We start from the raw sequence: 51814 nt of genomic DNA on the forward strand, positions 1-51814 counted from the left end.
CGATGTAGATAGTGCCGTCGGCGTCGTTGCTCAGCGTGTACTTGATGCCCAGGCTCGTATCGCCAGATGTGCCGTCTTTGTAGTACTGAGAGACGATCAGGTCTTCAGCCTTAATGCCGGTCAGCGTGATCTTCGCGCTGGTCAGCTCGGTGCTGTCGACGTCGGTGATGCTGAAGTCTTTGACGATCGGCGTCGCCACACCGTTTTCGGTGTAGGTGATGCTGCCGAAGTTGACGACTGGCGCATCGTTGACCGGGGTGACGGTGATGCTGCCGGTTGCCGGGGTAGTGGACGCCAGGCCCTGATTATCGACAGCGGTGTAGGCGAATGGCGTGGTGCCATTCCAATTGGCGTCCGGCTTGAAGTAGATCGTCGCGCCATTGTTGGTGGCGGTGATGTCGTTCAAGTTGGCCAGCGGCTGAGTGCCGGCTGCGTCGGAGTAGAACGTGCCGTGGGCAGGCGTGTTGACCAGGCTGAAGTGGTCAATGGTGCCGTCGACGTCAGAGCCCGTCAGCTTGACGGCAATGACAGTGCCTTCGTCGCCCTGGCCCGATGCGGCCTGGACCAGCGGTGCATCGTTGACCGGGTTCACAATGACCTTCAGGGTCTCGACCGTGGTCGCCTTCAGATCGTTTGACTCTGTCGACGTCACGCTCACCTGCAAATTGATCGGGCCGTTGTAATCGCCCGGTGGGGTGATGGTCAGCTTGGTCAGGTCCCAATCCTTGAGCACAACGGTGCCGTCGCCATCCTTCTCGGAGGTGTAGCTGTGCGAGCCATCAGTCAGCACGGCGCCCACCGGGATGCGGGCGACAGTGACAGGGCTCAGTTTTTCCGAGCCATCGGTGTCGACCAATGCAGTGCTCACGGTCAACTTGATGGCCGTGTCTTCGTTGCCTTGGGCGTTAGTGACGTTGACGATTGGCGCGTCTGCCACTGGCGTGACGTTGATCGTGCCGTTGGCCAGATCGCCGGCCGGCAGGTTCTGGTTGTCGACCGCGGTGTAGGTGAAAGTGTTTTCACCCGCCCAGTTGGCGTCCGGCTTGAAGTAGATCGTCGCGCCATTGTTGGTCGCGGCGATGTTGTTCAAGTCGGTCAACGGCTGGGTGCCGGCAGCGTCGGTGTAGAACGTGCCGTTGACAGGCGTTTTGACCAGGCTGAAGTGGTCAATGGTGCCGTCTACGTCAGAGCCCGTCAGTTTGACGGTGATCAGGGTGTCTTCATTACCCGTGGCCGAGGTGTTGCTGACCTCCGGCGCATCGTTGACCGCGATGACCGTGATCTGGCCGCTGTGGCTGCCGGACACGTTGTTGGTGCCGTGGGCGTCCGCGTCAGTCACCGAGATGGTCACGCCGCGTGGCGCAGTGACCGGGTTCTGGCTGGCGTCTGCATAAGTGATCGACTTGATCACGGCCTCGTAATCGGCAACCGAAGCCTTGCCGGTCAGGTCGATGAAGATACGCCCATCGGCATCGTTGCTCAGGCTGTATTTGATGCCCATGCCCGCGTCGCCACTGGTGCCATCTTTGTAGTACTTGGAAACGATCAGGTCTTCGGCCTGAATGCCGGTCAGCGTGATCTTCGCGCTGGTCAGCTGGTCGCTGTCGACGTCAGTGATGCTGAAGTTCTTGACGATCGCCGTCGGCGTTGCCGCATCGTTTTCGGTGTAAGTGACGCTATCGAACTTGACGACCGGAGCGTTGTTGACGGCCACCACTTCGATCTGGCCGTCGTGGGACCCGGTCTGGTTGTTGGTGCCGTTGGCATCCGCGTCCGTCACAGCGATGGTCACACCGCGTGGCGCAGTGACCGGGTTGTTGCTGTTGTCGGCGTAGGTGATCGACTTGATCAGGGTTTCGTAGCTGGCAACCGAAGCCTTGCCGGTCAGGTCGATGACGATGTTGCCGGCGGCGTCAGTACTCAGGGCATATTTGATGCCCAGCGAAGTGGTGCCGTCGGTGCCGCCCTTGTAGTACTTGGACACGATCAGGTCTTCAGCCTGAATACCGGTCAGCGTGATTTTTGCGCTGGTCAGCTGGCTGCTGTCGACGTCGGTGATGCTGAAGTTCTTGACGATGGCGGTCGGCGTGCCCGCTTTGTTTTCGGTGTAGCTGATGCTGTCGAAGTTGACGACCGGGGCATCGTTGACCGCCACCATGTTGACCTGCCCGCTGTGGGCTCCGGTCAGGTTGTTGGTCCCGCTGGTATCACTGTCGACGTCGGTAACAGTAATGTTGACGCTGCGTGGGGTAAGGCTCGGGTTTTTGCTGTCGTCTGCGAAAGTGATCGACTTGATCAGGGTTTCGTAAGCGGCCACCGAAGCCCTGCCGGTCAGGTCGATAACGACATTGCCTTTGGCGTCGTTGCTCAGGCTGTAGGTGATGCCCAGGCCGGTGGCGCCCGTGTTATCGCCTTTGTAGTACTGGGACTCGACCAGGTCTTGCGCCTGAATGCCGGTCAGCGTGATCTTCGCGCTGCTCAGCTCTTTGCTGTCGACGTCGGTGATGCTGAAGTTGCTGGCGATTGCCATTGGCGCGCCGCTTTCGGTGTAGCTGATGCTGTCGAAGCTGACGACAGGGGCATCGTTCACAGGCGTGACGTTGACCGTCAGTGGCCTGGTCGTCGTTGCGGAGTCCTTGTTGGCGCCTTCGATCGACGTCGAGCTCACTAGCAGCGTGAACGAACCGTTGAAGTCTTTCGGCGGGGTGATGGTCAGCTTGGAAAGATCCCAGCCTGTGATCCAGACCTCGCTGTCGCCTGTGCTGATCGACGTGTAGCTGGTGGTGCCGTCAGTCAAGGTGGCGCCGATCGGAATAGCGGAAACGACCAGTTGACCCAGCGACTCGGAGCCGTCGGTGTCGACCAGCGCGGTGCTCAGGTCCAGCTTGATCGCGGTGTCTTCAGCGCCTTGGGTGTTGGCCACGTTGACGATCGGGGCATCGGCCACTGGAGTGACGCTGATGTTTCCGGTTGCCGGTGTGCTGGCCAGGCCCTGGTTGTCGACAGCGGTGTAGGTGAAATCGCTGGTGACACCCGCCCAGTTTTCGGTCGGCTTGAAGTAAATCGTCGCGCTGTTGTTGGTGGCGGCGATGTTGCTGAGGTTGGTCAGCTCCTGAGTACCGGCTGCGTCAGCGTAAAACTTGCCGTTGCTGGCCATCGACAACAGGTTGAAGTGATTGATGGTGCCGTCTACGTCACTGCCGGTCAGCTTGACGGCAATGGGCGTGTCTTCTTTACCGTTGCCTGCGGTGTTTTCCACCGTCGGAGCGTCGTTGACCGGAGTGATGCCGATCTGACCCGTGGCGCTGCCGGACAGGTTATTGGTGCCATTGGCATCTACGTCGGTGACTTCAATCGTCACGCCACGCGGGGTGGTGATCGGATTGTCGCTGCTGTTGGCGTAGGTGATCGAGTTGATCAGCGTGGTGTAGTCGGCAATCGACGCGTTGCCGGTCAGATCAATCACGATATTGCCGTTGGCGTCGTTGCTCAGGCTGTAGCTGATGCCCAGCGTGGTGGTGCCACTGGTCCCACCGTTGGCATCGGTGTAGTACGGGGAAACGATCAGGTCTTCAGCCTGAATACCCGTCAGGGTGATTTTCGCGCTGCTCAGTTGGTTGCTGTCGACATCGCCGATCTGCAGGTTGCTGACCAGCGGCTGAGCCGCGCCGTTCTCGACGTAATCAGGGTTGGTGAAGCTGATGGTTGGCGCGTCGTTCACTGGCGTCACGGTGACGATCAACGGCAGCGTGGTGGTCGCCGAATCCTTGTTGGCGCCTTCAGTCGATGTCGAACTCACTTGCAGGGTGATCGAGCCGTTGAAGTTCAGTGGCGCCTGAAAGGTCAGGTTGTTCAGGTTCCAGCCGTCGATATAAACAGCACCATCGCCTGTGGCGATCGAGGTGTAGCTGTTGACACCATCGGTCAGCACGCCACCGACCGGGATGCCGGACACCACGAGCGGGAACAGGGATTCAGAGCCGTCGGTGTCGACCAGCGCAGTGCTCAGATTCAGCTTGATCGGCGTGTCTTCAGCGCCCTGGGCGTTGATGACGTTGACAGTCGGGGCATCGGCCACTGGCGTGACGTTGATGACGCCGTTTGCGGGCGTGCCGGCTGCCAGGCCCTGATTGTCGACTGCGGTATAGGTGAAGTTGGTGTCGCCCGCCCAGTTGGCGTTCGGCTTGAAGTAGATCGTTGCGCTGTTGGCGGTGGCGGCGATGTTGCTGAGGTCGGTCAGCGCCTGAGTACCGGCAGCGTCGGCGTAGAAAGTGCCGTTGGCGGCCAGGCTCACCAGGTTGAAGTGATCGATGGTGCCGTCGACGTCAGCGCCGGACAGGTTGACGGCGATGGTGGTGTCTTCATCGCCCTGGCCTGCAGCCGCGTTCACGGTCGGCGCATCGTTGACCGACACGACGTGCACGATGCCGGTGACCGGCACGGAGTCGTTCTGGCCATCGTTGACAGTGATGGTGATCGTACGATCAACGACGCTTGGGTCTTCGCTGCTGTTCTGGAAGGTGATCGACTTGATTACGGCTTCGTATTCGGCAGCAGTGGCTGCGCCGGTCAGGGTCAGAACAATCTGGCCATTGACGGTGGCGGTGCTGACCGTAATGTTCGCATTCGGGCTGCCCACCACCAGCGTGTCAGTGTCCTGAGGGTTGGTCAGGGTGACGCGCGCGCTTTGCAGGTTCGGGCTGTCGGCATCGGTGATGGTCAACTGGTCGGCGATCGATACGCCAGCCTGGCCTTCGGTGAAGGTGGTTTCGCTGTTGACGCCGTTGCCGTTGCCATTGCCGTCGACGACTGGCAGGGAGTCGTTGTCGATGATGGTGGTGGTGACGCTGCCATTGGTGCTGCTGGCGACGACATTCTCGAAGTTGCCGCCAGTGATCGCGCCGATGGCCACGGTGACGTTTTCAACGCCTTCCGGGATGGTGTCATTCAGCGTGTTCAGATCAAACGTGACGCTGCTGCTGTTGGCCGGGATCTTCACGCTGACCACTTGCGTGTAGTCACTGCCGTCGGTCGCGGTGCCGCTGTAAGTCAGGTTGATCGTGACTTCGGTCTGCGCCGGGTTGCTCAGGGTGATGGTGTAGGTGGCGGGCTGGCCTTCAACCACTGACTGGCTGCCGGTGATGCTGGCAATGGTGGTGTCGATGGTGTCGGTGATGGTGGTCACCGCCGGAGTCGGGTCGGTCGTCACTACCAGACCGCCACCGCCGGTGGTGCCGGTGATGGTGGTGCTGATGACGGACGGGTCGATGTACGGCGTGTTGGTGTTCGGCACCTGAACGGTGGTGGTGCCCGAGGTGTCACCCGCCCGGATAATGATGCTTGCGCCGTTGGACAGGTTAACTGTCAGGTCGCTCAGCGGTGCTTGCGTGACGTTCGCGGTGAACACCAGCGCGCCGCCATTTTCGGTCAGCGTCGGGGTGGCGCTCAGCGACAGCGTGCCGGTCGGTGCTGGCGCCACGCCGTTGCCGTTGCCGTTGCCGTTATCGATGGCCAGGCCATTCACCAGCGTTGGTGGAGGCGTGGTGGTCGTTCCCAGGCCGTTGGTCGGGAAGCCGATGGTCGGGTCTACCGAGCCCGCGGTCTCGGTCAACATCACCACGCTGTGGCCGCCGCCGGCGTTGCCGCCATCACCGGGCGCTGCCTGCGGGCCGGCCGCAGTGGCTTCGAGGTCTTTGGTCGGGTCGGCGCCAGCCGCAATGGCTTGCTGCAGTTCCGCAACGGACGGTGCCGCCTGGGCAGTGGCTTCGGCGAGGTTAGTGGTCGACGTCGGTGCGTCGGCGCTCCACTGGCTGTCACGGCCCATGTCCAATTGACGGCCATCAGGAAGCTGCAGCGTGACCGCGCCTCCCGGGCCTGTCAGGACCTGCTCGCCGGTGAACAGCCGGTCACCCTCGATCAGCACACGACGAATCCCTTCCGGGGAAACTGCGACTACCTGGCCAACAATGCTTTTGACGATGGCAACAACACTGCTCATGGGGGTGACTCTCCGAGATTACCGTTCAGTTGGTATCCATCATGCCGACCGGCTTAACTATCGCCGCTTCATACTGGAATACGTATAGATTCGCATTTGTTTCGATACCAGATAACAAGTTAGGGAACTTTCTAAGTTGCTCGTAATCTGGCGTCAATTTATTAACAGCAGGTCGGCACAGGAATTAACTTTCTGCCAAAGTATTGACCTATTCGGCGACATCCTAAACAATCGCATCCGTAATGTCACATTGATATTTGATGAGATCGCGTATTTCTGCAGTGTGATCCCCAGCGCCCTTCAGAACACTCTCGAAACGATCACTTCAATGGCCATTTTTACGATGCGGCAGTGTGTATTGCTGCATTTTGAACAAGTACGTTCTCGGGAAATCACCAAAATGCGTAAGCACCTCTTCACTGCTGTACCCCTTATCCTTTGCGCCGGCTTCGTTCAGGCCCAGACCCTGCAGTCCGCCATGCAAAAAGCCATGGACGAACATCCCGAGGTGCAGGCCGGCATTAATGCCCGCATTGCCCAGGATTACGCGCTGCGCGCTGCAAGAGGCGGCTACCTGCCGCGTGTCGACGTGACGGCGGGCTACGGCCGTGCCGGTTCCGATACGCCAAGCACCCGCGCGTCGACCGGCCGTCACGATTACCAGACGCTGGACCGCGGCGAGGCGCAAATCCGTCTTCAACAGATGCTGTTTGATGGCTTTGCAACAAGTAACGAAGTTGCGCGTCAACAAGCTACCGCCAATTCCCGGGCGTATTCGCTGTTGAATACAACCGAACGTACCGCGTTGACAGTTGCACAGGTCTATCTGGATGTATTGACCCAACGTGAAATGGTTCGGCTGGCCGAAGAAAACCTGAAGAGCCACGAACGTATTTACGACCAAATCAAGTTGCGCACTTCCCGTGGTGTTGGCCGTATGGCGGACATGGACCAGGCCGATGCCCGTCTGGCACAGGCGCGCAACAACCTGATTACCGAACAAACCAACCTGGCCGACGCACAAACCAATTACTTGAGTGCCGTTGGTCTGGAAGCTGACCAACTTGAAGCGCCGTCGCCATTCGCCATGATGCCTGCCGATTTGAACGAAGCTCGCCGCCAGATGCTGGAAAACAGCCCGGTGCTGCGCTCGGCCGAAGCCGACATCGTTGCCGCGGAAAAGCAGTACACCTCGGCCCAGTCAAATTACTACCCACGTTTCGATGCAGAACTGGGCCGCAATGCCGATAACAACATTGGCGGCGACGAAGGCCACAACAATGGCTGGGAAGCCATGGTGCGCATGCGCTTCAACCTGTACGCAGGTGGTAGCAACAAAGCTGACCTGCAATCCAAGTCGTATCTGTCGAGCCAGGCACTGGATATCCGCAACAACGCGCTGCGTCAGTTGAACGAAGAACTGGGCCTGGCCTGGAACGCCTACAACAACGCCAACGCCCAGGTGCCGATCGCTCAGCAGTACGTCGAGCGTGCCGCGAGCGTGCGTACCTCATACCAGCAGCAATTCAGTCTGGGAGAGCGTACCCTGCTCGACCTTCTCGACAGCGAGAACGAGTTGTTCACCGCGCAACAGCGTCTGGTGCAACTGAAGAACCTGCAGACGTACACCCAATACCGCATCAAGGCGGACATGGGCACGCTGCTGAAAAGCCAGGGCGTTGTGGCGCCGATGGCATCGGTTGTGCAGAACGATGTGAAACCGACAGTTCAGCTGCCGGGCATGAACTGATTCTTGACGGAGTCAGCTTCTTTTAACTGTTAAAGAGAGTGTCAGCGTGGACTTGGAATTACCTTCGGCTCAATTAGGTCATGATCCACGCAGCCAGCACGACGACCCCTTACTCGATGGGCTGTTGACACTCTGTGCCTTGCACCACAAGCCGGCGAGCCGGGCGATGCTGACCACCGGTCTGCCATTGCCCGAGCAACGCCTGAGCCCGGATTTGCTGCCTCGCGCCGCTGCCCGGGCCGGCTTGCAGGGACGCTTGCTGCAACGCAAGCTCACCCAGATTCCCGAAATCGCTTTGCCAGCCCTGCTCCTTTTGAAAGAAGGGCGCTCTGCCGTGCTGCTGGGTTGGGAGGGCGAATCGGCCCGCCTGCTGATCAGCGAAAGCAACGGTGGTGAAGTGCTGATCGAAACTCAGGCCCTGATGCAGGACTACAGCGGCCGGGTGTTTTTCGCACAACCGCAACACAAATTTGACGTGACCCAGGGCTCGCTGATCCCACGCGCTCGTTCCTGGTTCAAAGACACCCTCAAGCTGTCGCGCTGGCTTTACGTCGACGCGATCGCCGCCAGCTTCGTGATCAACCTGATTGCGCTGGCCACCCCTCTGTTCGTGATGAACGTCTATGACCGCGTCGTGCCCAACCAGGCCACCGCAACCCTGTGGGTGCTGGCGACCGGTATCTGCGGCGCTTTCATTTTCGATCTGTTGCTCAAGGGCCTGCGCAGTTTGTGCTTGGACCTGGCCGGCAAGAAAACCGACTTGATCATCTCCGCCACGCTGTTCGAGCGCATCGTCGGCATGGCGATGAAGTTTCGCCCGGCGCGAGTCGGCAGTTACGCCCAGAACATCCATGAGTTTCAGGGCATGCGCGACTTTCTCACGTCGCTGACCCTGACCAGCCTCATCGACCTGCCGTTCACGCTGATCATCCTGTTGGTGATCGCGCTGCTGGGCGGGCACCTGGTGTGGATTCCGATCATTGCCTTCCCGCTGGCACTGGGGATTGGTCACTTCCTGCAAAAGCCGCTGACGTCCACCCTTGAGCGCACCATGGCGCTGGGTGCCGAGCGTCAGTCGAGCCTGATCGAAACCCTCGCTGGCCTCGACGCGGTGAAGGTCAACAACGCCGAAAGCGAGCGTCAGTATCAGTGGGAACACACCATCGGTACGCTCAGCCGCCTCGAATTGCGCGTCAAGGTGCTTTCCGGTCTGGCCATGAACATCACGTTGCTGATTCAGCAACTGGCGGGTGTGGCGATGATCTGCTTCGGCGTCTACATGATCATGGACGGCGTCCTCAGCATGGGCGGCCTCGTGGCGTGCTACATGCTCAGCGGCCGTGCGCTGGGCCCGCTGGCGCAATTGTCCGGCCTGCTGACGCGTTATCAGCAAGCCAAAGTGACCATGGTTTCTGTGGACCAGATGATGGAGTTGCCGCAAGAGCGCAACTTCGACGAGCGCCCGCTCAGCCGTCAGGTTCTGCAAGGCGCGATGGAGTTCCGCAACCTCGAATTCACCTACCCGAACCAGCAGAACCTTGCGCTGCGCAACATCAATCTGGTGATCCGCCCTGGCGAGAAGGTCGGCATCATCGGCCGCAGCGGCTCGGGCAAGAGCTCGCTGGCCAAGCTCTTGGTGGGCTTGTATCAGCCGGACGAAGGCTCGTTGCTGGTCGACGGCGTGGACATTCGTCAGATCGACGTCAGCGAGGTGCGTCACAACATCGGTTACGTCGCTCAGGACATTCAGTTGCTGTCCGGTACCTTGCGCGACAACCTGATTTCCGGTGCGCGCTATGTCGACGACGAGATGGTGCTGCAGGCCGCCGAACTGGCCGGCGTGCATGAATTCGCCAGCCTGCATCCACAAGGTTATGAACTGCAGGTCGGTGAGCGCGGGCAAAACCTCTCGGGGGGGCAGCGGCAGAACGTCGCCCTTGCGCGCGCCTTGTTGCTCGATCCGCCGATCCTGTTGCTCGACGAACCGACCAGCGCCATGGACAACACCGGCGAAGAACGCCTGAAGCAGCGTCTGCATGGCGTTGTGGAGAAAAAGACCGTGATTCTTGTGACACACCGAGCCTCGTTGCTCAGCCTGGTTGATCGCCTGATAGTCATTGACCGCGGCCAGATCGTGGCAGACGGCCCGAAAGCCGCCGTTATGGAAGCGTTGAAGAAGGGGCAGATCAGTGTTGCTTAAATCAGGTCCAAATTCCGGTGGCGGCATCTTCGGCTACTTCAAAGGCTCGCCTTCGCTGGAAGGCCAGGCGCTCCCCGAAGTCAAAAAGGCTCTGGTGGACGACGCCCCGCGCATTGTCCGGCTGACCATCTGGGCAGTGATCCTGTTCTTTGTGTTTCTGATCGTTTGGGCCAATTACGCCGTGATCGATGAAGTGACGAAGGGCGAGGGCAAGGCCATCCCTTCGACCAAGATTCAGAAAATCCAGAACCTGGAAGGCGGCATCGTCGCGCAGATCTACGCCCATGACGGCGAAATCGTTGATGCCGGCGCACCGTTGATCCGTCTGGACGATACCCGTTTCGCTTCCAACGTGGGCGAGACCGAGGCCGACCGTCTGGCGATGCAGCTGCGCGTCGAGCGTCTGAGCGCCGAGGTTGACGATCGTCCGCTGAACATCAGCGCCGAGGCGCGCAAGTTGGTGCCCAATCAGGCCTCCAACGAAGAGTCGCTGTACAAGAGCCGTCGCCAGCAACTGGTGGATGAAATCGGTGGTTTGCAGCAGCAGTTGATTCAGCGTCAGCAAGAGCTTCGCGAATTCGGCTCCAAGCAGGAGCAATACCGCAGCAGCCTCGGCTTGTTGCGCCAGGAAATCGGTATGTCCGAGCCGTTGGTGGCGCAGGGCGCGGTCTCGCCGGTGGACATTCTGCGGCTCAAGCGTTCGGAAGTGGAAACCCGCGGCCAGCTGGACGGCACCACACTGGCGATCCCGCGTGCACAAGCGGCCATTGCCGAAGTGCAGCGCAAGATCGACGAAACCCGTGGCAAATTCCGCAGTGATGCCCTGACTCAGTTGAACGAAGCCCGTACCAATCTGGCCAAGGCGCAGTCGACCGCGAAGGGGCTTGAGGACCGGGTCAACCGGACAATGGTGACCTCACCGGTGCGTGGCGTGGTCAAGCAGATGCTGGTCAATACCGTTGGCGGTGTGATTCAGCCGGGCAGCGACATCGCCGAAATCGTCCCGCTGGATGACACCCTGCTGGTTGAAGCGCGTATTCGTCCACAGGACATTGCCTTTCTGCACCCGGGGCAGGAAGCAATGATCAAGTTCACGGCCTACGACTACACCATTTATGGTGGCCTTAAAGGCAAGCTGGAACAGATCGGCGCCGACACGATTCAGGACGAAGAGAAGAAGAACACCTTCTACGTAATCAAGCTGCGCACCGACCGCAGCCACCTGGGCACTGACGAGCACCCGCTGCTGATCATCCCCGGCATGGTCGCTTCGGTGGACATCATCACCGGCAAGAAAAGCATCCTGAGCTACCTGCTCAAGCCAGTCTTGAAAGCCCGCGCCGAGGCACTGCACGAGCGTTGATGGCGGTTCGTTGACTCAAAGGGACATGCTTTGCTACGGGTGGGACCGGCTTCAGCCGGGAAGGCGCGGGGTGTGATACTGCAAATTCAGGGGGTTCATACGGGCCCCTTCCCGGCTGAAGCCGGTCCCACAAAAAGTGACGCGGCGCGCCTGCCGGTGCGGCAGGCTTGAGTTCCCGGGGTCATAAACACAGATCCGACTGCCCACCGCGCACTACCAGTGGGACCGGCTTCAGCCGGGAAGGCGTAATAAGACGCGCCACCATTTCCCGCGTTTGCTATCAATCCTCACCAGTCGACCGCCTTCGGATCTCAAGCTTTAATGGATCCCTGGAGCTTCGCCAGCAGAAAGGCGGTTTTTACGGTGACCATCGAGCCTCGCCCAGCACAAAGCCGTTTTAACGGGGACCATGAAACTTCGCCGGCAGAAAGCCGTTTTTACGGTGACCCCGGGGCCTCGCCGAACACAAATCTGTAGGAGCCGGCTTGCTGGCGAATCGGGTTGCCCAGTCTCCGCAGCATTGAATGCCCCACCCGGTTCGCCAGCAAGCCGGCTCCTACAGAGGTTTCAAGGCCCGGTGCCACTGAGCAGCAGTGACGTGGGCAATCACTTCCCGCGTTTGCTATCAATCCTCACCAAACGCCCGCCTTCGGATCTCAAAAGTTACGGGGACCAAGAAACTTCGCCGAGCACAAAGCCGTTTTAACGGGGACCATGAAACTTCGCCGGCAGAAAGCCGTTTTTACGGTGACCCCGGGGCCTCGCCGAACACAAATCTGTAGGAGCCGGCTTGCTGGCGAATCGGGTTACCCAGTCTCCGCAGCATTGAATGCCCCACCCGGTTCGCCAGCAAGCCGGCTCCTACAGAGGCTTCAAGGCCCGGTGCCCCTGAGCAGCAGTGGGGTGGGCAATCACTTCCCGCGTTTGCTATCAATCCTCACCAGTCGACCGCCTTCGGATCTCAAAAGTTACGGGGACCAAGAAACTTCGCCGAGCACTAAGCTGTTTTAACGGCGACCATGGAACCTCGCCGAACACAAAGCCGTTTTTACGGTGACCCCGGGGCCTCGCCGAACACAAATCTGTAGGAGCCGGCTTGCTGGCGAATCGGGTTGCCCAGTCTCCGCAGCATTGAATGCCCCACCCGGTTCGCCAGCAAGCCGGCTCCTACAGAGGTTTCAAGGCCCGGTGCCCCTGAGCAGCAGTGGCGTGCGCGGTCACTTTCCGCGTTTGCTATCGATCCTCACTAGTCGGCCGCCTTCAAACCTCAGGTACTGGTACATCCCGTTGCTGGGGCCGTAGATCCATTCCTGGACCTGTACCTGGTCCACCTGGCGGTAGTGATTCACGGTTTCCTTGTAGCCGATGATGTCCTGGCTGACGGGCTGGCCGCATTTCTGCTGCACTTCAAACATACGGTCACCCACGCTGATCAGCTGGCTGCCGCACCGCAGCGTGTCCGCCAGGGCCGCGCCGCTTAATGCGGTCAGCACCAGGATCAGCGTCATGCCTGCCTTTGCGTTCTTCAAAAGTCTCACTCGCTGTCGAGGTGAAGGGGTGTGACAACGCGGCCATCTTTTTCTGGCTGGCCGAGGCGGGTGTCGATGAAGTACACCCGCTCATCCGCCAGTTGTCCCTTGTCCACCAGATAATCCTTGATGCTTCCGGCGCGCGACTGCCCAAGCTGACGCAGCAGCAACGCGCTCGAACTCCAGGAGGTGAGCACGGCGTCACGCAGTTTGTTCTGGCGTTCCTCCTTGCCCAGCTCTACCCACTGCGCCGGTGGTTGCTGCTTCAGACGAGTGCGGTAAATGCCCTCAAGCATCGGCGCCTTTTCATCTTCCGGTACCGTCAGGTCACTGGGCTGTGCCGGGACCTTGTCGCCTCGGCGCTGAAGAATCTTGTAGTAGGTGCTCTGGTATTCGCGTTCCAGCCGTTGCCGGGCGATCAGCGGCCCATCGCTCGTCTCGGCGGCAGCGCCTTCAATCTCCAGACGCAACGCCGGACGCGCTTTCAACCCCGCGGCCAGCTTGTCCAGCGATGCCATCGCCTCGGGGCTGAGTTCATCAGCGCCCGGTGCGAAGGCAACCGTGCCGAGGTCTTCGGAGCCGCCACCGTTGATCAACCCGCCAATGAACTTGAACGGCGACGCCGCTGCTTTCACCAACAGGTTGCGCAGGGTTTGCCAGACGATCGGCATCACGCTGAACTGCGGGTTGTTCAGATCGCCGGTCACCGGCAGCTCAATGGAAATTTTGCCATCGGTGTCTTTAAGCAGCGCGATGGCCAGCTTCAGCGGCAAATTCACGGCGTCCGGGCTATCCACCTTCTCGCCGAGTTGCAGTTGCTCGACCACGACTTTGTTCTCGGCCTTGAGCTGGCCCTTGGTGATCAGGTAATGCAGGTCGAGATTCAGGCGCCCCTTGCGGATTCGATAACCGGCGAACTTGCCGGAGTAGGGCGTCAACGTCGTCAGTTCGACACGCTTGAAGCTCGTGGCGATGTCCAGGCTGGCCATCGGGTTGAAGGGGTTCAGCGCGCCTTTGATTGTTACTGGCGCATAGCGATCAACCTTGCCGGTGATGTCGACCGACGCGGGCTTGTCCTGGCGGTTATCCAGCGTGCCGATCTTGCCGTTGAGCTGCTGAACGGCCGTGGCGAAGTTGGGCGTGAGGCTGAAGTCGGCGAAGTTGGCCGAGCCGTTGCTGATATTGACCTCGCCGATGCGGATACCCATCGGTTTTTCAGTACTGGCGGTGGCCTTGGTTTTCGCCGGGGCCGGCGACTTGTCAGCGGGTTGGGGCACCAGCAAGTCATCGATGTTGGTCGAACGATCGTCGGCAATCATGAATCGCGCATATGGCTGGTCCAGGCTCACGGATGCGATGTTCAGGCTATCGCCAAGCACGAAGTTCAGTCCGTCTACGTTCAGCCGTTGCCACTTCACGAAGTCCCGCGACTTCAACGTGTCGAGGGTGTGCAGCTGATCGACCTGCGCTTTACCTGTGATGCCCAGCGCCAAGGGCTCTGTGCTTTTCAAGTCAATCGCCAGATCGGAATTGAGCATGCCGCTGCGCACTTCCAGACGAATGAACGGCGTGACGTAGGACTGCGCGACGCGCAAATCGATATCGCGGGTGGTGACATTGAGGTTGGCCCGAACCGGTGCCAGATTGACTTCGCCCTCGGCCGTCAGCTTGCCCTGCTTGCCCACGGCGGTGTCGAGCTTGAGCTTGAAGGGCGACTGATTGAGGCTGTCGAAGCCGGTGAGATCAACATTCAGTGGGCCCACGTCGATGGCGACCGGCTCCTTCGGCACCTTATCCGCGAGATGAATGCGGTAGTCGCGCAATTGCGTATCGCGCAGCAGCACTTGCCAGGGTTTGCTCGCCGTGGTGGGTTTGCTTTGGGCGGTGGTTTCGCTTCCCGTGGCGGTGGCAGGTTGATTTTTGTCAGCCTCGGCTTTTTTTGCCTGCGCCTTGGAGGGCTGGCTGGCGAACAGTTTCTGCCAGTCCAGCTCGCCGTCCGACTCTCGGGTCGCCCAGGTTTCCAGGCCTTCGCTGCGAATCTTGCCTACGGTGACACGCTGTTTGGCCAGGTCGATGGAGGTTTCGCTTACGCTCAGTTTCTTCAGGCGCGCCAACGGTCTGCCGTCCGGCGCGTCAATGGCGAATGGGGCAACGCTCAGCGAGGTGTTGTCCAGCAGCAGCTCGGTTTCTTTGGCCAGACTGAGTGTGTAGTGGGTATTGAAATTCAGCACGCCGTCCTTGAGCACCAGCGGCAGGGCGTCGCGCACGTAAGGCCACCAGACTTTCATCTTGCCGTCGGTGACTTTGAGTGTGCCCTCCGAGGCAATGGGCACCAGGCTGATGCGCCCGACCCAGTCGATCTGACCGCCCTCGGGGCCTGCTGCGACCAGGGTCATGTCGGCGTTGTCTTCAGGCAGCGTGCTGAGGTTTTTCAGCTCGAAGTTCAACGCGTCGTAGAGGAACTCAATGGGCTCGCTGGGGCGCAGGTCCTGGAAATGCACGTAACCGTCGGCCAGCTTGATTTCGCCGATGCGCAACGGAAAGGGCTTGCTCGGGGGCTCGTCGGCTTTGGCGGGTTCGCTGGCGGGCAGCTTGAACAGGCCGGCAAGGTTGAGCGTGCCGTCTTTGGCAAACAGCAGTTCGGTTTTGGGTTTATCAAGTTCGACGGCCTTGAGGTGCAGCGCCTTGGTCCACAGGCTGTCGATTTGCAGATTGGCGTAGAGCCGTGCAAAACCGAGCTGTTCCTTGCCTGGCGCCCCGACGTTCAGGCCCCAGAGGGTGACTTCGAGGCTGTACGGGTTGAGCTCAAGCCGGTCGAGACGGGCCGGCACCGTGGCATAGTTTGCCAACTGCTGATTGACGATTCGCAGTGCAACGCCTGGAAGGATCAAAAACCCCAGCACGCTGTAAAGGGCGAAAAGGGCCAGCAGTGCGCCGAGGGCGCGTTTCAATCCTTTGGGCATGTAAGTCGCCGACTCGCTCGATGGGAGGTGCTTGGAGTATGGCACGCCAATCTGGTTCCAAGGCCAGTTGCCTCAGTCGCTGTGGGAAACTTCCTTAACTCTCAAAATGCTTCAGAGCTGCAAGATCAACGTCTTAAGTGGCGGCTGTTGGTCGTGCGACGGAAAGTCGGCGCCCGGGGTCAGCACTTGGCAGTCACGCACCGGGCGGCCACTTTTGCTTGCACACCGCAGCACCTGGTCGCGCCAGTCATCCATGCTGACTTTTGCCAGGTTGTTGCAGCAGATCAGCACGCCGTTTTCGGCGGTTGTCAGCAAGGCTGGCTTGAGCAGGCTTTGGTAATCACGCAACAGATCGACCGTGCCGAAGGCGCTTTTGGCCCAGGCCGGAGGGTCAAGCAGGACCAGGTCATATTGGCGCTGCTCGAGGCGCACGTAAGGGGGCAGTTTATGGCCGCGACGGGAGGCGATGGGCAGACCGGCGAGTTGGCGAATGGCCGGGAAGTAGTCCGACTGCACGAACTGCATCGTTGGCAGCTGCGGATTGAGCAGGCCGTTCTCTCGCCCGACCGCCAGGTTGCCTTCGGCGAAATCCAGATTGCACACCTCGCTCGCGCCGCCTGCCGCTGCGCTCAGACCAACGCCGCAGGTGTAGGCGAACAGATTGAGCACGCTCTTGCCGGCGGCATGCTGCTTGACCCAGCCCCGTGCGTTGCGCAGGTCGAGAAACAGCAGCGGATCCTGACCGGCGTGGCGCCCGCGAACGCGGTAATTCAAACCCCACTCATGACCTACCAGATCCGCCAGCGCGGCGTCTTCGGCTTTGTACACGGGATCGGTCCGGTCAACCCGCGAGTTGCCTTGGGAGCGGTCGTTGTAGACCAGCAGCAAATCAAGGCCAAGCCGCGCATTGACGGCAGCGTGCAGCGCGAGCAGGGAGTCGCGGTCCAGTGTGGTGTGGAAGCTCTGGACCAGCAATTGCGGGCCGTAACGATCGACCGTCAGGCCGCTCGCGCCTTCCTGGCTGCCATGAAACAGCCGATAACAGTCGGTGCCCTGGGCGTGCAGCTCTGCGATCAGGGATTGACGATTATCGAGGACGACGCTGAGCGCCTGAATCAACGAAGACATGCACGGCCTTGGAGCAGGAATAGGGCGTGCGAGTTTATCAGCTAGGCCAATACCGGTGTTCGACCCGTTTGGCCAGCGCGCTCGTTGTTAACCGCACCATTGAGGCAGTCCGGACTGCCGCCTTCGCCAGCGAGCCGGCTCCTACAGGTTTTGTTTAACCTGCGCAGTCCTCAATGCCCCGCCGATCATTTGTAGGAGCGCGCTTGCCCGCGAACGCGTCATTTCATTCACCCGATACTCGCGTGGACCACCAAATTCCCCCATCCACCGCACACGCACTGTAGGAGCCGGCTTGCTGGCGAAAGCGCCCGTTCAGGCAGCCTATTTGCCGACTGATACACCGCATTCCCGGGCAAGCGCGTTCCTGCAAAGGGTGTCTGACGTCGGTTCCTGAACCTCTCCTGAAGGCAACGGCTTTATCCCCCGCATGGCGCATGCTGGCGATTTACTCTCATACAACCCGGGCGTATTCTTCGCCCGTTTTCAACCAATGCGGAGACCCACAGTGGGTACTTGTTCGAGTGACAGACGTCAGCCGGTGATAGAGACCGGCCAATCCTCGGCTCGATAACGCGCAGTTTTTCCGCTGCCGCTATCTCGCCGACCACGTGAGAAGCGGCAGTGCCCGCAGCCTCTGTCCAGAGCCTGCGCTGTTGCCCTTTCCCTGACGCCCAAACCTGCGTGATGACCGACGCGTCTGCCGTTCGTCTGCGCATCGGACGCGCGCGGCCTCTGGTCGTGCGTGGCCGCCTGCGGGGCCTGCTTGTAACGAGCATGGCCCGAAGGTCGGCCGTACCTGCTCAAGGTTCCTGTGCTTTAGCTCCAGCAGCCTTCAGTCCAGGGGACACAGCCATGAAATACACCCTCCTGAAAGAATTCCTCGCAGACCTCCTGCGCTCGCGCACCCTCGGCAGGCACTTCCGTCGCCTGGCGACCCTCGACAGCGTGGCCGAAACCACCGTCAGCCGCGAAGTCCCGCCCACACTTGCGCAAACCCTGACCCGGGGCGCCAGCAGCGATGTGCCCGAATTGCTCGCGCGCCTGAACAGTCACCCCGACGGCCTCAGCGAAACCGAAGCGCAGGATTTGCGCGCTCGGCATGGCCTCAACGAGGTCGAGCACGAACAGCCGCAGCCTTGGTGGGTGCACCTGTGGCACTGCTACAAAAACCCGTTCAACCTGCTGCTGACGCTGCTGGCGTTTATCTCGTGGCTGACCGAAGACATGAAAGCCGCCACGGTGATTTTCTCCATGGTGGTGTTGTCCACGCTGCTGCGCTTCTGGCAGGAGGCCCGCTCCAATCAGGCAGCGGACGCGCTCAAGGCAATGGTCAGCAACACGGCGACCGTCATGCGCCGCGCCGACAGCACAGCCTCCGGCGACGCAAGGCAGAAACGCATCGAGCTGCCCATCAAGCAATTGGTGCCGGGCGATCTGATCGTGTTGTCCGCTGGCGACATGATCCCAGCGGACTGCCGCGTGCTCATCGCCAAGGACCTGTTCGTCAGCCAGGCTGCCATGACAGGCGAATCCATGCCGGTTGAAAAATTCGCCCGGCGTCAGGATGTGGATACCGGCAACCCGCTGGACCTGGAGAACATCCTGTTCATGGGCACCAACGTGGTGTCTGGCGCGGCGACCGGGGTCATCCTCGCCACCGGTAATCACACGTATTTTGGCGCCCTGGCGCAGCGGGTCAGTGCCACCGACCGCGCGCCGACCTCGTTCCAGGCCGGGGTCAACAAGGTCAGCTGGCTGCTGATCCGCTTCATGTTCGTGATGGCGCCGCTGGTGCTGTTCATCAACGGCTTTACCAAGGGCGACTGGATGGAAGCCTTGCTGTTCGCGCTGTCCATTGCCGTGGGATTGACCCCTGAAATGCTGCCCATGATCGTCACCTCGACCCTGGCAAAAGGCGCGGTCTTCCTGTCGCGCAAGAAAGTCATCGTCAAGCGTCTCGACGCCATTCAGAACTTCGGTGCCATGGACGTGCTGTGCACCGACAAGACCGGCACCTTGACCCAGGACAAGATTTTCCTGGCCCGCCATGTTGACGTGTGGGGCGATGAATCCGACGACGTTCTGGAAATGGCCTACCTCAACAGCTACTACCAGACCGGGCTGAAAAACCTGCTGGATGTTGCCGTGCTGGAGCACGTCGAAATTCACCGGGCGCTGCAAGTGGGCACTGCATTCAGCAAGGTCGACGAGGTCCCGTTCGACTTCAATCGTCGGCGCATGTCCGTGGTGGTACAGCAGCAGGGCGAGGCGCACGTGTTGATCTGCAAAGGTGCGCTGGAAGAGGTGTTGAGCGTGTGCAACCGCGTGCGCCACGGTGATGCCGAAGAAGCGCTGACCCCTGAATTGCTGGAGCGCATCGTGCAGGTCACTGCCGCGTTCAACGAAGAAGGCCTGCGCGTGGTGGCTGTGGCGGCGCGCGCCATGGAAGCAGGGCGCGATGTTTACGGCCTGGCCGACGAAAGCGACCTGACCCTCATCGGTTACGTGGCGTTTCTCGATCCACCCAAGGAAAGCACCGCGCCGGCCTTGAAGGCGTTGGCCGAGCATGGTGTCGCGGTGAAGGTCTTGACCGGCGACAACGAACGCGTTACTGCCAAGATCTGCCGAGAGGTCGGCCTGGAACGTCAAGGCCTGCTGTTGGGCGGCGACATCGAACGCATGAGCGATGCCGAACTCGCGGTTGCCGTCGAGACCACCAACGTGTTTGCCAAACTGACGCCTTCCCACAAAGAGCGCATCGTGCGGCTGCTCAAAGCTAACGGCCACGTGGTGGGGTTCATGGGCGACGGGATCAACGACGCGCCCGCGCTGCGTACCGCCGACATCGGTATTTCCGTGGACAGCGCGGTGGATATCGCCAAGGAAGCGGCGGACATCATCTTGCTGGAGAAAAGCCTGATGGTGCTGGAGGAGGGCGTGCTGGAAGGCCGGCGGACCTTCGCCAACATGCTCAAGTACATCAAGATGACGGCCAGTTCAAACTTCGGCAACGTGTTCTCGGTGCTGGTGGCCAGTGCGTTCATCCCGTTCCTGCCGATGCTGCCCATGCACCTGCTGGTGCAGAACCTGCTGTACGACATTTCGCAGATTGCCATCCCGTTCGATAACGTCGACGAGGAACTGCTGAAGAAGCCGCAGCGCTGGCAGCCCGCCGACGTAGGACGCTTCATGCTGTTTTTCGGGCCTATCAGCTCGATCTTCGACATCACCACTTTTGCGGTCATGTGGTACGTGTTCGGCGCCAATACACCAGAGCACCAGACCCTGTTCCAGTCCGGCTGGTTTGTGGTGGGTCTGCTGACACAAACGCTGATCGTACACATGATCCGCACGCCGAAGATCCCGTTCCTGCAGAGCCGTGCAGCGATGCCGCTGATGATAATGACCGGGGTGATCATGGCGGTGGGCATCTTCCTGCCGATGGGCCCGCTGGCGCACTACTTCAAACTGCAGGCGTTGCCACCGCTGTACTTCGTCATCTTGCCGGTCATTCTGATTGCGTACGTGGCGCTGACCCAGGCAGTAAAAGGGTTTTATGTGCGCAAGTTTGGCTGGCAGTGACGGGTCTGCGCCTCTGCTTGGGGCATGTCGGACGGATGTGACAAGGCGGCGCGCAATGTGTAGGAGCGCGCTTGCCCGCGAAGGCGTTGTGTCAATTTGCCCACGAACATCTGGAAGGACGCATTCGCGGGCAAGCGCGCTCCTACAGTTCGTGCTTTGACTGCGATTGGGGCGGTGTCAGGGGGCGACGGCGAAATTGATCGCCGTCGCATCGGCCTTCGTTAACGCGCCAGCGCCAACGCCACGCCCTGTCCACCGCCAATGCACAGCGTCGCCAAGCCCTTTTTCGCGTCGCGCTTGATCATCTCGTGCAGCAACGTCACCAGCACGCGGCAGCCCGATGCGCCGATCGGGTGGCCGATGGCAATGGCACCACCGTTGACGTTCACCTTGTCCATGTCCCAACCCAACTCCTTGCCCACCGACAGGGATTGCGCAGCGAACGCCTCGTTGGCTTCGATCAGGTCCAGCTCTTCCAGCGACCAGCCGGCCTTGTCCAGGCAGCGGCGGGTTGCGCTCACCGGGCCAATGCCCATGATCGCCGGGTCTACGCCGGCGTTGGCGTAGGCGGCAATGCGTGCCAGCACCGGCAAACCCAGCGCCTCGGCCTTGTTGGCGCTCATCAGAATGACCGCCGCTGCGCCGTCGTTGAGTGACGACGCATTCCCGGCCGTTACCGAGCCCTCTTTCTTGAAGGCCGGCTTGAGCTTGGCGAGCGATTCAGCGGTTGTGCCAGCGCGTGGCTGCTCGTCGGTCGCGAAGGACAGCGGATCGCCTTTGCGCTGAGGGATCAGAATCGGCGTGATCTCGTCGACAAAACGCCCGGCCTCAATGGCCGCAGCGGCCTTCTGCTGAGAAGCGGCGGCAAACGCGTCCTGCGCCTCGCGGCTGATCTGGTATTTCTCGGCGAGGTTCTCTGCCGTGATGCCCATGTGGTAGTCGTTGAAAGCATCCCACAAGCCGTCGCTGATCATCGTGTCGATCATGGTTGCGTGGCCCATGCGCAGACCCGTGCGCGCGCCCGGCAGAACATAGTTGGCCAGGCTCATGTTCTCCTGCCCGCCGGCGATGATCACCTCTGCATCGCCGCAACGGATCGCCTGGGTCGCCAGGTGCAGTGCTTTGAGGCCCGAGCCACAGACTTTATTCAGCGTCATGGCCGGCACAGCGAACGGCAAGCCCGCCTTGATAGCGGCCTGGCGTGCGGGGTTTTGCCCGGCGCCGGCTGTCAGCACCTGGCCCATGATGACTTCATCAACCTGCGCACCGTCCAGGCCAGTCTGCGCCAGGAGTTGGCGAATGACCGCCGCGCCCAGTTCCACTGCAGGAATATTCGCCAGCGAACCCTGGAAACTGCCCACGGCGGTGCGAGTGGCGGCAACGATTACGACGTCTTGCATGGTGCTAATCCTCAGCAATGGGGAAGCTGCGCCGGCCTGCGTTTGAAGAGGCATAAAAGAGAGGGCGGGCAGCGGAATCAAGGGGTGCATGGTTGCATGAATGACGATGGTAATTTAAGCCCTTTGTCGGCAGGACGACCGAATAGAGGTCGGACCGAGTCTGCGGTCAAACCTGCTCTTGAGCTTCTCCTTCCAGTCGTGCGGCTGTCCTACGGAAACATACGACAAAACGTGTCTCGGCTTCCCACGGGAATCGGGGATGGGGCTGATTTCCGCCTCAGTTCAAGGCATGGACAATCGCCGGCCATCCCATAGCTGACCTTTCAGGAGCCACTCTTTTGCCGAACCCCAACCATGGCGACCAAAGCGGCGACCATAGCCTGAACGTAGGCGTCGGTGATTTTCGTGGCGCCAACGTCAATATCAGCAACAGCGAGCGGCCCACGTTCACACCCGAGCAGCTGTACATCGAGCGTCACCCGGCATTCGGTGGCCGCAGTCTGGACAGCAGCAGCGTTTCCAGTTTCGGCTACATCACCGGAGCCGCCAGCCTGATCGGGTTGTACTTCACGGTATTCCAGCCGCCCCTGGGCGGTCAGAGCTCGTGGTCGACGTTCTTCATGTTTTCATTCGTCGTCGCGGTCATGGCTGTTGCAATGTCGGCGGTGCTGCGTCGGCGAAAGTTTGACCATTTTTTCGGATCGCGACATTACCTTGAGATGAGTCAAAACGGCCGCTTGGCTGTCAATCGCCTGACCGCGCAATGCCCCTGGTGCGGGTCGTTGATGCACTTGCGTCACGTCGGCCCCAAGGAAGGGCCCCGAGAAGACCTGTTTTTGTGTGAGCGCAATCCACGCCAGCACACCATTCAGCTTGACCCGACGGCGCTGCCGGATCTCGAGGACTGAGCCGAATCACTAAAGCCCATATGTACAAAACCCGCTGCCTCTTGCGAGGAGCGGGTTTTGTTTGCCTCAGGTGGGTTACCTACAGCAAGCCAGGTATCAGCCGCGGTGACGACCGCGGAAGTAATTGATCAGGCCTTGAGTCGAAGCGTCTTCGGCATTGGTCTCTTCGGTGCCGACAAGTCGGCTGTAAACGTTTTTGCCCAGTTCCTTACCCAGTTCCACACCCCATTGGTCGAAGGCGTTTGTGCCCCAGATAACGCTTTGCACGAACACCTTGTGTTCGTACATCGCGACCAGCGCGCCCAGACGGCGAGGGCTGATGCGCTCGACGACAATGGTGTTGCTCGGGCGATTGCCTGGGATGACTTTGTGCGGCGCGACGCGCTTCACTTCGTCTTCCGCGACGCCCTTGGCGCGCAGCTCGGCCTCGGCCTCGGAGCGGGTCTTGCCCTGCATCAATGCCTGGCTCTGCGAGAGGCAGTTGGCATACAGCCACTGGTGGTGGTCGGACACCGGGTTGAAGCTGACGATCGGCACAATGAAGTCAGCCGGGATCATCTGGGTGCCCTGGTGCAGCAACTGGTGGTACGCATGCTGACCGTTTGCCCCCACGCCGCCCCAGATCACCGGGCCCGTGTCGGTTTTGACCGGCACGCCGTCCTGGCGAACGCTTTTGCCGTTGGATTCCATGTCCAGCTGCTGCAGGTGCTTGGTGATATTGCGCAAGTAGTGGTCGTACGGCAGGATCGCGTGGCTTTGCGCCCCCCAGAAATTGCCGTACCAGACACCCAGCAGGCCCAGCAGAACCGGCATGTTTTCTTCAAATTCGGCGTTCTGGAAATGCTGGTCCATGGTGTAGGCGCCGGACAGCAGCTCCTTGAAGTTGGACATGCCGATCGCCAGGGCGATAGGCAGACCGATTGCCGACCACAGCGAATAACGGCCGCCGACCCAGTCCCACATCGGGAAGATGTTTTCTTCACGGATACCAAACGCCACTGCGGCGGCATTGTTGCTCGATACAGCGATGAAGTGGCGATACAGCTCTGCCTCCGAACCACCTTGCGCCAGATACCAGGCGCGGGCCGCCGTGGCGTTCTTCAGCGTTTCCAAGGTGGTAAAGGTCTTCGACGAAACGATGAACAGCGTGGTCTCGGCGCGCAGTTTTTGCGTCAGCTCGTGCAGCTCAGTGCCGTCGATGTTCGCCAGATAATGGCAGCGAACGCCTTTCTGCGCGTAGGACAGCAGCGCTTCGGACACCAGCTCAGGGCCCAGGAAAGAGCCGCCAATACCGATGTTCACCACGTCGGTGATCGGCTTTTCGGTGTAGCCGCGCCACAGCCCATCGTGGATGCGCCCGACCAGGTCAGTGATCTGATTGAGCACTTTGTGGACTTCCGGCATCACGTTGACGCCGTTGACCAGCAGCTTGTCGCCGACCGGACGACGCAGCGCGGTGTGCAGCGCTGGTCGGCCTTCGGAGGCGTTGACCAACTCGCCGTCGTACTGCGCCTTGATGGCTTCTTTCAAGCCGACTTCATTGGCCAGATCGACCAACAGCTGTCGGGTTTCGGCCGTGATGAGGTTTTTTGAGTAGTCGAGGAACAGCCCGGCACTGCTGAGGGTGAATTCGTCGAAACGCTTGGGGTCTGCGTTGAACGCCTCGCGCATGCTGAAATTCTGCATCGCTTTGCGGTGATCGTTGAGCGCCTGCCAGGCGGGCAGAGTCGTAACGTCATGAGGAGTGCGGTAGTACGCCATCGCTGCGGGTTTCCTTGTACTTGAACTGCTCTTTTGGACACTGAAAAGCAGGATTGGACATGAATTCGTGGGTGCATCGGAGACTAGTCCCCGGCAACGCCGATGTCTGCGCCTTGCTTTACCTTTGCTCGGTACTTTTTCTCACAGGGTAATTGCCGGTGTGACACGAACTGTATCGGTATGGCATTGCAGGTAAGTCGAAAGTTCATCGCCAGCGCCCGTAACTCGCTGGCTGGGCTGCAACCGTGGCACGGCGCAATGAGCATAGGCGCAGATGGTCATCCGATCACGTGACTTTTGCTTCATTCAGGAACGGATGCTACCTGGCGCCGCAGGGGCTGGTTACTCCTTGACCAGATGCAGGTTGTCGATCAAGCGAGTCTTGCCCAGAAACGCAGCGCCCAGCACGACCAGATCCTGGTCCTCCGAGGTCGCAGGGCGCAGGCTGACGGCGTTGCGAATCTCAAGATAGTCCGGACGAAAACCCGCCGCTTCGAGTGCCTTCACGCCGTCGCTCAGCAGTTGGTCATGGTTCTGGTCGCCGCTTCGCAAGGCGTCGCCGATCTGCTTGATCACACGGTACAGGGCAGGCGCCGCAGCGCGTTGGTCTTCGCTCAGGTAGCCATTGCGTGACGACAGGGCCAGGCCGTCGGCGGCACGCACGGTGGGTTCGCCGATGATCTGAATGGGCATGTTCAGGTCGCGCACCAATGCGTTGACGACCGCCAGTTGTTGAAAGTCTTTCTGGCCGAAAATTGCGATGTCCGGCTGGACCATGTTGAACAGCTTGCTGACCACCGTAGAGACACCGTCGAAGTGGCCGGGTCGGCTGCCGCCGCACAGGCCCTCGGAAACCACCGGTACGCGAACGATGGTCTGATCGGCCATGCCGTGCGGGTACATCTCATCGACGGTCGGCGTGAACAGCAGATGGCAACCGGCCTGGAGTAGCTGCTCCTGATCGGCCGCCAGCGTGCGCGGGTAAGAAGCCAGGTCTTCGCTGGGGCCAAATTGCAGCGGATTGACGAAGATGCTGGCGATCACGAAATCGGCACGCTGCACCGCTTTGGTCACCAGCGCGATGTGGCCACTGTGCAGGTTGCCCATCGTGGGCACCAGGGCAATGCGCTTGCCTTCACTGCGCGCGCGGGCAACGGCGGCGCGCAGTTCGCGAACGGTTTTGACTGTGTTCATGCCGAGAATCCGTGTTCTGGGGCGGGGAAGCTGAGGTCTTTGACCGCACGAACATACGCGCTGATCGCTGACTGAATGTCCGGCTGGCCGGTCATGAAATTCTTCACGAACTTGGGTACACGGCCGGTGATCGACAACCCGAGCATGTCGTGCAGGACAAGCACCTGGCCATCCGTGTCGATGCCGGCGCCAATACCGATGACCGGAATCTTCACGGCGTGGGTGATTTCCTGGGCCAACTCGGTGGGCACACACTCCAGCAAAATCATCGCCGCGCCCGCTTGTTCCAGCGTGATGGCATCGGCACGCATCTGCCGTGCCTGCGCTTCCTGACGGCCCTGCACTTTGTAACCGCCGAGCACGTTTACCGCCTGAGGCGTCAGCCCCATGTGCGCGCACACCGGAACGCCGCGCTCGGCCAGCAGCCGGATTGAATCCGCCAGCCACGCCGCGCCCTCGATCTTGACCATGTGCGCCCCGGCCTGCATGAGCATGGCGCTGTTGGCGAAGGTCTGGTCAGGGGTGGCGTACGACATGAACGGCAAGTCGACAAGAATAAGAGCGCCCTGATTGCCGCGTTTGACGCCAGCCACGTGGTACGCCATCTCGGCGGTGGTCACCGGCAAGGTGCTGTCATGGCCTTGAAGGACCATGCCCAGCGAGTCGCCGACCAGCAGGACTTCAACACCTGCCTGGCTGGCGGTATGGGCAAAAGTTGCGTCGTAGCAGGTCAGCATGGTGATTTTTTCACCTTTCTGCTTCAGGGCCAGCAGGGACGTAACGGTGATGTCGGGCATGGAAAGTCCTCATTCAGGCGCTGTGAATACTGCGGCGAGCAACGCGTGATTCATCTTGGGAAGCAGGCACATCGTCGTTTCGCGATGTTTGCAACGGCCTGTTCCGCGCCTTGTGGCCGGTCGCCCGGCTTTGGGACGCTTATCTTCGTGAGGAGGGGGCGCGAAGTCAATTCCAGGTGTGACGGCTGCACGTGGGCACCCGCCATTGCTCTAGCTCGGCAATCGCTCAAGGCCTTCGAACGGGCATCCGGCCAGCAAATCATCCAGCCGACGGCCATCGGCAAAGGTCAGACCGGGCGCCAGTTCGGCGAGCGGATACAGCACGAACGCGCGCTCCTGCATTTGATAGTGCGGCACCTTCAAGCGTGGTTCGTCGATGAGGCGGTTGCCGAACAACAGGATGTCGAGGTCCAGCGTGCGCGGCCCCCAGCGTTCCTGCCGCTCGCGGCCCTGCTGATTCTCGATGGCCTGCAACGCATCGAGGAGCGCCAGCGGGGGAAGCGATGTGTCGAGGGCCGCAACGGCGTTGGTATAGCGCGGCTGACCCGGCAGCAGCGAGTCGCTGGCATAGAAGGAAGACACTCCTGACAGGCTGCTTTGCGCCAGCCGGGCCATTGCCTTGAGCGCGTCGCGCAGTTGCTCTTCTGGATCGGCCAGATTACTGCCCAGGCCGATATAAACGCGCTCGATCATCAGCTCTTATTCCGAACCGTCGACGCCAGCGCGTTTGCGCTTTCCGCTGCTGCTGCGACGGCGTTTGCGCGGCCCCTGACCAGTGGCATCAGGCTTGCTGCCCAGGTCGCGAATCATGTCGCGGCGACCCGAATCGTTGGCGTCCTGATATTCGGTCCACCACTCACCGAGTCCGTCGGTTTCTTCTCCGGCGGATTCGCGCAGCAACAGGAAGTCATAACCGGCGCGGAAACGCGGGTTTTCAAGCAGCAGGTCAGCGCGCTTGCCGGAGCGACGTGGCAGACGCTCCTGCATGTCCCAGATCTCGCGGATCGGCAGCGTGAACCGTTTTGGGATCGCGATACGCTGACATTGTTCGGTGATCAATTCGTGCGCCGCTTCCTGCATGGCGGGAATCGGCGGCATGCCGCGTTCCTGCAGACGCAGCACGCGAGCGGGCAGGGCGGGCCACAGCAAAGCGGCAAACAGGAAAGCCGGTGTGACCGGTTTGTTCTGTTTAATGCGCAGGTCAGTATTGGCCAGCGCCTCGCTGATCAGCGTGTGGGTGTAAGTGGGGTTGTATTCCAGCGCCTTGGAACTGGCCGGGAACAGCGGCTCGAACAGTTCGAGATCCACAAGCATTTCGAACGTGGCTTCCGCGTACCCCGAGAGAAACAGCTTCAGCACCTCCTCAAACAGACGTGCAGAGGGGATGTCGCGCAGCATTGGCGCGAGCGGACGAATCGGCGTTGCGCTGTGTTTTTCGATGCCGAAATCCAGCTTGGCGGCAAACCGCACGGCCCGCAGCATGCGTACCGGGTCTTCCTTGTAACGCTGTTGCGGGTCGCCGATCAGGCGGATCAGGCGATTGCGGATGTCGTGGACGCCGTTGGCGTAGTCGAGCACGCGCTCGGTGACCGGGTCGTAGTAAAGCGCGTTGATGGTGAAGTCCCGGCGCTGGGCGTCGTCTTCCAGCGTGCCGTACACGTTGTCACGCAGGATGCGCCCGCTCTCGTTGCGTGATGACTGGTTGCTGTCTTCATCTTCGTCGTCAATCGGATGATTGGCGCGGAACGTAGCGACTTCGATGATTTCACGTCCGAAATGGATGTGTACCAGCTTGAAGCGACGGCCGATGATGCGGGCGTTGCGGAACTCGGCGCGGATTTGCTCTGGCGTGGCGCTGGTGGCAACGTCGAAATCCTTGGGAGTGATGCCAAGCATCATGTCGCGGACGCAGCCGCCAACCAGATACGCTTGATAGCCCGCGGTCTGCAAGCGCTCGACGATGTTCACCGCATAGCGGCTGAATTGATTGCGTTGCAACGAATGCTGGCTGCTGCTGAGCACCTCAGGCGTTGTGCGCACGTGTTGCTGCGGCTTGCGCAGTGGGGAACGGAATGACTGGAACAGCTTCTTCAGCATGGGATGCACTGTTTGAAGGAATATTCGGCCAATTTCGAAGAGTGACCGCACGATGGGCGGGGATTCTAGCATTTAGTCGGGGGATGGTGTAGGAGGCAGCGCATCGGACGGGTGAGCGCCTTGACTGCAAGGGGGCAGCGGCGGGAAATCGGCTATCAACAGCGGGTGCGAGGTGCGGCGGGCGGGGATTAAAACGCGGATGCTACTGGGGGAGCCGAAGCTCCCCCAAAGTGCGTGCTCTTATTTTTATTGTCTGATGGGCTTTTTATTTTTGTTGACCGCCCATTCACGGCTTTCGCCAGTGAACTCTCCCAATCGGGAGTCAAGAGCAAACGGATTGCTTTGGTCGCTGTGCGGCAGTGATCTCTCGATCCAACCAGTTCAGGCTCTACCTAAGGGTAGTTTTTGTTGTTCTCGGCCTGGTTGCGGGACAAGTCCCAAATGCAACGCCTCTCCAAAAGAATCAGTTAGCTGCGCCTCCGCCGTGTTGTTTTTGTTATGCGTGAGTCGATTCGTCTTGTTTTTATTATGTTGGTTTTGCGGGTGACTGATTTTTGTTGTTCTTGTACGAATACCTATAGCAGTACCTGTGCCAACTTTCGCAAACCTGGCTGCAAGCCTTTGAAATCAAGGGTGTGGCAAATTGACGCTATTTTCCGCCGGCGAAAAAAAACCGGGGAGTCGTTACCGTATGCCCCGGTTTTGTTACGTCCTGTTCCTGCGCGGTAACAGTTTTTTCACATCGTCTGTAACCCGCGTGCCAGAGCCTTGCGCATGCCCAGCCTCAGGTCTCGCTCGCCACGCCGGTCTTGCGGCGGGGGATGCCCAGCCGTTGGCGACGCTCCCACAGGCACTTGCGACTGACGCCCAGCTTGCGTGCCAGTTCGGTTTCGGTCATGTGGTCCTGATGCTCCAGAACGAAATGCTGGAAATAATCTTCAAGCGATAGATCTTCAGTCGGCTCGCCGGCAGTGGAGCTCGACGAGCCCGCCGTTTGTGGTGCAAGGCCGATAAACTCGTTTACATCGAGATCGCTCAGCTCGATGTCGATGCCCAACAGTTCAGCAGAGATCTCCGGGCTTTCGCACAGGATTACCGCGCGCTCCACAGCGTTCTCCAGCTCTCGTACGTTGCCAGGCCACGAATATTGCCGAATCGCCAGTTCCGCATCCGGGGCGAAGCGCAGGTCAGTCCGCCCGGCTTTTGCGCTCTGCCGTGCAAGAAACGCGGTTGCGATTTCGTTCACGTCCGCGCCGCGTTCACGCAACGCAGGCAGCTTGAGGGCGATAACGTGCAGACGGTAGTACAAGTCCTCACGGAACTGGCCGACTTTGGCCAGGCTCTTGAGGTCGCGGTGGGTCGCTGCGATCAGCCGCACATCGACTTTTTGCGACTGTACCGAGCCCACCCGGCGTATCTCGCCTTCCTGGAGCACGCGCAGCAATCGCGCCTGCGCTTCGAGCGGCAGTTCGCCAATTTCGTCCAGAAAGAGCGTCCCGCCGTCCGCAGCCTCGACGAGGCCGGCACGCCCGGCACTGGCGCCGGTGAACGCGCCTTTTTCATGGCCAAACAGTTCGGATTCGATAAGCGATTCAGGAATCGCCGCACAGTTTACCGAAATCATCGGTGCCTTGGCGCGCCGCGAAAGGTTATGCAACGCACGAGCGACCAATTCCTTGCCCGTGCCGGACTCGCCCTGAATCAACACATTGGAGTCAGTCGGCGCGACTTTACGGATCTTGCTGTACATGTCCTGCATGGGCGGGCAGGAGCCGATGATGCCTATCTCGCCATTGCTGTTGTCAGGGCCGGCCTTGTCGCCGGTCGCAACCTTGCTCGTGGCCGCGCGCTCGGCCTGCATGCTCTGCAGGGTCTGGCGATCGCGCAGGATGCGCGAGACAGCCTGAAGCATTTCGTCGTGGTCGAAGGGTTTGGCGATGTAATCAACCGCGCCCATTTTCATCGAATCCACTGCCGAGCGCAGGCTGGCGTAGCTGGTCATGATCAGCACCGGCTTGCCCTGACCCAGCTTGATCAGCTCGGTGCCGGGTGCGCCGGGCAGGCGCAAATCGCTGACGATCAGGTCAAACGAGGGAATACTGAAACGTTCCTGAGCTTCCTGCACGGACCCGGCTTCGCTGACTTGGTATTGGTTGCGTTCCAGCAGCCTGCGCAGGGCGGAGCGGATAATGGTTTCGTCTTCAACGATCAAAATGTGGGGCATTGATTCGGTTCTCTCGACGGTCTCAGTTCACGGCGGACGTCGCTTCGACGTGGCGCGGTAAGGTCACCCTGATACGGGTCCCGCGTTGGTGCTCGGGGTCAGCCGGGCTGTCGATGGTGATTTGTCCATAATGCTCTTCAACGATGGAATAGACCAGTGCAAGCCCCAGTCCTGTTCCTTCGCCCGGATCCTTGGTAGTGAAGAAGGGTTCGAACAGACGATCCATAATGGCCTTTGGAATGCCGCTGCCTTCGTCTTCAACGATCAGGTCCACGGTGTGTTCGGAGGCTTCGCTTTTGACCCGCACTGCGCTGCCGGCGGGTGACGCGTCACGTGCGTTCGAGAGCAGGTTGATGAGGACCTGGGCGAGCCGCTGCGGGTCACCCTCCACCCAGTGGTTCGGGTTGCACAGATTATAGAATTGCACCTCGAAATTGCGCCGGTTCAGCGCGAGCAGACCAATGGCATCCTGTGCCACCTCTGCCAGGCATACCGGCTCATCGGCGTGTTGATGCCCGCCTGCATGGGCGAAGCTCATCAGCGACTGCACGATGCGCGATACGCGCTTGGTCTGTTCGATGATCTGGCTGCTGATTTCGGTCAGCTCGCTGTCTTCCTCGCGCTCTTCGCGCAGGTTTTGCGCCAGGCAGGCGATACCGGTGATCGGATTGCCGATTTCGTGGGCAACCCCCGCAGCCAGCCGACCAATGCTGGCGAGGCGTTCAGAGTGCACGAGTTTGTCCTCGAGCATCTGCGTGTCGGTCAGGTCCTCAACCAGAATCACCAGGCCGCTGTTGCCGGGCGCCAGGGGTTCGTCGATCGCTGCTTTGTGCAAGTTGAGCCAGCGCGTCTGGCCGTCAAGCGCCAGCCGCTGCTTGTGTAAATGCTCGTCCGGTACGTTGATGAAGCCGAGCAGCAGTTGCTTCCAGGGATCAACGATGGTTTCGAGCCGCGACCCGACCACGCGCTGAGCACCGATGCCGGTCAGTTCTTCCATGGCCTTGTTCCACATCAGGATTTCCTGATCCTTGGCCAGCGAACACACGCCCATCGGCAGTTCCTGCAAGGTCTGCCGATGGTAGCGACGCAAGGCGTCGAGCTCGGCAGCGAGACCGGTGAGGCGGGAGTGGTAATCCTCCAGGCGGCTCTCGATGAAATGAATGTCCTCGGTGACGTAGTTCTCGCTGCCGGACTTATACGGCAGGAAGGTCTCGACCATGTCCTGCGCGACGCTCGGCCCCATCAGGCCGGAGAGGTTCGCTTCGATGCGGTCGCGCAGACGCCTTAGGGCATAAGGCCGGCGCTCGTCGAACGGCAGGTACAGATCGCGCAGGGCTTGTTCGACCTCCTTCTGTGCAGCCTTTGCGCCCAAGGGCTTGGCCAACTGCGTGGCGAACTCTTGCGGGGAGGCGGCGTGCAATTCGCGCCGCTGCGGACGACGAACGTTATCCACAGCGCAGGCTTCGGCCGCACTGGCTTCCTCGGGACTGGGGTTGCTGAACAGGGAAATCAGAGTGAACACCAGCACGTTCGCGGCCAGCGAGGCGATTGCAGCCATGTGCCAACTGGTGTCGTCGAGCACGTAGATCATGTTCAGCAGCGGGATGTAGAAACCCTGGAAGTTACCGATCAGTGGCAACAACATGCTGATGGTCCAGACCACGATGCCCGCGATCAGCCCGGCCATGAAGCCGCGGCGATTGGCGGCCGGCCAGTACAGTACCGACAACACCCCGGGCAGGAATTGCAGGGTCGCTACAAACGCGACGATACCCAGGTTCGCCAGATTTTGTTTGGCGCCGAGCAGGAGGTAGAAGCCGAAGCCGGCCATGATGATCGCGACAATCAGCCCGCGCCGGGTCCATTTCAGCCAGCGATAGATATTGCCTTCGGCAGGCGGCTGGTAGAGCGGCAGTACCAGATGGTTCAGCGCCATGCCGGACAGCGCCAGCGTGGTGACAATGATCAGCCCGCTGGCGGCGGACAGCCCGCCAACATAGCCGAGCAGGGCCAGGGTTTTGCTGTGCGCGGCGATGCCGATGCCAAGGGTGAAGTATTCAGGGCTGGTGGTGGCGCCCAGTTTCAGGCCGGCCCAAAGCACCAGCGGTACCGCCAGACTCATCAGCAGCAGGAACAGTGGCAGGCCCCAGCTGGCGCTGACCAGTGAGCGCGGGTTGAGGTTCTCGGTGAAGGTCATGTGATACATGTGCGGCATTACGATGGCGGAGGCGAAAAACACCAGCAGCAGCGTCCGCCACGGACCTTCCTGCAGTGGGGTGTGCAGGGCCGCCAGCGCGCTCTGGTTCTGCAGCAACCATTGTTCGAGGCTCTGCGGCCCATCGAATACACCGTATAGCGCGTAAAGACCGATGCCGCCGATGGCGACCAGCTTGATCACCGACTCAAAAGCGATGGCGAACACCAGCCCTTCATGTTTCTCACGCGTGGCGATATGGCGCGAGCCGAAGAAGATGGTGAACAGCGTGATCAGCACACAGAACGCAAACGCTACGTAGTTGCGCACGGGTTCGCGGGTCAGAATGCCGATGGAGTCGGCAACCGCCTGGATTTGCAGCGCCAGCAGCGGCAAAACGCCGATCAGCATGAAGATTGTGGTGAGCGCGCCCGCCCAGGTGCTGCGAAACCGGAAGGCGAAAAGGTCGGCCAGCGAGGAGAGTTGATAGGTGCGGGTGATCTTGAGAATGGGGTACAGCAGGACGGGAGCCAACAGAAATGCGCCGGATACCCCAAGGTAACTCGACAGGAAACCGTATCCGTACTCGTAAGCCAGGCCCACCGTGCCGTAGAACGCCCAGGCACTGGCGTAAACGCCCAGCGACAGCGTGTATGTCAACGGGTGACGAATGATCCAGCGCGGGATCAGTCCACGTTCGCTGATCCAGGCGACTCCGAACAGGACCGTCAGGTAGGCGGCACTGACCAGAATCATCTGGGTCAGGCTAAAGCTCATCGGCATCTCGTTGGCTCTGCAGAATGAAGGTCACTACGATCAGGATTAACCACAGCATGTACGGCCTGTACCAGGCGCCTGTCGCGTCTATCCACCAGTCCATGATGGCCGGGGAAAACAGATAGATGCCCACCACCAGCAGCAGGACCAATCGATAAATGTACATTTGGCCTCCCAGGTTGAACGACCAGTAGATGACGGAGCGGCATGGTAACGGATGGCGATGGGGCTGCAAGCGACGTTTCGGCCAGCGTTGTGCTGCATAAATATGGACCGCTCGGCAGCGCTCAGTCTATTCGTGCTTCCTCGATGGCGCCCAGGCGGGGTATGGAATCGGCATCCCAGTGCGAAATCGCGTGCTCCAGCACCTCTCGCGGGGAGGCGTAGGCCAGTTCTCCCGGTACCCACTGGCCCAAAGCCCGCAGCCCCCGGAGCAGCAGCGGAGTGGCCTGATCGGACGGCAGTGGGGGAGAGCGATAGGACTTACCCAGCTTGTGACCGTCTGGCTGGGTGATCAGTGGCACATGAAGATAGCGCGACTGCGGCAGGCCGAGCAGTTCCTGCAAGTACAACTGGCGCGGCGTGGAATCAAGCAAATCGGCGCCTCTTACGATGTCGGTCACGCCTTGCCAGCCGTCATCAAGGACAACCGCCAGCTGATAGGCGTAAAAGCCATCCCGGCGGCGAATGATGAAGTCGCCCGAATCGCGCCCCAAATGCTGGCGAAACTCGCCCTGTACTCGGTCTTCGAACCGATACTCAAGTTCAGGCACGCGAATCCGGATCGCCGCGTTGTCGGGTGAGTGCCCGGCATCACGACAGAATCCCGGATAAATGCCGTTGTAGTTTTCCAGCTGCTTGCGCGAACACGTGCAGGCGTAGGCAAGCCCGTGGCTGAACCAGCGATTGATGATGTCCTGGTAGGCGTGGTGCCGGTCGCTCTGCCTGACCACTTCGCCGTCCCACTCAAAGCCATAGGCTTCGAGCGTCTTGAGAATACCTGCCTGCGCACCCGGCACCTCGCGGGGAGGGTCGAGGTCCTCCATGCGCATCAGCCATTTGCCACCGGCAGAGCGGGCATCGAGGTACGAGGCCAGCGCCGCGACCAGCGAGCCGAAGTGAAGGTACCCGCTGGGGGTTGGCGCAAAGCGCCCTATATAAGAAGGGGTTTTCATGGGCGCTGATGGTACTGGAAATAAAACGTACTAAATACCGGACGACCTGGCCGGCAGTGTGGGAAAACGCGACGCAGCTGATCGGCGGTTTCGTGGGCTATCCGGGCATCAAAGGCAGGTGCCGAAAACAGAAAAGGACGCCGAAGCGTCCTTTTCATGGGAGCAACAGGATCATTTACCGACCTGTTTTTCCTTGATTTCAGCGAGACTCTTGCAGTCTACGCACATGTCGGCCGTTGGACGGGCCTCAAGGCGCTTGATGCCGATCTCGACACCGCAGGATTCGCACCAGCCGTAGTCTTCGTCGAGGATCAGTTGCAGCGTCTTGTCGATCTTCTTGATCAGCTTGCGCTCACGGTCTCGGGCGCGCAGCTCCAAAGCGAATTCTTCTTCCTGGCTTGCACGGTCAGCAGGGTCAGGAAAGTTGGCCGCTTCATCCTTCATGTGATCAACCGTGCGGTCGACTTCCTGCATCAAGTCCTGTTTCCATTTGGTCAGGATCTTGGTGAAGTGATCTCGCATGGGTTTGCCCATGTATTCCTCACCCTTTGTCGCAACGTAGGGTTCGAAATTACTGATTGCCGGGTTGCTCTTTTGCTTTTCTTCGGTGGGCATGAACGGACCGCCTCTCACTCTTCTAAGCCATTACACAGGTTAAGATCCATCGCCGACACCTGCCGGCCCTGCGGCTGCAAGCGGGCGAACTTACCAGATCGAATCGGAGCGCGCTACTCCCGGTTGTCGAGCATGGCCTGCAGCACGCACGTGAGCTATGACCACAGCTCAGGCGCGCGGTTTTATATTATTTTGCAGTGCGCTGAGTCTAGCGCCTGTAGGGCAAAGGCCCGTATTTCTGGACTGTCGGCTGCACCTCGCTTCCTGCAACGTGATAAACGCTGTAGCCCGCTGGGGCGGATGAGTAGAATCGGCCGCCTGACTTGCCACCCCTCACCAAAGGAAGGCCAATGCCACAGCCCTACAGTGCGCGCAGCCGCGCTATCGAACCCTTTCATGTCATGGCGCTGTTGGCGCGGGCCAATGAGCTGCAGGCGGCGGGGCATGACGTCATTCACCTTGAGATCGGCGAGCCGGACTTCACCACCGCCGAACCGATCATAAAGGCTGGTCAGGCGGCATTGGCAGCGGGCAAAACGCGTTACACGGCCGCACGCGGCCTGCCGGAATTGCGCGAGGCCATCGCCGGGTTCTATGCACAACGCTACGGCGTGCATGTCGATCCGGGTCGTATCCTGATTACGCCCGGCGGCTCAGGCGCGTTACTGCTGGCAGCCAGCTTGCTGGTCGATCCCGGTAAGCATTGGTTGCTGGCCGATCCGGGCTATCCCTGCAATCGACACTTTTTGCGCCTTGTGGAGGGCGCTGCGCAGTTGGTGCCTGTAGGGCCAGAGGTCCGCTACCAGCTGACCGCTGATCTGGTTGCTCAACACTGGAATGAGGACAGCGTGGGTGCATTGGTGGCTTCTCCGGCCAATCCGACCGGCACGTTGCTGCACCGTGACGAGCTTGCTGCGCTTGCCGCGTCACTCAAAGCTCGGGATGGCCATCTCGTCGTTGACGAGATCTACCATGGCCTGACTTATGGCACAGAGGCCAGCACGGTACTGGAAGTCGATGACGACGCTTTCGTCCTCAACAGCTTTTCCAAATATTTCGGCATGACCGGCTGGCGGCTTGGCTGGCTGGTGGCACCCGAGGCGGCGGTCGCTGATCTTGAGAAGCTGGCGCAGAACCTCTACATCAGCGCGCCAAGCATGGCCCAAACCGCTGCGCTTGCCTGTTTCGAGCCCCAGACCCTCGCGATCCTGGAGCAGCGTCGGGCAGAGTTTGCTCGCCGTCGCGACTTTCTTTTGCCTGCGCTGCGTCATTTGGGTTTCAACATTGCTGTGGAGCCAGAAGGTGCTTTCTATCTATACGCGGACATCAGCACCTTCGGCGGCGATGCTTTTGCGTTTTGCCATCACTTTCTGGAAGCAGAGCACGTTGCATTTACGCCCGGACTGGACTTTGGCCGCTATCGAGCAGGTCATCATGTGCGCTTTGCCTATACCCAGAACCTTTCGCGGCTTGAGGAGGCGGTCACTCGCATAGCCCGTGGTCTTCGGAGTTGGCAGGGCTGATGCGATTTTCCCCAGCGCTGGAAGAAGGCCGGCTCATACAACGCTACAAGCGCTTTCTCGCCGACATCGAGACAGCCGATGGCGAGCGGCTGACAATTCATTGCCCCAACACGGGTTCGATGTTCAATTGCATGATGCCGGGCGGGCGCGTCTGGTTCAGTCGCTCCAATGATCCCAAGCGCAAGCTGCCAGGAACGTGGGAGATCACCGAGACACCTCAGGGTCGGCTCGCGTGTGTCAACACTGCGCGGGCCAATCGTCTGGTGGAAGAAGCGCTGATGGCAGGTGTGATTGCCGAGTTGGCAGGGTTCACGGCGCTGAAGCGAGAGGTGGCTTACGGTCAGGAAAACAGCCGTGTCGACTTCCGCCTGGATTACCCGGACGGCCCGCTTTATCTCGAAGTCAAAAGCGTAACGCTGGGCTTCGATGACACCCGCGTGGCTGCGTTTCCTGATGCAGTGACTCAACGCGGCGCCCGACATCTACGCGAGCTGGCGTCGCTGGCCAGAGAGGGCGTGCGCGCCGTTCTGCTCTATTGCGTGAACCTGACGGGCATTGATGCCGTGCGGCCTGCCGCAGAAATCGACGCGGCGTATGCCAGCGCGCTGGTCGAGGCCGTGGCAGCGGGGGTCGAAGTCCTGGCGTACGGCGTGAAACTCACCGCGGATGAAGTCTGCATAGATCGCAGCCTGGAGATTCATCTCACAGAGTCTCGCCCCATTAGTCCCGTGCCGCTGGGTTGATCCAGATGCCCCGAGCGTCTTCTGCGCACTCGATGGCCCTCAGGGATTTGCCCTCGCAAGGGCCTGCGACGCACTCGCCGTTCTCTATCAGGAAGAGGGCGCCGTGGGTAGCGCATTGGATAAGGCTGGCGCTGGCGTCGAGGAATTCATCAGCCTGCCATTCCAGCGGAACGCCTCGATGCGGGCATCGATTGGCGTACACATAAACCTGACCTGCTCGCCTCACGGCCAGAACTTTGAGCGCATCAACGTCAAATCCGATGCTTTTGCCTTCAATCAGCGCAGCGCTGTCGCACAGGTACTTCAACCTAGCCTCCTTTGCGCAAGACGCTCGAATGCAAATACTCAACGAATGCCCGGCTTAGCAGGCTGCGCATTCTGCCAGCACCCAAACCCGCCAGTCGATAACGGAACGGAGTCAATGGTAGGCCGGTTGACCCACTTCGCCGTCGTTTCCCGATATCAGCGGCATTAGTCAGTTCTGCCGACACAAAAGCTCACATTTTGACGTTCGTGCAGGCAACGTCCTTCGGACATTTCTTGTAATCAAGTAGGGCTGCTCCTTAACGTCTTTTATGCCGTTCAGGCGAGTGCGCTCTCGATTATTGTCGCGCCAAACCAAAGGTATGGAGACGCGAAATGAACAAGATGAGTGAAGTCAGCGACGCGGGCGAAGTCGATGAGGCGCTGGCACAGCAGGTAATTGGCATCCTGGAGCTGGCTTCACTGAATGCCGACGACACGCCGCAGAGGATCATCGCTCTGTGTCAGCGAGCGCTGACGCCGGTCGGTCATGTTGCAGCGATCTGTGTGCTGCCCAGGTTCGCCGGGCTCGCTCGCCGCACACTCGACAGCCTTTGCGCACGCGATATCAAGGTTGTGGCCGCGGTCAATTTTCCTGGCGGCTCGCCTTCTGTCAGCTCAGCCGACATGGAAGCTCATGCGGCGATCGTCGCGGGTGCTGACGAAATCGATGTGGTCTATCCGTTTCACGCGCTGCTGGGTGGGGACAAGCAGGTGGGTGCAGACATCGTGAATGCCTGCCGGGTCAGGTGCGGCAATAACGGCGTGTTGACCGTAACGTTGGAGACCGGGGTGCTGCGCGATCCGCAGGTCATCCACGGGGCGAGTTGCGTTGCGATTGAGGAGGGCGCGAACTTCTTGAAAACCAGCACCGGCAAACAGGCCGTCAATCCGACTGCACAGGCCAGCCGAATTCTGATCGCGGCCATTGCCGAATCGGGTGCGCATGTCGGGCTCAATGTCTCGGGAAATGTCCGTACGCTCAACGAAGCGCGGGTACACATGGATCTTGTAAGAGCACGCTTTGGGCTGCGATGGCTTGAACAGGGACGACTGCGGCTAGGGTCAACCAGCCTTCTGGATGATCTGCTGGTGCATCTGGGTGTGAGCGCTTGAAACCGGAAGAGGAGTCACCCATACAGGCAAAAAAAGACCCGGCAAGAGCCGGGTCAAAAACCGTGATTAGCCTGATGAGGAGATAATCTGAGCGTCCGAACCAAGGAGCCATTCAGGTTATCGGCCAGTCTCGCGACCGGATGTGATAATCATAGTGATTCTCATTTGTAAGTCAACACTGTCGCTCAACTATTTATTGCCACCGGCCCAAAGCTCATGCGGGCTATGCACCAATGCCGTCCAGTTTTTGGTCCAGCGAGGTTTTGCGCCCTGCTGGCAGGTCGCACCAGTGACGGTCGAGCAGGGCGCCTTCCAAGGAGTAGAGCAGGACTTTAGAGGGGCGAAATCCTCTGATTTTGACGGCCATATACGCTTGGATCGCTCCAAGCCGGCGCAGGTCGGCAGCGTTGTGAATGCCCGCAGCGTGAAGCCATTGAACCGAGGTCTTCCCCAGGTTCTTCATGCATTGAAGATCATCGTCCATGAGTCGTTGTCCTTATGAAACTCCGTGTATTGACTGCTCCCTAGGTTCGGCACAGACCGGAAAGGCGAACCATGCCCTTGAGCGTAGTAGAGGAATGTCACGGGCGCGGCCGTTCGCTCGCCAATTGCGCGCTGCGCCGCTGAATGGTAGGGACAAGAATCGGAAAGACGCGCAAGCCCGGCATGGAAATTCATGCAGGGCGCAGAAAGGTGTCGATGGTTAGCGGGTGCGATAACGCAGGCGGGTACCGAAGTTCACGGACATGAGAATCTCGTCTGCACTCAATTCCGGAGGAAAGTAGGCACCCGATATCTGGGCGTGGGCGATGCTGGCGCCTTCCAGCTTTGTCGTTCGAAAATCTACGCCGCGCAGATCTGCCGACCTGAAATAGGCGTCGCTGAAGTCAATCCCGTCAGCATTGATTTCGCGTAGATCCAGGCCACGAAAGTCCCCCGCCGAAAGATCGACAGGACCTTGCGCGGGCCGTTCGAGATTGAATGCGGTCACGTCGTCTTTTCGCAGCAACGCAAAAAGGGGTGAGTCGAGCTGCTTGGGCTGGTTCATCGGACGCCTCCTTGTTGGAATTCTGACGCCACTATAATGCCACCAGTGAGGAGCCGTGAAGCGATATCCATCACGACTCGACCACTGGTGAGCCTACCCTCTTAGAGGCCTGGCAAATGCTGACGAATGTCAGCGACCAGTTTGTCGAGATCGCCACTGACGTTGGTTTCGACGTGTCTGCTGCGCAAGATTTCATCAGCCGTCAGAGGCTCACGACTGGCCAGTTGGGCTTCGATGACTTCCATGGTTGCGTCGGATGGGTCCTGATTTTGCGCGCGACGTTGGGCCAGCCAACCTTCGATCACGGCTTTTGGCGCTGCGCAGTCAATGATCAGGAAAGGAGCTCCCAGTGCCTCGGCAACCTGCGCGGTCGTTTGACGCTGATTGAGTTTCAAATAGGTGGCGTCGATCACCACCGGCAGCCCGGCGCTGAGGACGATGCCCGCCAGCTCGTTCAGGCGTTCGTAAGTGGAGGCACTCACGTCGGTGGAATACAGATCGGCACTGTGCGCAAACAGGCGTTTGCGTTCCACATCGGACCGCAGACGAATGGCCCCGAGCGCTTCGACCAGTCGCAGGGCGACCTGACTTTTGCCGACAGCGGAAACACCGTGCGTGATCGCCAGGAAGTTCGATGGAATAGCGCTGTAGCTCTCGGCCAGGTTTGCGTAGTTACGATACTGGCGCAGCGTCGCGGCACGCTGTACCTGGTCGGCATCGGCGTTCAGGCTGAACAGTGCAACCTTGGCGCGCACCAGTGCCCGGTACGCTTTGTAAAAATTGAGCAACTGAAGGCCTGCGTAGTCGCCGGTCAGTTCCAGGTACTGGCTGACCAGCCGACGGGAAAGGCTTTTCAGACCGCGATCCTCAAGGTCCATGGCCAGAAACGCGATGTCCGCATACACATCGGTCATGCGGAACGGCTCGTTGAACTCGATGCAGTCGAAGATCACCACCTTGCCGTTGATCAAAGTAGCGTTGCCCAGATGGATATCGCCGTGGCATTCGCGGATGAAGCCGTCCAGCTTGCGCTGATTCATCAAAGGCTTGAGGCGTTCGAAGCTGGTTTTAGCCCATGCCTCCAGTGCTTCCAGCTGAATCAGGTCAGATTTTTCATTGAGGAATGGCAGAATCTGTTCAAAGTTCTGCGTGACCGGTGCCATGGCACTGTCAGCGCTACCCAGCGGATTCTCCATCGGAACCTTGGGCGACTTCAGGTGAAACTCCGCGATCTGACGCGCCATGTCGTCGATGTGAGCGGTCGTCAATTCGCCCTTGGCTTGCAGAGTGCTGAGCAGTCCATCCTGCGGGAACTGGCGCATTTTCAGCACGTACTCTATTGCTTCGCCTTCACCATTCAACTGGGGAGCGTCGATGCTGCCGGTGATGGGGAGCACTTCCAGGTAAAGATCGTCCGTCAGGCGCTGGTTTAGCATCAGTTCCTGCTCACAAAAATGTTTGCGCGCCTTCAGGGTGGTGAAATCCAGGAAACCGAAATTGACCGGCTTCTTCATCTTATAGACGTATGGGCCGGTGAGCAGGACCCAGGAAATATGCGTCTCGATGACCTGAGACTGTTCCACCGGATGTGGGAACAGGGCAGGGTTTTGCAGCGCGGCTATCAGTGTCTGGCTCACGGACGATCCTTGAATGTTGGTAAGTCGGTAGTCGTAGCGAAAGGTGGCCATTATGGCCGCTGAGGACATTGCTGCAAACCGCTTATAGGGTGGTCTGTCGGGCCCATTGAAAGTGCGTATAATCCGCCGCCATGACCCGATCCCGCACCCCGAAAAAATCCCCCAAACCCACCAACAGCCGGCTGCGCAGCCTGTTGGGCTGGGCCCTGAAACTCAGTCTCGTCGGGCTGGTGATCCTTGGCTGCTTCGCCGTTTACCTGGACTCCATCGTTCAGGAGAAATTCTCCGGCAAGCGCTGGACCATCCCGGCCAAAGTCTACGCACGACCGTTGGAGCTCTTCGTTGGGCAAAAGCTGTCACGCGACGACTTTCTTCTGGAGCTCGATGCACTGGGCTACCGCCGCGAGGGCGTAGCCAACGGTCCCGGCGCTGCGTCGGTGAACGGCAATACCGTAGACCTCAACACCCGTGGCTTCCAGTTTTACGAAGGTGCTGATCCGGCGCAGCAGATTCGCGTGCGCTTCTCCGGCGATTACGTGGCGGAGCTGGCCGCGGCCAATGGCGCCAAGCTTGCCGTTGCGCGTCTCGAGCCGCTGATGATTGGCGGCCTGTATCCGAAGAACCTCGAAGACCGCATCCTGATCAAGCTCGACCAGGCGCCTCCTTATTTGCTCGACACGCTCGTCACGGTTGAAGATCGGGATTTCTACCATCATTTCGGCGTATCCCCGAAGGGCATCGTACGGGCTTTCTGGATCAACGCATCTGCCGGTCAGATGCGTCAGGGCGGGTCGACGCTGACTCAGCAATTGGTCAAGAACTTTTACCTGACCAATGAGCGCAGCATCACGCGCAAGCTGACAGAAGCGATGATGGCTGTACTGCTGGAAATCCATTACAGCAAGCAGGAAATCCTTGAGGCCTACCTCAACGAAGTGTTCGTCGGGCAGGACGGGCAGCGCGCAGTTCACGGCTTTGGCCTGGCGAGTCAGTACTTCTTCAGCCAGCCGTTGTCTGAGCTGAAACTGCATCAAGTCGCTTTGTTGGTCGGTCTGGTCAAGGGGCCTTCCTATTACAATCCCCGTCGCAACCCGGATCGTGCGCTGGAGCGGCGCAATCTGGTCCTCGACCTGCTGGAGCAGCAGGGCGTGGCGACAGCGGAAGTCGTAGCGGCAGCGAAGAAAATGCCGTTGGGTGTGACCAAAACCGGCTCGCTGGCTGACAGTTCGTTCCCGGATTTCCTCGATCTGGTCAAACGCCAATTGCGTCAGGATTACCGTGACGAAGACTTGACCGAAGAAGGGCTGCGGATCTTCACCAGCTTCGACCCGATTCTGCAGATGAAATCCGAAGCAGCGGTGCGCGAAAGCTTCGCCAAAATATCGGGCCGCAAAGGCGCCGACGAGATGGAAACGGCCATGGTCGTGACCAATCCGGAAACCGGCGAAGTCCAGGCACTGATTGGCAGCCGTCAGGCCGGGTTCGCCGGTTTCAATCGGGCGCTGGATGCCGTTCGCCCGATCGGCTCGTTGGTAAAGCCGGCCATTTACCTGACCGCTCTTGAACGTCCGCAGCAGTATTCGCTGACCAGTTGGATTCCGGACGAGCCCTTTCAGGTGAAAGGCGCCGACGGCCAGATCTGGAAGCCCCAGAACTACGACCACAAAGCCCACGGCAATATTTTCCTGTATCAGGGGCTGGCGCATTCCTACAACCTGTCCAGTGCGAAACTGGGACTGGACCTGGGCATTCCGAACGTATTCAAGACACTCACCAAGCTGGGTGTGACCCGCGAGTGGCCTGCCTTCCCGTCGATGTTGCTGGGCGCCGGCGCGCTCACCCCGATCGAAGTCGCAACCATGTACCAGACCATTGCCAGCGGTGGCTTCAACACGCCGCTGCGGGGGATTCGCAGTGTTCTGACTGCCGAAGGTGAGCCGCTCAAGCGTTATCCGTTCCAGATTCAGCAACGTTTCGACCCTGGCTCGATCTATCTTCTGCAGAACGCCATGCAGCGGGTGATGCGAGAAGGCACGGGTAAGTCGGTGTACAACGTCCTGCCAGCGACGCTGAATCTGGCGGGCAAGTCGGGGACTACCAACGATTCACGCGACAGTTGGTTTGCCGGATTCAGCCAGGATTTGCTGGCGATCGTGTGGATGGGCCGCGACGACAACGGCAAGACGCCTTTCACCGGTGCTACCGGTGCTTTGCAGATATGGACCAGCTTCATGAAAAAGGCCGATCCCCTTCCGCTGGACATGGCCATGCCCGACAACGTGGTGCAAGCCTGGGTCAACGCCAGCACGGGACAAGGCACTGACGCGAGCTGCCCGAATGCCGTACAGATGCCGTATATTCGCGGCAGTGAGCCGCAACCCGGTCCGACCTGCGGCGGGCCTGCAGCGCCTGCCGATTCGGTGATGGATTGGGTCAAGGGCTGGTTGAATTAAGCCTTATCGAATCAAGCAAAGAGGATGTGACGTGAACAAGTGGTGGATTCCGGCTGTAACGGCTCTGGCTTTGCTCAACGGCTGCGCGTCCCAGACGCGCAGCGCTATTCCGGTGGTCGACTCAGGGTCGCGCGTTTCCAACGGCGAGCGTGTGTCTTCAAACCGTAACAACACCTACCGAGCGCCGGTTCAGACGCCGTCGCAGTCGCAGGCCATTCAGGAAGATTCCGGTGTGACGGTGATGGTGCCTGGTGGCGCCAACGCGAGCGGTGCGCCTATCTCTACCTTCGTGCCGCCAGCCTCGGCCCCGATCAGCACGGCCCCGATCGATACCTCGCCGGTCAGCCCGGCGCCGGCCAACAATACCTACACGCCGCCGGCCGCCACCGGTAGCACCTACAACATGCCTGCCTCGGCACCAACGGGCATTCCGTCGGCGTCCAGTGGCGGGCTGTCGGAAGATGAGCAGCTCGACGGCCCGGTGCTGGCCTTGCTGACCACCGCCCAGCAGCAACAGTCCGGTGGCGATCTCAATGGTGCAGCTTCGAGCCTTGAGCGCGCGCAGCGTGTCGCCCCCCGCGAGCCGCAGGTCTTGTATCGACTGGCGCAAGTGCGGTTGGCGCAGGGGGATGCGCCCCAGGCTGAGCAGCTGGCGCGTCGTGGCCTTACCTATGCAAACGGTCGCGCCAGCCTTCAAGCCAGCCTCTGGGGTCTGATCGCTCAGTCACGTGAAAAACAGGGTGACGCTGCCGGCGCAGCACTGGCTCGGCAGAAAGCCAATGGATAAACGCCTGCCGACCATCGCAGATCAATTACTGTTGATCGAGCGCGAATTGCGAGTACTGGGATGGTGGAAAGAAGTGCCCCCCAGCGACGAAGCGCTGTCGAGCCGTGAGCCTTTTTGCGTCGACACGCTGGATTTCGACCAGTGGCTGCAATGGATCTTTCTGCCGCGCATGAAGACCATTCTTGAGCAGGACCTGACCTTGCCCACAGCATCGGGCATTCTTGAAATGGCGCAGATGGTCTACGCCGGCAATGCTCGAGAAACCGCCACTCTGCTGGGGCTGCTGAGGGACTTTGACCGGCTTATCACCGAGTCTGCCTGAGCCTCAGTTGCACTGATCGTCGAGGTACTGCTTGACCTCGGCGATGCGGCCCTGGCGTTCTTCTTCGGTAAAGCGCCTGAACTCCCCGTTCACTTCCTGTCGTACCCGCGGGTTGTTTTGCAACTGCGCGAGGTTGGTGCGCTGTTCCTCACAAATCTCTTTACGCTTGGCCTCTTGGGCCGCGACCTGCTTCCTCACTTTGGCATCAACCGCTTCCTGCTCCCGCGCGCCTTCCTGATTCTGTGGCGGCGGGGCAGGGGATGCGCTGACCGGTTTGCCAGTATCGATTTCCTCCGCTGTCTGCCCGGCAGGAGGCTGCGCGTCAAAATGCGTCACTCCCTGGGCGTCGACCCATTTATATACCTGCGCTGCCTGGCTGGTGGTCTGACCCAGGGCAAGTGTCAGCGTCGCTGCAAGAATCATCCAGCGCATTCCCGGTTCCTTACGTCTGTGGCAATGGCCGGAAACCTATCACAAGCGCGGCGCAACGACCTCATTCGGTGCCTTTTAACGAGCCGCGGACGAAGAAAGCGCATCGATGACTTGACTTGAGGGGGGCGAATCCGAACAATCCAAAGTTCGCTGTAGAGGGACTGCCAGAAGCAGACCGTCTCGGTAGATCATGAGGCGCACACCCGCGCCGACCCGTAACACCCGCAACGCGTTACCTCGCGCTGGGTGGGAAGACCCCGAAACACGTACAGGGGCGATCCCAATACTTGCTCAGTCAGTGCTGACGTAGTCGGCGACCACCGTCGCTCATGCTCTGCTTTGCAGTAAACCTATTAAGACCCGTCTCCTCGCTTGTGTGGACGGTATTCTGGCGTTTTAGAGGTGAACAACGTGGAGCTTTTATCTGGCGCTGAAATGGTCGTCCGCTTTTTGCGTGACGAAGGCGTAGAGCACATCTACGGGTACCCCGGCGGTGCCCTCCTGCATATATATGACGCGCTGTTCAAAGAACCGGCTGTGAGCCACATCCTCGTTCGTCACGAACAGGCCGCAACTCACATGGCTGACGGCTACGCCCGCGCCACCGGCAAGGCAGGTGTTGTGCTGGTGACTTCCGGTCCAGGCGCAACAAACGCCATCACCGGTATTGCGACCGCCTACATGGATTCGATTCCGATGGTGGTGCTGTCCGGCCAGGTCCCGAGCAATATGGTCGGTACCGACGCGTTCCAGGAAACCGACATGATCGGTATCTCCCGGCCAATCGTGAAGCACAGCTTCATGATCAAGCATCCATCGGAAATCCCGGAAGTCCTGAAAAAGGCGTTCTACCTGGCGCAGTCCGGCCGTCCTGGTCCTGTCGTTGTCGATATCCCGAAAGACATGACCAATCCGGCTGAGAAATTCGAATATATCTTTCCCAAGAAAGCCAAGCTGCGTTCCTACAGCCCGGCGGTGCGCGGCCACTCGGGCCAGATCCGCAAGGCGGTGGAAATGCTGGTCGCCGCCAAGCGTCCGGTCATCTACGCGGGCGGCGGTGTGATCATGGGCAACGGTTCGGCGCAGTTGACCGAACTGGCGCAGCAATTGAATGCGCCCGTCACCAACACGCTGATGGGGTTGGGCGCCTACCCGGGCACTGATCGCCAATTCGTCGGCATGTTGGGCATGCACGGCAGCTACACGGCAAACCTTGCGATGCACCACGCTGACGTGATCCTCGCGGTAGGGGCTCGTTTTGATGATCGCGTGATCAATGGCCCGGCCAAGTTCTGCCCCAACGCAAAAATCATTCACGTGGACATCGATCCTGCGTCGATCTCCAAGACCATCAAGGCCGACGTGCCCATCGTCGGCCCGGTCGAAAGCGTGCTGACCGAGATGTTTGCTACCCTCAAAGAGCTCGCTGAAAGCCCGAACAAGGACTCTGTGGCGACCTGGTGGAAGCAGATTGATGAATGGCGCGCCGGCGGCGAACTGTTCCCGTACAACCGCGGCGACGGCAGCGTCATCAAGCCGCAGACGGTAATCGAAACACTGTGCGAGGTGACCAACGGTGATGCCTACGTGACGTCCGACGTGGGGCAGCACCAGATGTTCGCGGCCCAGTATTACCGCTTCAACAAACCCAATCGCTGGATCAACTCCGGCGGTCTCGGCACGATGGGCTTTGGCTTGCCGGCTGCGATGGGCGTTGCGCTGAGTTTTCCGAATGACAACGTCGCCTGCGTCACGGGCGAGGGCAGCATTCAGATGAACATCCAGGAGCTGTCGACGTGTCTGCAGTACAACCTGCCGGTCAAGATTATCCTGCTCAACAACGGTGTGCTCGGCATGGTCCGCCAATGGCAGGACATGAGCTACAGCGGCCGTCACTCGCACTCCTACATGGAGTCGCTCCCTGACTTCGTAAAGTTGGTCGAAGCGTACGGGCATGTGGGCATGCGCATCACCGACCTGAAGGATTTGAAGCCGATGATGGAAGAAGCGTTCGCCATGAAAGATCGCCTGGTGTTTCTTGATATCAAGGTCGACGTCGGCGAGCACGTCTACCCGATGCAGATCCGAGACGGGTCCATGCGTGACATGTGGCTGAGCAAGACGGAGCGGACATAACCATGCGCCACATCATTTCGCTATTGCTGGAAAACGAACCGGGCGCGCTGTCTCGGGTGGTCGGGCTGTTTTCGCAGCGCAACTACAACATTGAGAGCCTGACGGTGGCGCCCACCGAAGACCCGACCCTGTCGCGTCTGACGCTGACCACCGTTGGCCAGGATGAAGTGATCGAGCAAATCACCAAGAACCTCAACAAGCTGGTCGAGGTGGTCAAGTTGGTCGATTTGTCGGAAAGCGCCCACATCGAACGTGAGCTGATGCTGATCAAGGTGAAAGCCACGGGCGCTCAACGCGCCGAGATCAAGCGCACTACCGATATCTTCCGCGGCCAGATCGTCGACGTCTCCAGCAGCGTCTATACCGTGCAGTTGACCGGGACAAGTGACAAGCTGGACAGCTTCATCCAGGCGATCGGCACCACGTCCATTCTGGAAACCGTACGCAGTGGCGTCACGGGTATTGCCCGCGGCGACAAAGTACTGAGCATCTAACCTAATTTTGCAAATGGCCTTGCGGCCACGTTATCAGGGGAATTTCATGAAAGTTTATTACGACAAAGACTGCGACCTTTCCATCATCCAGGGCAAAAAAGTTGCCATCATCGGTTACGGTTCCCAGGGCCACGCTCAAGCGTGCAACCTGAAAGACTCCGGCGTTGATGTCACCGTTGGCCTGCGCAAAGGTTCGGCTACTGTCGCCAAAGCTGAAGCTCACGGCCTGAAAGTGACTGATGTCGCTTCCGCCGTCGCCGCTGCAGACCTGGTCATGATCCTGACCCCGGACGAATTCCAGTCCCAGCTGTACAAAAATGAAATCGAGCCGAACATCAAGAAGGGCGCAACACTGGCCTTCTCCCACGGCTTCGCGATCCACTACAACCAGGTTGTTCCTCGTGCCGACCTCGACGTGATCATGATCGCGCCGAAAGCACCGGGCCACACCGTGCGCACCGAGTTCGTCAAAGGCGGCGGTATCCCTGACCTGATCGCCGTTTATCAGGACGCCTCGGGCAACGCCAAGAACGTTGCGCTGTCGTACGCTTCCGGCGTTGGTGGCGGCCGCACCGGCATCATCGAAACCACGTTCAAGGACGAGACCGAAACCGACCTGTTCGGCGAGCAAGCCGTTCTGTGTGGCGGTACCGTTGAGCTGGTCAAAGCCGGCTTTGAAACGCTGGTCGAAGCCGGTTATGCGCCAGAAATGGCTTACTTCGAGTGCCTGCACGAATTGAAGCTGATCGTTGACCTCATGTACGAAGGCGGCATCGCCAACATGAACTACTCGATCTCCAACAACGCCGAATACGGCGAGTACGTGACCGGCCCTGAAGTTATCAACGCCGAATCCCGTCAAGCCATGCGCAATGCTCTCAAGCGCATTCAGGACGGCGAATACGCGAAGATGTTCATCGCCGAAGGCGCCAGCGGCTACCCTTCGATGACTGCCAAGCGCCGTAACAACAAAGCGCACGGTCTGGAAATCATCGGTGAGCAATTGCGCTCGATGATGCCTTGGATCGCGAAGAACAAGATCGTAGACCAAGCCAAGAACTAAGATCACAGATCAGGTTCCTGCATGAAAAAACGCGGCCCTCGGGTCGCGTTTTTTCGTTGTGAGGACTCATCTGGTATAAAGCTGCATCGTTTGTCGGCCCAAGGCCACAAGCATTTGTCGAAATTCTTTAGCTGCAAGGTATTGTCCATGAGCGAACGTTCCGAAGAGCCGAACAAGGCATCTGACGCCGAAAGCCTGCTACCCATCGATGAACATATTGAAGAGGGCCATGACGCCGAAGGGCGCAAGGTTCGCCATCGCGGCATTTATCTGCTGCCTAATCTCTTCACGACGGCCAATCTGTTTGCCGGTTTCTACGCGATCATCAGCGCAATGAGTGCGCAAAGTGCGATGAGTGCCGGTGATCAGCTAGGTGCCAGCAAATACTTCGCGTTCTCCGCGATCGCTATTTTCGTGGCAATGGTGCTCGACGGGCTTGATGGCCGAGTCGCGCGAATGACCAATACCCAGAGCGCATTCGGCGCCGAGTACGATTCGCTGTCCGACATGGTCGCGTTTGGCGTGGCGCCCGCGTTGCTGGCATTCGGCTGGGCACTCGGGGACATGGGCAAAGTCGGCTGGATGGTCGCGTTCATCTACGTCGCAGGCGCTGCATTGCGTCTGGCCCGCTTCAATACCCAGGTTGGCAAGGCTGATAAGCGTTACTTCATCGGGCTGGCCAGTCCGGCCGCCGCTGGCGTGGTGGCGGGCACCGTTTGGGCGTTCAGTGATTACGGGATTCAGGGGTCCAAGCTGTCCTTTCTGGTCGCGCTGTTGGTCGCCGCAGCCGGGATGCTGATGGTCAGCAACATCAAGTACAACAGCTTCAAGGAGCTGGACCTCAAAGGGCGTGTGCCTTTTGTGGCAATCCTCGCCGTGGTCCTGGTGTTCGCCGTGGTGTTCAGCGACCCGCCGCGCATTTTGCTGCTTATCTTCCTCGGCTACGCAGCGTCCGGTCCTATTCAATACCTGCTGCGTCTGCGTCGCCAGAGGTAGTTCATCCACCTCCATTTACCGCATACTCCGTAGCTATAGATGCTTCAGTTCTCTATAGCTGCGGAGTCATCATGATCATCAAAATACCTTCCAGATCCGATTGCAAAGAATCGGACGTCACTCCCGAATCCTTTTATCTGTCACGTCGAGCATTGCTCGGCAGTTCCCTTGCAGGATTGGCCGTTAGCGCAATCCCTGGCTGGGCAAATGCTGAGGAAGCCTCGCGTTACGCCGACGTCGAAGCCGGCGCTGCGCCTGAGTGGTTCAAAGGCAAATTGCCTACAACCAAGTGGCAAGCCGTCACCGTCCAGGGTGAGACGATCACACCATTCAAGGATGCAACGCACTACAACAATTTCTATGAGTTCGGCACTGATAAAGGTGACCCGGCGCAAAACGCGGGCTCCTTGAAGACGGAGCCGTGGAGCGTTGTCATCGACGGCGAGGTAGCCAAGCCAGGGCGTTATGCACTGGAAGACTTCATGAAGCCTTATCAGTTGGAGGAGCGTATCTATCGTCTGCGCTGCGTAGAGGCGTGGTCGATGGTGATCCCATGGCTCGGATTTCCGATCTCTGAACTGCTCAAACAAGTTGAGCCGACTGCCAATGCGAAATACATCCGCTTCGAAACGCTGCAGGATCCGAAGACTATGCCCGGTCAGCGCTCAGGCTTTGCGTTAATCGATTGGCCCTATGTTGAAGGGCTGCGCCTGGACGAAGCGATGAATCCTCTCGCAATCCTGGCAGTGGGTATGTATGGGCGAGAGCTGCCCAACCAGAACGGCGCGCCGCTGCGTCTGGTGGTCCCGTGGAAATACGGTTTCAAGAGTGTGAAGTCGATTGTGCGCATAAGCCTGACCAGCGAGCAGCCGAAGACTACCTGGCAAAGCATCGCGTCGAGCGAGTACGGTTTTTATGCCAACGTTAACCCGACGGTAGACCATCCCCGGTGGACCCAGGCTCATGAGCGGCGGCTTCCGAGCGGCCTGTTCAGTCCGAACATCCGCCAGACCGAGATGTTCAATGGGTACGGAGAGCAGGTTGCCTCTCTTTATACCGGGCTCGACCTACGGAAAAACTATTGATGCGTTTCATGTACTGGCGGG

The 51814-nt window shown here is 59.8% G+C and carries 37 protein-coding genes (2 of these 37 cut by a window edge); 17 read left to right on the forward strand and 20 right to left on the reverse strand.

The window, feature by feature from the left end:
- Window positions 1-5998, reverse strand: partial view of a retention module-containing protein gene (locus LT42_RS21855; RefSeq protein ID WP_037018115.1) — the 5' portion only. Its footprint begins 4286 nt before the window's first position; only the first 5998 of its 10284 coding nucleotides appear in the window; the start codon lies at window positions 5996-5998; the stop codon falls past the left edge of the window.
- A 400-nt stretch (window positions 5999-6398) separates the two neighbouring features.
- Here LT42_RS21855 and LT42_RS21860 point away from each other — a divergent pair, with 400 nt between their 5' ends.
- From LT42_RS21860 to LT42_RS21870, 3 genes are read left to right on the forward strand one after another with little or no spacing between them, the layout of a single operon-like run.
- The gene (locus LT42_RS21860) at window positions 6399-7748 is read left to right on the forward strand and encodes a TolC family outer membrane protein (RefSeq protein WP_037018555.1); all 1350 of its coding nucleotides are present in this window, start codon (window positions 6399-6401) and stop codon (window positions 7746-7748) included.
- Window positions 7749-7794: 46 nt separating this feature from the next.
- Window positions 7795-9948 carry a type I secretion system permease/ATPase gene (locus LT42_RS21865; protein ID WP_037018118.1) on the forward strand — a complete coding sequence of 718 codons (2154 nt, stop codon included), beginning with the start codon at window positions 7795-7797 and terminating at the stop codon, window positions 9946-9948.
- Window positions 9938-11311 (forward strand): HlyD family type I secretion periplasmic adaptor subunit, encoded by a 1374-nt coding sequence (locus LT42_RS21870; protein ID WP_037018120.1) that lies wholly within the window; start codon window positions 9938-9940, stop codon window positions 11309-11311. The genes LT42_RS21865 and LT42_RS21870 overlap by 11 nt, the downstream gene beginning before the upstream one ends.
- Window positions 11312-12528: 1217 nt before the next feature.
- Here LT42_RS21870 and LT42_RS21875 read toward each other — a convergent pair.
- The 3 genes from LT42_RS21875 to LT42_RS21885 form a co-directional block, all read right to left on the reverse strand.
- A complete protein-coding gene (locus LT42_RS21875) occupies window positions 12529-12819 on the reverse strand; it encodes a DUF2845 domain-containing protein (protein WP_052075368.1) in 291 nt (96 codons plus the stop codon).
- A gap of 26 nt (window positions 12820-12845) precedes the next feature.
- Entirely contained in the window at window positions 12846-15803 is a 2958-nt protein-coding gene (locus LT42_RS21880) for a DUF748 domain-containing protein (protein ID WP_037018125.1), read from the reverse strand.
- A 111-nt stretch (window positions 15804-15914) separates the two neighbouring features.
- Window positions 15915-16931: a class I SAM-dependent rRNA methyltransferase gene (locus LT42_RS21885; protein ID WP_037018128.1), complete on the reverse strand. Its 1017-nt coding sequence runs from the start codon at window positions 16929-16931 to the stop codon at window positions 15915-15917.
- A gap of 852 nt (window positions 16932-17783) precedes the next feature.
- Here LT42_RS21885 and mgtA point away from each other — a divergent pair.
- Window positions 17784-20513, forward strand: coding sequence for a magnesium-translocating P-type ATPase (gene mgtA, locus LT42_RS21890; RefSeq protein WP_037018130.1), 2730 nt, complete (start codon window positions 17784-17786; stop codon window positions 20511-20513).
- A 221-nt stretch (window positions 20514-20734) separates the two neighbouring features.
- Here the strand turns inward: mgtA and LT42_RS21895 are convergent, their stop codons facing one another.
- Window positions 20735-21913, reverse strand: coding sequence for an acetyl-CoA C-acetyltransferase (locus LT42_RS21895; RefSeq protein ID WP_037018132.1), 1179 nt, complete (start codon window positions 21911-21913; stop codon window positions 20735-20737).
- Window positions 21914-22251: 338 nt separating this feature from the next.
- On the opposite strand from LT42_RS21895, the gene LT42_RS21900 reads away from it, so the two are divergent.
- Window positions 22252-22821 carry a hypothetical protein gene (locus LT42_RS21900; protein ID WP_037018135.1) on the forward strand — a complete coding sequence of 190 codons (570 nt, stop codon included), beginning with the start codon at window positions 22252-22254 and terminating at the stop codon, window positions 22819-22821.
- A 96-nt stretch (window positions 22822-22917) separates the two neighbouring features.
- Here the strand turns inward: LT42_RS21900 and pgi are convergent, their stop codons facing one another.
- The 10 genes from pgi to dksA form a co-directional block, all read right to left on the reverse strand.
- The gene (gene pgi, locus LT42_RS21905; protein ID WP_037018137.1) at window positions 22918-24582 is read right to left on the reverse strand and encodes a glucose-6-phosphate isomerase; all 1665 of its coding nucleotides are present in this window, start codon (window positions 24580-24582) and stop codon (window positions 22918-22920) included.
- Between the two features lie 342 nt (window positions 24583-24924).
- The gene (gene panC / locus LT42_RS21910) at window positions 24925-25776 is read right to left on the reverse strand and encodes a pantoate--beta-alanine ligase (RefSeq protein ID WP_037018139.1); all 852 of its coding nucleotides are present in this window, start codon (window positions 25774-25776) and stop codon (window positions 24925-24927) included.
- Complete coding sequence (panB, locus tag LT42_RS21915) at window positions 25773-26573, reverse strand: 3-methyl-2-oxobutanoate hydroxymethyltransferase (RefSeq protein ID WP_037018141.1); 801 nt, start codon at window positions 26571-26573, stop codon at window positions 25773-25775. Before panB ends, panC begins: the two co-directional genes overlap by 4 nt.
- A gap of 210 nt (window positions 26574-26783) precedes the next feature.
- Entirely contained in the window at window positions 26784-27266 is a 483-nt protein-coding gene (folK, locus tag LT42_RS21920) for a 2-amino-4-hydroxy-6-hydroxymethyldihydropteridine diphosphokinase (protein WP_037018143.1), read from the reverse strand.
- A gap of 6 nt (window positions 27267-27272) precedes the next feature.
- A complete protein-coding gene (locus tag LT42_RS21925) occupies window positions 27273-28670 on the reverse strand; it encodes a polynucleotide adenylyltransferase PcnB (protein WP_037018147.1) in 1398 nt (465 codons plus the stop codon).
- 784 nt (window positions 28671-29454) lie between these two features.
- Entirely contained in the window at window positions 29455-30894 is a 1440-nt protein-coding gene (locus LT42_RS21930) for a sigma-54-dependent transcriptional regulator (protein WP_037018149.1), read from the reverse strand.
- A gap of 22 nt (window positions 30895-30916) precedes the next feature.
- Window positions 30917-33871 (reverse strand): sensor histidine kinase, encoded by a 2955-nt coding sequence (locus LT42_RS21935; RefSeq protein ID WP_162835422.1) that lies wholly within the window; start codon window positions 33869-33871, stop codon window positions 30917-30919.
- A complete protein-coding gene (locus LT42_RS25815) occupies window positions 33855-34031 on the reverse strand; it encodes a hypothetical protein (protein WP_002552060.1) in 177 nt (58 codons plus the stop codon). The genes LT42_RS21935 and LT42_RS25815 overlap by 17 nt, the downstream gene beginning before the upstream one ends.
- A gap of 121 nt (window positions 34032-34152) precedes the next feature.
- Complete coding sequence (gene gluQRS / locus LT42_RS21945) at window positions 34153-35040, reverse strand: tRNA glutamyl-Q(34) synthetase GluQRS (RefSeq protein ID WP_037018154.1); 888 nt, start codon at window positions 35038-35040, stop codon at window positions 34153-34155.
- A gap of 171 nt (window positions 35041-35211) precedes the next feature.
- Window positions 35212-35655: an RNA polymerase-binding protein DksA gene (gene dksA / locus LT42_RS21950; protein ID WP_037018156.1), complete on the reverse strand. Its 444-nt coding sequence runs from the start codon at window positions 35653-35655 to the stop codon at window positions 35212-35214.
- 350 nt (window positions 35656-36005) lie between these two features.
- Between dksA and LT42_RS21955 the strand changes: the two genes are divergently transcribed.
- A complete protein-coding gene (locus LT42_RS21955; RefSeq protein WP_037018159.1) occupies window positions 36006-37178 on the forward strand; it encodes a pyridoxal phosphate-dependent aminotransferase in 1173 nt (390 codons plus the stop codon).
- Window positions 37178-37921 (forward strand): DNA/RNA nuclease SfsA, encoded by a 744-nt coding sequence (gene sfsA, locus LT42_RS21960; RefSeq protein WP_037018161.1) that lies wholly within the window; start codon window positions 37178-37180, stop codon window positions 37919-37921. The genes LT42_RS21955 and sfsA overlap by 1 nt, the downstream gene beginning before the upstream one ends.
- On the opposite strand, the gene LT42_RS21965 is transcribed toward sfsA, so the two are convergent.
- A complete protein-coding gene (locus LT42_RS21965; protein ID WP_037018163.1) occupies window positions 37899-38228 on the reverse strand; it encodes a Rieske (2Fe-2S) protein in 330 nt (109 codons plus the stop codon). The two genes, sfsA and LT42_RS21965, sit on opposite strands and share 23 nt — an antisense overlap.
- 332 nt (window positions 38229-38560) lie before the next feature.
- On the opposite strand from LT42_RS21965, the gene deoC reads away from it, so the two are divergent.
- Entirely contained in the window at window positions 38561-39340 is a 780-nt protein-coding gene (gene deoC, locus LT42_RS21970; RefSeq protein ID WP_420806915.1) for a deoxyribose-phosphate aldolase, read from the forward strand.
- Window positions 39341-39563: 223 nt separating this feature from the next.
- Here the strand turns inward: deoC and LT42_RS21975 are convergent, their stop codons facing one another.
- The 3 genes from LT42_RS21975 to LT42_RS21985 form a co-directional block, all read right to left on the reverse strand.
- Entirely contained in the window at window positions 39564-39824 is a 261-nt protein-coding gene (locus LT42_RS21975; RefSeq protein WP_037018166.1) for a TfoX/Sxy family protein, read from the reverse strand.
- A gap of 219 nt (window positions 39825-40043) precedes the next feature.
- On the reverse strand, window positions 40044-40388 hold the full coding sequence (locus tag LT42_RS21980) for a pentapeptide repeat-containing protein (RefSeq protein WP_037018168.1): 345 nt from the start codon (window positions 40386-40388) through the stop codon (window positions 40044-40046).
- 101 nt (window positions 40389-40489) lie between these two features.
- Window positions 40490-42025, reverse strand: coding sequence for a bifunctional aminoglycoside phosphotransferase/ATP-binding protein (locus tag LT42_RS21985; protein ID WP_037018171.1), 1536 nt, complete (start codon window positions 42023-42025; stop codon window positions 40490-40492).
- Between the two features lie 131 nt (window positions 42026-42156).
- Here LT42_RS21985 and mrcB point away from each other — a divergent pair, with 131 nt between their 5' ends.
- From mrcB to LT42_RS22000, 3 genes are read left to right on the forward strand one after another with little or no spacing between them, the layout of a single operon-like run.
- Window positions 42157-44478 (forward strand): penicillin-binding protein 1B, encoded by a 2322-nt coding sequence (mrcB, locus tag LT42_RS21990; RefSeq protein ID WP_037018174.1) that lies wholly within the window; start codon window positions 42157-42159, stop codon window positions 44476-44478.
- Between the two features lie 31 nt (window positions 44479-44509).
- The gene (locus tag LT42_RS21995; RefSeq protein WP_037018177.1) at window positions 44510-45265 is read left to right on the forward strand and encodes a tetratricopeptide repeat protein; all 756 of its coding nucleotides are present in this window, start codon (window positions 44510-44512) and stop codon (window positions 45263-45265) included.
- Window positions 45258-45587 carry a YqcC family protein gene (locus LT42_RS22000; protein ID WP_037018179.1) on the forward strand — a complete coding sequence of 110 codons (330 nt, stop codon included), beginning with the start codon at window positions 45258-45260 and terminating at the stop codon, window positions 45585-45587. The genes LT42_RS21995 and LT42_RS22000 overlap by 8 nt, the downstream gene beginning before the upstream one ends.
- Window positions 45588-45590: 3 nt before the next feature.
- Here LT42_RS22000 and LT42_RS22005 read toward each other — a convergent pair whose 3' ends face one another.
- Window positions 45591-46019 carry a DUF4124 domain-containing protein gene (locus tag LT42_RS22005; protein ID WP_037018182.1) on the reverse strand — a complete coding sequence of 143 codons (429 nt, stop codon included), beginning with the start codon at window positions 46017-46019 and terminating at the stop codon, window positions 45591-45593.
- A gap of 411 nt (window positions 46020-46430) precedes the next feature.
- Between LT42_RS22005 and LT42_RS22010 the strand changes: the two genes are divergently transcribed.
- The 6 genes from LT42_RS22010 to msrQ all read left to right on the forward strand — a co-directional run.
- Window positions 46431-48155 carry an acetolactate synthase 3 large subunit gene (locus tag LT42_RS22010; RefSeq protein ID WP_037018561.1) on the forward strand — a complete coding sequence of 575 codons (1725 nt, stop codon included), beginning with the start codon at window positions 46431-46433 and terminating at the stop codon, window positions 48153-48155.
- 2 nt (window positions 48156-48157) lie between these two features.
- Window positions 48158-48649, forward strand: a complete 492-nt coding sequence (gene ilvN, locus LT42_RS22015) for an acetolactate synthase small subunit (protein ID WP_037018184.1) — start codon at window positions 48158-48160, stop codon at window positions 48647-48649.
- A gap of 46 nt (window positions 48650-48695) precedes the next feature.
- Window positions 48696-49712 carry a ketol-acid reductoisomerase gene (gene ilvC / locus LT42_RS22020; protein ID WP_037018564.1) on the forward strand — a complete coding sequence of 339 codons (1017 nt, stop codon included), beginning with the start codon at window positions 48696-48698 and terminating at the stop codon, window positions 49710-49712.
- Window positions 49713-49859: 147 nt separating this feature from the next.
- Entirely contained in the window at window positions 49860-50708 is an 849-nt protein-coding gene (gene pssA / locus LT42_RS22025) for a CDP-diacylglycerol--serine O-phosphatidyltransferase (RefSeq protein WP_037018186.1), read from the forward strand.
- Window positions 50709-50779: 71 nt separating this feature from the next.
- Window positions 50780-51793 (forward strand): protein-methionine-sulfoxide reductase catalytic subunit MsrP, encoded by a 1014-nt coding sequence (gene msrP, locus LT42_RS22030; RefSeq protein ID WP_037018188.1) that lies wholly within the window; start codon window positions 50780-50782, stop codon window positions 51791-51793.
- Window positions 51793-51814, forward strand: the start of a protein-coding gene (gene msrQ, locus LT42_RS22035; protein ID WP_037018191.1) for a protein-methionine-sulfoxide reductase heme-binding subunit MsrQ. The gene runs 599 nt beyond the window's last position; only the first 22 of its 621 coding nucleotides appear in the window; its start codon is at window positions 51793-51795; its stop codon lies beyond the right edge, outside the window. Before msrP ends, msrQ begins: the two co-directional genes overlap by 1 nt.

Origin of the sequence: Pseudomonas lutea, from assembly GCF_000759445.1 — a bacterium.
GTDB classification, from domain to species: domain Bacteria; phylum Pseudomonadota; class Gammaproteobacteria; order Pseudomonadales; family Pseudomonadaceae; genus Aquipseudomonas; species Aquipseudomonas lutea.

Coding starts and splice junctions, on each gene's coding strand:
- mgtA (WP_037018130.1), top strand. CDS start 17,784: ATGAAATACACCCTCCTGAAAGAATTCCTCGCAGACCTCCTGCGCTCG.
- LT42_RS21925 (WP_037018147.1), bottom strand. CDS start 28,670: ATGCTGAAGAAGCTGTTCCAGTCATTCCGTTCCCCACTGCGCAAGCCG.
- LT42_RS21860 (WP_037018555.1), top strand. CDS start 6,399: ATGCGTAAGCACCTCTTCACTGCTGTACCCCTTATCCTTTGCGCCGGC.
- LT42_RS22000 (WP_037018179.1), top strand. CDS start 45,258: ATGGATAAACGCCTGCCGACCATCGCAGATCAATTACTGTTGATCGAG.
- gluQRS (WP_037018154.1), bottom strand. CDS start 35,040: ATGAAAACCCCTTCTTATATAGGGCGCTTTGCGCCAACCCCCAGCGGG.
- ilvN (WP_037018184.1), top strand. CDS start 48,158: ATGCGCCACATCATTTCGCTATTGCTGGAAAACGAACCGGGCGCGCTG.
- panB (WP_037018141.1), bottom strand. CDS start 26,573: ATGCCCGACATCACCGTTACGTCCCTGCTGGCCCTGAAGCAGAAAGGT.
- folK (WP_037018143.1), bottom strand. CDS start 27,266: ATGATCGAGCGCGTTTATATCGGCCTGGGCAGTAATCTGGCCGATCCA.
- LT42_RS21880 (WP_037018125.1), bottom strand. CDS start 15,803: ATGCCCAAAGGATTGAAACGCGCCCTCGGCGCACTGCTGGCCCTTTTC.
- mrcB (WP_037018174.1), top strand. CDS start 42,157: ATGACCCGATCCCGCACCCCGAAAAAATCCCCCAAACCCACCAACAGC.
- panC (WP_037018139.1), bottom strand. CDS start 25,776: ATGAACACAGTCAAAACCGTTCGCGAACTGCGCGCCGCCGTTGCCCGC.
- ilvC (WP_037018564.1), top strand. CDS start 48,696: ATGAAAGTTTATTACGACAAAGACTGCGACCTTTCCATCATCCAGGGC.
- LT42_RS25815 (WP_002552060.1), bottom strand. CDS start 34,031: ATGTACATTTATCGATTGGTCCTGCTGCTGGTGGTGGGCATCTATCTG.
- LT42_RS22005 (WP_037018182.1), bottom strand. CDS start 46,019: ATGCGCTGGATGATTCTTGCAGCGACGCTGACACTTGCCCTGGGTCAG.
- LT42_RS21980 (WP_037018168.1), bottom strand. CDS start 40,388: ATGAACCAGCCCAAGCAGCTCGACTCACCCCTTTTTGCGTTGCTGCGA.
- LT42_RS21955 (WP_037018159.1), top strand. CDS start 36,006: ATGCCACAGCCCTACAGTGCGCGCAGCCGCGCTATCGAACCCTTTCAT.
- LT42_RS21975 (WP_037018166.1), bottom strand. CDS start 39,824: ATGGACGATGATCTTCAATGCATGAAGAACCTGGGGAAGACCTCGGTT.
- LT42_RS21875 (WP_052075368.1), bottom strand. CDS start 12,819: ATGACGCTGATCCTGGTGCTGACCGCATTAAGCGGCGCGGCCCTGGCG.
- pssA (WP_037018186.1), top strand. CDS start 49,860: ATGAGCGAACGTTCCGAAGAGCCGAACAAGGCATCTGACGCCGAAAGC.
- msrP (WP_037018188.1), top strand. CDS start 50,780: ATGATCATCAAAATACCTTCCAGATCCGATTGCAAAGAATCGGACGTC.
- LT42_RS21895 (WP_037018132.1), bottom strand. CDS start 21,913: ATGCAAGACGTCGTAATCGTTGCCGCCACTCGCACCGCCGTGGGCAGT.
- LT42_RS21885 (WP_037018128.1), bottom strand. CDS start 16,931: ATGTCTTCGTTGATTCAGGCGCTCAGCGTCGTCCTCGATAATCGTCAA.
- LT42_RS21935 (WP_162835422.1), bottom strand. CDS start 33,871: ATGCCGATGAGCTTTAGCCTGACCCAGATGATTCTGGTCAGTGCCGCC.
- pgi (WP_037018137.1), bottom strand. CDS start 24,582: ATGGCGTACTACCGCACTCCTCATGACGTTACGACTCTGCCCGCCTGG.
- sfsA (WP_037018161.1), top strand. CDS start 37,178: ATGCGATTTTCCCCAGCGCTGGAAGAAGGCCGGCTCATACAACGCTAC.
- LT42_RS21930 (WP_037018149.1), bottom strand. CDS start 30,894: ATGCCCCACATTTTGATCGTTGAAGACGAAACCATTATCCGCTCCGCC.
- deoC (WP_420806915.1), top strand. CDS start 38,561: ATGAACAAGATGAGTGAAGTCAGCGACGCGGGCGAAGTCGATGAGGCG.
- dksA (WP_037018156.1), bottom strand. CDS start 35,655: ATGCCCACCGAAGAAAAGCAAAAGAGCAACCCGGCAATCAGTAATTTC.